Origin of the sequence: Paenibacillus sp. MSJ-34 (assembly GCF_018918005.1) — a bacterium.
In the GTDB taxonomy this organism is placed as follows: Bacteria; Bacillota; Bacilli; order Paenibacillales; family Paenibacillaceae; genus MSJ-34.
Window position 1 is genome coordinate 1 of record NZ_JAHLPR010000009.1, and the last position, 57,671, is coordinate 57,671.

The 57,671-nt window shown below is 52.9% G+C and carries 46 protein-coding genes and 1 pseudogene (1 of these 47 running past the window's edge); 32 read left to right on the plus strand and 15 right to left on the minus strand.

What is annotated here, in order from left to right; all coding sequences use genetic code 11:
- The first annotated feature begins 653 nt into the window (after positions 1-653).
- The 7 genes from KQI79_RS06280 (at position 654) to KQI79_RS06310 (ending at position 9,546) form a co-directional block, all read left to right on the plus strand.
- Positions 654-1,928: an ABC transporter substrate-binding protein gene (locus KQI79_RS06280; protein ID WP_253297972.1), complete on the plus strand. Its 1,275-nt coding sequence runs from the start codon at positions 654-656 to the stop codon at positions 1,926-1,928.
- Positions 1,929-1,987: 59 nt separating this feature from the next.
- Positions 1,988-2,887 carry a carbohydrate ABC transporter permease gene (locus tag KQI79_RS06285; protein ID WP_216537375.1) on the plus strand — a complete coding sequence of 300 codons (900 nt, stop codon included), beginning with the start codon at positions 1,988-1,990 and terminating at the stop codon, positions 2,885-2,887.
- Between the two features lie 57 nt (positions 2,888-2,944).
- Positions 2,945-3,775 (plus strand): carbohydrate ABC transporter permease, encoded by an 831-nt coding sequence (locus KQI79_RS06290; protein ID WP_230190940.1) that lies wholly within the window; start codon positions 2,945-2,947, stop codon positions 3,773-3,775.
- 53 nt (positions 3,776-3,828) lie between these two features.
- Positions 3,829-5,505 carry a protein O-GlcNAcase gene (locus KQI79_RS06295; protein ID WP_253297978.1) on the plus strand — a complete coding sequence of 559 codons (1,677 nt, stop codon included), beginning with the start codon at positions 3,829-3,831 and terminating at the stop codon, positions 5,503-5,505.
- 13 nt (positions 5,506-5,518) lie between these two features.
- Complete coding sequence (locus tag KQI79_RS06300; protein ID WP_216537378.1) at positions 5,519-7,072, plus strand: DUF4127 family protein; 1,554 nt, start codon at positions 5,519-5,521, stop codon at positions 7,070-7,072.
- A gap of 97 nt (positions 7,073-7,169) precedes the next feature.
- Positions 7,170-7,871, plus strand: a complete 702-nt coding sequence (locus KQI79_RS06305) for an N-acetylmannosamine-6-phosphate 2-epimerase (protein ID WP_216537379.1) — start codon at positions 7,170-7,172, stop codon at positions 7,869-7,871.
- 79 nt (positions 7,872-7,950) lie between these two features.
- The gene (locus tag KQI79_RS06310; RefSeq protein ID WP_216537380.1) at positions 7,951-9,546 is read left to right on the plus strand and encodes an FAD-dependent oxidoreductase; all 1,596 of its coding nucleotides are present in this window, start codon (positions 7,951-7,953) and stop codon (positions 9,544-9,546) included.
- 43 nt (positions 9,547-9,589) lie between these two features.
- Here KQI79_RS06310 and KQI79_RS06315 read toward each other — a convergent pair whose 3' ends face one another.
- From KQI79_RS06315 to KQI79_RS06325, 3 genes are all read right to left on the minus strand, one after another.
- Positions 9,590-10,297: a queuosine precursor transporter gene (locus KQI79_RS06315; protein ID WP_216537381.1), complete on the minus strand. Its 708-nt coding sequence runs from the start codon at positions 10,295-10,297 to the stop codon at positions 9,590-9,592.
- A gap of 153 nt (positions 10,298-10,450) precedes the next feature.
- Complete coding sequence (locus tag KQI79_RS06320; protein WP_216537382.1) at positions 10,451-11,836, minus strand: sensor histidine kinase; 1,386 nt, start codon at positions 11,834-11,836, stop codon at positions 10,451-10,453.
- Positions 11,833-12,549 carry a response regulator transcription factor gene (locus tag KQI79_RS06325; protein ID WP_216537383.1) on the minus strand — a complete coding sequence of 239 codons (717 nt, stop codon included), beginning with the start codon at positions 12,547-12,549 and terminating at the stop codon, positions 11,833-11,835. Before KQI79_RS06325 ends, KQI79_RS06320 begins: the two co-directional genes overlap by 4 nt.
- A gap of 371 nt (positions 12,550-12,920) precedes the next feature.
- Here KQI79_RS06325 and KQI79_RS06330 point away from each other — a divergent pair, with 371 nt between their 5' ends.
- The 3 genes from KQI79_RS06330 to KQI79_RS06340 all read left to right on the plus strand — a co-directional run bounded on the left by KQI79_RS06330 (position 12,921) and on the right by KQI79_RS06340 (position 16,214).
- On the plus strand, positions 12,921-14,354 hold the full coding sequence (locus KQI79_RS06330; protein WP_216537384.1) for an extracellular solute-binding protein: 1,434 nt from the start codon (positions 12,921-12,923) through the stop codon (positions 14,352-14,354).
- A 156-nt stretch (positions 14,355-14,510) separates the two neighbouring features.
- Positions 14,511-15,788 carry a hypothetical protein gene (locus KQI79_RS06335; protein ID WP_216537385.1) on the plus strand — a complete coding sequence of 426 codons (1,278 nt, stop codon included), beginning with the start codon at positions 14,511-14,513 and terminating at the stop codon, positions 15,786-15,788.
- 159 nt (positions 15,789-15,947) lie between these two features.
- Entirely contained in the window at positions 15,948-16,214 is a 267-nt protein-coding gene (locus KQI79_RS06340) for a sulfatase/phosphatase domain-containing protein (RefSeq protein WP_216537386.1), read from the plus strand.
- 931 nt (positions 16,215-17,145) lie between these two features.
- Here the strand turns inward: KQI79_RS06340 and KQI79_RS06345 are convergent.
- Positions 17,146-18,066, minus strand: coding sequence for a polysaccharide deacetylase family protein (locus KQI79_RS06345; protein WP_216537387.1), 921 nt, complete (start codon positions 18,064-18,066; stop codon positions 17,146-17,148).
- Positions 18,067-18,314: 248 nt separating this feature from the next.
- Here KQI79_RS06345 and KQI79_RS06350 point away from each other — a divergent pair, with 248 nt between their 5' ends.
- The 9 genes from KQI79_RS06350 (at position 18,315) to KQI79_RS06390 (ending at position 29,697) form a co-directional block, all read left to right on the plus strand.
- A complete protein-coding gene (locus tag KQI79_RS06350) occupies positions 18,315-19,238 on the plus strand; it encodes an ABC transporter permease (protein ID WP_230190982.1) in 924 nt (307 codons plus the stop codon).
- A 13-nt stretch (positions 19,239-19,251) separates the two neighbouring features.
- On the plus strand, positions 19,252-20,133 hold the full coding sequence (locus tag KQI79_RS06355) for a carbohydrate ABC transporter permease (RefSeq protein ID WP_216537389.1): 882 nt from the start codon (positions 19,252-19,254) through the stop codon (positions 20,131-20,133).
- A 111-nt stretch (positions 20,134-20,244) separates the two neighbouring features.
- On the plus strand, positions 20,245-21,834 hold the full coding sequence (locus KQI79_RS06360) for an extracellular solute-binding protein (protein ID WP_216537390.1): 1,590 nt from the start codon (positions 20,245-20,247) through the stop codon (positions 21,832-21,834).
- A gap of 33 nt (positions 21,835-21,867) precedes the next feature.
- Entirely contained in the window at positions 21,868-22,908 is a 1,041-nt protein-coding gene (locus KQI79_RS06365; protein WP_216537391.1) for a response regulator, read from the plus strand.
- Entirely contained in the window at positions 22,908-24,773 is a 1,866-nt protein-coding gene (locus tag KQI79_RS06370; protein WP_216537392.1) for a cache domain-containing sensor histidine kinase, read from the plus strand. Before KQI79_RS06365 ends, KQI79_RS06370 begins: the two co-directional genes overlap by 1 nt.
- Entirely contained in the window at positions 24,760-25,530 is a 771-nt protein-coding gene (locus KQI79_RS06375; RefSeq protein ID WP_216537393.1) for an SDR family NAD(P)-dependent oxidoreductase, read from the plus strand. The genes KQI79_RS06370 and KQI79_RS06375 overlap by 14 nt, the downstream gene beginning before the upstream one ends.
- Positions 25,531-25,556: 26 nt before the next feature.
- On the plus strand, positions 25,557-27,860 hold the full coding sequence (locus KQI79_RS06380) for a DUF4962 domain-containing protein (RefSeq protein ID WP_216537394.1): 2,304 nt from the start codon (positions 25,557-25,559) through the stop codon (positions 27,858-27,860).
- A 196-nt stretch (positions 27,861-28,056) separates the two neighbouring features.
- Entirely contained in the window at positions 28,057-29,025 is a 969-nt protein-coding gene (locus KQI79_RS06385) for a sugar kinase (protein WP_216537395.1), read from the plus strand.
- Positions 29,026-29,034: 9 nt separating this feature from the next.
- Entirely contained in the window at positions 29,035-29,697 is a 663-nt protein-coding gene (locus KQI79_RS06390) for a bifunctional 2-keto-4-hydroxyglutarate aldolase/2-keto-3-deoxy-6-phosphogluconate aldolase (RefSeq protein ID WP_216537396.1), read from the plus strand.
- A 461-nt stretch (positions 29,698-30,158) separates the two neighbouring features.
- Here KQI79_RS06390 and KQI79_RS06395 read toward each other — a convergent pair whose 3' ends face one another.
- Together KQI79_RS06395 and KQI79_RS06400 are read right to left on the minus strand one after the other, a co-directional pair.
- Complete coding sequence (locus KQI79_RS06395) at positions 30,159-30,845, minus strand: metal-dependent hydrolase (protein ID WP_216537397.1); 687 nt, start codon at positions 30,843-30,845, stop codon at positions 30,159-30,161.
- 63 nt (positions 30,846-30,908) lie between these two features.
- On the minus strand, positions 30,909-31,796 hold the full coding sequence (locus KQI79_RS06400; RefSeq protein ID WP_216537398.1) for a helix-turn-helix transcriptional regulator: 888 nt from the start codon (positions 31,794-31,796) through the stop codon (positions 30,909-30,911).
- Positions 31,797-31,937: 141 nt separating this feature from the next.
- On the opposite strand from KQI79_RS06400, the gene KQI79_RS06405 reads away from it, so the two are divergent.
- The 3 genes from KQI79_RS06405 to glpK all read left to right on the plus strand — a co-directional run bounded on the left by KQI79_RS06405 (position 31,938) and on the right by glpK (position 35,878).
- Positions 31,938-33,473: a sulfatase family protein gene (locus KQI79_RS06405; protein ID WP_216537399.1), complete on the plus strand. Its 1,536-nt coding sequence runs from the start codon at positions 31,938-31,940 to the stop codon at positions 33,471-33,473.
- A 136-nt stretch (positions 33,474-33,609) separates the two neighbouring features.
- Positions 33,610-34,374, plus strand: coding sequence for a 2,4-dienoyl-CoA reductase (gene fadH, locus KQI79_RS06410; RefSeq protein ID WP_216537400.1), 765 nt, complete (start codon positions 33,610-33,612; stop codon positions 34,372-34,374).
- 10 nt (positions 34,375-34,384) lie between these two features.
- Positions 34,385-35,878 (plus strand): glycerol kinase GlpK, encoded by a 1,494-nt coding sequence (gene glpK, locus KQI79_RS06415; protein ID WP_216537401.1) that lies wholly within the window; start codon positions 34,385-34,387, stop codon positions 35,876-35,878.
- Positions 35,879-36,144: 266 nt separating this feature from the next.
- Here the strand turns inward: glpK and KQI79_RS06420 are convergent, their stop codons facing one another.
- Positions 36,145-38,526 (minus strand): Ig-like domain-containing protein, encoded by a 2,382-nt coding sequence (locus tag KQI79_RS06420; RefSeq protein WP_216537402.1) that lies wholly within the window; start codon positions 38,524-38,526, stop codon positions 36,145-36,147.
- A 163-nt stretch (positions 38,527-38,689) separates the two neighbouring features.
- Between KQI79_RS06420 and KQI79_RS06425 the strand changes: the two genes are divergently transcribed.
- On the plus strand, positions 38,690-40,351 hold the full coding sequence (locus KQI79_RS06425; RefSeq protein WP_216537403.1) for a glutamine--tRNA ligase/YqeY domain fusion protein: 1,662 nt from the start codon (positions 38,690-38,692) through the stop codon (positions 40,349-40,351).
- Positions 40,352-40,746: 395 nt separating this feature from the next.
- Here the strand turns inward: KQI79_RS06425 and KQI79_RS06430 are convergent, their stop codons facing one another.
- Positions 40,747-41,043 carry a hypothetical protein gene (locus KQI79_RS06430; RefSeq protein ID WP_216537404.1) on the minus strand — a complete coding sequence of 99 codons (297 nt, stop codon included), beginning with the start codon at positions 41,041-41,043 and terminating at the stop codon, positions 40,747-40,749.
- Between the two features lie 305 nt (positions 41,044-41,348).
- Between KQI79_RS06430 and KQI79_RS06435 the strand changes: the two genes are divergently transcribed.
- Complete coding sequence (locus tag KQI79_RS06435) at positions 41,349-41,735, plus strand: FlxA-like family protein (protein ID WP_216537405.1); 387 nt, start codon at positions 41,349-41,351, stop codon at positions 41,733-41,735.
- An 86-nt stretch (positions 41,736-41,821) separates the two neighbouring features.
- Here the strand turns inward: KQI79_RS06435 and KQI79_RS06440 are convergent, their stop codons facing one another.
- Both KQI79_RS06440 and KQI79_RS06445 read right to left on the minus strand, forming a co-directional pair.
- On the minus strand, positions 41,822-43,498 hold the full coding sequence (locus KQI79_RS06440) for a response regulator transcription factor (protein WP_216537406.1): 1,677 nt from the start codon (positions 43,496-43,498) through the stop codon (positions 41,822-41,824).
- Positions 43,499-43,511: 13 nt separating this feature from the next.
- Entirely contained in the window at positions 43,512-45,362 is a 1,851-nt protein-coding gene (locus KQI79_RS06445; protein ID WP_216537407.1) for a sensor histidine kinase, read from the minus strand.
- A gap of 235 nt (positions 45,363-45,597) precedes the next feature.
- On the opposite strand from KQI79_RS06445, the gene KQI79_RS06450 reads away from it, so the two are divergent.
- The 7 genes and pseudogenes from KQI79_RS06450 to KQI79_RS06480 all read left to right on the plus strand — a co-directional run bounded on the left by KQI79_RS06450 (position 45,598) and on the right by KQI79_RS06480 (position 53,897).
- Positions 45,598-46,536 carry an ABC transporter permease gene (locus tag KQI79_RS06450; protein WP_216537408.1) on the plus strand — a complete coding sequence of 313 codons (939 nt, stop codon included), beginning with the start codon at positions 45,598-45,600 and terminating at the stop codon, positions 46,534-46,536.
- Positions 46,537-46,566: 30 nt separating this feature from the next.
- Positions 46,567-47,493 carry a carbohydrate ABC transporter permease gene (locus tag KQI79_RS06455; RefSeq protein ID WP_216537409.1) on the plus strand — a complete coding sequence of 309 codons (927 nt, stop codon included), beginning with the start codon at positions 46,567-46,569 and terminating at the stop codon, positions 47,491-47,493.
- A 24-nt stretch (positions 47,494-47,517) separates the two neighbouring features.
- Positions 47,518-49,049: pseudogene (locus KQI79_RS06460) on the plus strand (ABC transporter substrate-binding protein).
- Positions 49,050-49,141: 92 nt separating this feature from the next.
- Positions 49,142-49,591, plus strand: coding sequence for a DUF3905 domain-containing protein (locus tag KQI79_RS06465; RefSeq protein ID WP_216537410.1), 450 nt, complete (start codon positions 49,142-49,144; stop codon positions 49,589-49,591).
- Positions 49,592-50,679: 1,088 nt separating this feature from the next.
- Complete coding sequence (locus KQI79_RS06470; protein ID WP_216537411.1) at positions 50,680-51,243, plus strand: DNA-3-methyladenine glycosylase I; 564 nt, start codon at positions 50,680-50,682, stop codon at positions 51,241-51,243.
- A 132-nt stretch (positions 51,244-51,375) separates the two neighbouring features.
- Positions 51,376-52,563, plus strand: a complete 1,188-nt coding sequence (locus tag KQI79_RS06475) for an amino acid deaminase/aldolase (protein WP_216537412.1) — start codon at positions 51,376-51,378, stop codon at positions 52,561-52,563.
- Positions 52,551-53,897 carry a D-arabinono-1,4-lactone oxidase gene (locus KQI79_RS06480; protein WP_216537413.1) on the plus strand — a complete coding sequence of 449 codons (1,347 nt, stop codon included), beginning with the start codon at positions 52,551-52,553 and terminating at the stop codon, positions 53,895-53,897. Before KQI79_RS06475 ends, KQI79_RS06480 begins: the two co-directional genes overlap by 13 nt.
- Positions 53,898-53,960: 63 nt before the next feature.
- Here KQI79_RS06480 and ytxJ read toward each other — a convergent pair whose 3' ends face one another.
- From ytxJ to KQI79_RS06500, 4 genes are all read right to left on the minus strand, one after another.
- Positions 53,961-54,299, minus strand: a complete 339-nt coding sequence (ytxJ, locus tag KQI79_RS06485; protein WP_216537414.1) for a bacillithiol system redox-active protein YtxJ — start codon at positions 54,297-54,299, stop codon at positions 53,961-53,963.
- A gap of 105 nt (positions 54,300-54,404) precedes the next feature.
- A complete protein-coding gene (locus KQI79_RS06490) occupies positions 54,405-54,719 on the minus strand; it encodes a DMT family transporter (RefSeq protein ID WP_216537415.1) in 315 nt (104 codons plus the stop codon).
- Positions 54,719-55,066: a DMT family transporter gene (locus KQI79_RS06495; RefSeq protein WP_216537416.1), complete on the minus strand. Its 348-nt coding sequence runs from the start codon at positions 55,064-55,066 to the stop codon at positions 54,719-54,721. Before KQI79_RS06495 ends, KQI79_RS06490 begins: the two co-directional genes overlap by 1 nt.
- Before the next feature lie 22 nt (positions 55,067-55,088).
- Positions 55,089-55,664: a TetR/AcrR family transcriptional regulator gene (locus KQI79_RS06500; RefSeq protein WP_216537417.1), complete on the minus strand. Its 576-nt coding sequence runs from the start codon at positions 55,662-55,664 to the stop codon at positions 55,089-55,091.
- 171 nt (positions 55,665-55,835) lie between these two features.
- Between KQI79_RS06500 and cls the strand changes: the two genes are divergently transcribed.
- A complete protein-coding gene (cls, locus tag KQI79_RS06505; RefSeq protein WP_483311370.1) occupies positions 55,836-57,344 on the plus strand; it encodes a cardiolipin synthase in 1,509 nt (502 codons plus the stop codon).
- Positions 57,345-57,386: 42 nt separating this feature from the next.
- On the opposite strand, the gene KQI79_RS06510 is transcribed toward cls, so the two are convergent.
- A protein-coding gene (locus KQI79_RS06510) for an AraC family transcriptional regulator (RefSeq protein WP_216537418.1) crosses the window boundary here: on the minus strand, positions 57,387-57,671 show its 3' portion. It continues 552 nt past the right edge of the window; only the last 285 of its 837 coding nucleotides appear in the window; the start codon falls outside the window, past its right edge; its stop codon occupies positions 57,387-57,389.

Consider the following 57,671-nt stretch of genomic DNA (forward strand, 5'->3'; position numbering starts at 1 on the left):
TCGAAAAAAGCGGTGTCTGCTCCTCATTTCGGCTCTCACTCTGTTTTATAAGGCGGCGAAATCCTGCGAATAAGTGAGTATTCGTGAGAAAACACCTTAAATACGAGGGACGAAACTGACAATCCTTATTTGGCTCAAAATAAGGGTCCTCTAACTATAACGAAACTACCAATCGTTATTCACCGAAAATCAGCGGCTTTCTCTCCTTTTTCCCCGGAATAACGTGTTTCAGTTTCGCTACACGCTGAGCAAGCCGATTTATTGGCCAATAGCGTTTCTGTGTTTCGTTAGCGCCCCCACGCCCCGCGTCCGTGCCATCGCGCTCTCGCCGCGATCCCGCTCGGCTCAACGCACGGAGCTCGCCACCTCGGAAATATTGGATAAATCTTTCATTATGAAAAAAATAGTGGAGATTTTCTCCCGATCATGCTACAATGAACGTGCAAGAGAGAAAAGCGTTGCAGGCATAATTCATAACCGTTTTTTTCGCAGAAATCTTTACAGATGCTGCACAACGAATTACGACCCTTTTGTAAGCGCTTATCAAAGAGTCGACCTGCAAGATTTACGGCCATTTCTTCTCTCGGCTTGAGAACAAACAACACATTACAAACAAGAAAGGGTGCAGGGGCATGTATTTCAAAGGAAGACGAATGATTTCACTACTCTTGGCGTCAATCATGATGGTGGGTCTATTGGCGGCGTGCGGTTCGAATTCGTCGGGAAACGGAGGGGCCGCTCCGAACGGGGACGGAAAGAAGGCGGAACAAGTCACGGTAGAGTTTTGGACGATTTCGTTGCAGCCTACCTTTAACGATTATTTTCACAATTTGATCGCGGAGTACGAAGCGCAAAATCCGAACGTCAAGATTGATTGGAAGGATTATCCTTACGATGCCGTACTTAATAAATTGATGACGAATATCGCGGGCGGCGAAGCGCCGGACGTGGTCAACCTTAACACGGAATTGGCGAACCAGATGGGAACCAAAGACGCGCTGGTCGACTTTAATCAGGAGCTGACGCCGGAGCAGAAAGCGGCTTATTTCCCGGGCATCTACTCTTCGACGGAGATGGACGGCAAAGCGTTCGCGCTCCCGTGGTATACCGCTCTTCCGGTCTTATTCCTGAATAAAGACTTGGTGGAAAAAGCGGGGCTCGATCCGAACAATCCGCCCGCGACGAAAGAGGAATTAAACGAGTGGGGCCGCCAAATCAAAGAAAAAACCGGTTCCTACGGCTATATCTTCACGATGGAAGCGCGCACGCTATTGGAAGAAAACTTGCCGTTCCTGACCGAAGATTATAAAAAAGCCGCTTTTAATACGCCGGAGGTAGAAGAATACGTTAAAGAAAATTTGCAGTTGTTGCAAGACGGCGTGATTCCGAAGGATATCATCAACTACGACAAACAAGTGCAATACTTTGCAAGCGAACAAGTGGCCATGTCCTTGTCCAGTTCCCCGTTTATTAACAAAATCAAAACGGCGGCGCCGGACGTGTACGAGAAAATGGTCGCCGTCCCGAGTCCGGTCGGCAAAGCGGGCATCCGCTATTCCAACACGATGAACATCGTCGTGCCTGTAGCGACATCGCATAAGAAAGAAGCGGTCGACTTCGCCGTATTCGTTACCAATGCGGCCAATCAGCTTGAGTTCTCCAAGGTCGCCAATACGTTGCCTTCGACCGTGGAAAGCGCCAAAGATCCGTTCTTCTCGGAAAACGACGGATCCGTGGAAGGCGTAGCCAAGACCGTATCCGCGGTCAGCTTGGATAAAGCCGAAGATTTCTACCTCGGGATCGAAAGCGCAAACGATGTGAACCATGCCGTCACCAAGGCACTGGAGAACATCTACTTAAACGGCGCGGATGTGAAAAAAACATTGGCGGACGCGGAGAAAGAAGTCAATGGCATTTTGGGCAATTAATACGTCAGGTTGGGCAGGCTCGTCCTGCCCGATCTTATTAAAGGCGGTGGATTACATTCATGAATAAAACATCAATCTTTTCCAAGCTCGGCAAGTCCGAAGCTTCTATCGCTTGGTTTTTCATGGCGCCCGGTTTGATTTTGCTGGTCCTGTTCGTTTTTTGGCCGATTATTTACAGCGTCCCGCTGGCGCTAACGAATTACTCTGTCATTGGCAAAACCGATTTTGTCGGATTCGATAATTTCGTGAAAGCATTCCAGGATAAAAACTTTATCACGTCGCTGGTCAACTCGCTGCTATATGTGATCGTCGTACCGTTTATCCAGATTATCTCCATTCTTATGGCGATTTTGGTCAACAGCAATGTGAGAGGAATTAAATTGTTCCGTACCGCCTATTACATTCCCGTCGTCACTTCCATGGTCGCGGTAGCGCTCATTTGGGGATGGCTGCTGAACCAGAACGGAGTCGTGAACTACGTGCTGACGAGCGTAGGATTGATGCAAGAGCGCATTACCTGGTTGTCCGACAAACATACGGCGCTGTGGACGCTGATGTTCATCACGATGTGGAAGGGCCTCGGATACTATATGATGATTTATTTGGCCGGACTGCAATCCATTCCGAAGGATATGACGGAGGCCGCGATGATCGACGGCGCGAACCGGTGGCAATCGATCCGTAAAGTGACGATTCCGTTATTAAAACCGTATGTCTTTTTCTGCTCGCTCATTTCGTTAATGGCCGCGATTCGCGTCTTCGACGAAGTATTCGTCCTGACGCAAGGAGGACCGGGGACCGCCACCTTAACGTCCAGTCTATATATTTATCAGCAAGGTTTCCAAAAATTCAATTTCGGCTACTCTTCGGCACTCGGCTTGGTCGTCAGCGTGATTATTGGCGCGCTCAGCATCATCATCTTCAGATTCAACCGGAAAGGCGGTGTCAATCCATATTAATACGTGTTCAAAAAAGTTGGCGACTTTTTGAACAACCTCTATTAATGGATGAGTGATATGAAAAGAAAATCATTTAATTTCGCGAAATTAACGCTGCTGTACGGATGTTTGATTCTGTTCGCCATTTTTATGATGGGGCCGTTTCTATGGCTGTTTAGCGTATCGCTCATGCCCGGCAAGAACGTGTTCAGCTTTCCGCCGGCGATTTTCCCGACATTCGTCGATTTCGACAATTACGTTCAAGTATGGAAATACATGGACTTCCCTCAATATTTATGGAATACGCTCGTGATTGCCGTGATGGGCGTCGTCATGAACATCTTTTTCTCCTGCTTGACGGCCTATCCGCTCGCCGTATTCCGTTTTAAAGGCCGGGATCTGATCTTTACCTTATTGGTAGCGACGATGATTATCCCCGCAGCGGCCGGGATGGTCGTCAACTACTTGACGGTGAAGGCGCTCGGACTGATGGGCGGTTTTCTCGCGGTTGTGCTTCCTTCGGCGATTACCGTATTCAACGTATTTCTAATGAGGCAGGCGTTTATGGGCATGCCGCACGAATTGCGCGATTCCGGCAAAGTGGACGGCGCCAGCGAGTTCCGCATTTGGTTTCAATTGGCGTTGCCGATCGTCAAACCGGCGATTGCCGTCATCGGTTTATTGGAGTTTATGGGAATGTGGAACAACTTCCTCTGGCCGATGATCGTGCTGAACGATACGAAAAAATATCCGATCGCGTCTGCGCTCAGCTTTCTGAACGGCCAATTCGCTTACAACTTCGGTTGGATCGCCGCAGGAACCGTCATTTCGGTCGTGCCGATCATTATCGTGTTCCTGTTTACGCAGCGGTACTACATGGAAGGCATTTCCGGCGCGGTCAAAGGATAGGCGCGGGTTAAAGGATGAATAAGCTCGAGGACGGTCAGGAGGTTGCAAGCGTGATGAGAGATTTCCATTATTATTTTCGCGATTACTATCATTGCGGCGAGTATATAGAGGTTCAAGGCGACAAACTCATTTGCGAACTGTCGTCGAAATATGCCCTGAATCAGCAATTCGAAGGGGTCATTCATTCCGATCGGATCGAAATTGTCAGCAAACACAAAGAATTTGTAGAGCGGCGGTTCGGCTTGGGCAATATCAATCTCGATTTCGAATACGATCCCGAATTGGCGGAAGACGGTTACGTCCTCAAGGTGGAGAAGGAACGGATTCTCATCGCCGCCCGCAACAAACGGGGAATCCAGTATGCCGTCGACGCGCTGGACGTCATCGCCGAATCGCGCGGCGGAAGCATAAGGCTGCCGCTTGTCGCGATCCACGACGAACCTTCCTTTCGCATAAGAGGCATCATCGAAGGATTTTACGGCGAACCGTGGACCTTTGCGGATCGGCTCGATTCGATTGAATTTATGGCACGGCATCGCATGAATACGTTTCTGTACGCTCCGAAGGACGATAGATACCATCGGGAGCTTTGGCGAGAGCCGTATCCGGAGGCGGAATTTGCTAACATTCGCACTTTGAAGCAGCATTGCGACGAGCGGCATATCGACTTTTACTATTGCATCAGTCCCGGCAACGATATGAAATTCGCTTCCCCGGCGGACTTCGAATGTATTTTCCGCAAGCTGCGCGCGATGATGGATATCGGCGTCAAGCATTTTGCCGTACTAATGGACGATATCGATTACGTGCCGAAAGAAGAGAACGCGCATTTTCTGGAACGGCCCGGGTTGGCGCATGCTTATTTGGTGAACGAAATAAACCGATTTTTACAAGAGTCGCTGCCGCATTATCGTCTGGTGATGTGCCCGTCCGAATATTGGTCGTATTGGGACACCGAGTACAAAAAGGATATCCGGGAGACGATGGATGCGAGCGTACTGGTATTTTGGACGGGATATTTCGTGTTCGCCCCCGTCATCGACCGCAAGCATGCGAGCGACAACCGTCGTTTCTACGGGCATGATCTCATTCTATGGGACAACATTCCCGTTAACGACGCGGATCGCGGCCGCATCTTCATGGGACCGGTGCGCAACCGGTATTCGCGCTTGGCGCAGCACGGGCACGTCGGCTTTGTTTCCAATCCGATGAACCAGTGGGAATTGTCCAAAATTCCGCTGATCACCTTGTCGCACTACATGTGGAACAGCGAGCGATACGAGCCCGACGTTTCCTGGAACCTGGCCGTCAACGAGTTTGCGCCGGAACTTGTCGACGCCATGACGTTTTTCTGCGCGAACAACGATAACGGCAGACTCTGGTTCGGCCGGGACGAAGCGCTGGAGCGGGCGATCGAAACGAGGGATGTGGCGGTTGTGGACCGGCATTATCAACAATGGGCATCCGTCCTCGAGCAATTGCAAGCGTGGAACAATGAGAAATTTCTGTCGGAGGCAGGGCCGTGGCTGGAGCGGGCGCAGCACGATATCGGGCTGTGGCGGGCCATTCGAGAAGCGTTAGCGAGCGGAACGGAACAAGCGAAAGCCGCCGCGGCGGAACAAATCGCTCGAAGCAAAGAACAACAAACGCGGATTGGCAGCGATATCGCGCTGCGCGCGGCGGAACGGTGGGGACTGTGCCCGCAGCCGGAGCCGACGACCGAAGGATAGGGGATGATATAGCGTGAAAAAAATCATTTACATTCCGTTGGACGAACGTCCGTGCAACTACGAATTTCCGGCGCTGCTTGCCGCGGGAACCGAGTATACCGTCGTACGTCCGGACTTGAGCATGATGGGACTCAAGAAACGCCCGGGAGACGTCGAGAAGCTGTGGGCGTGGTTATTCGAGCAGGCGCGCGATGCGGACGGGGCTATTGTGGCCTTGGACACATTGTTGTATGGCGGGATTATCCCTTCGCGGCTGCACGGGATGACGGCGGAACAATGCGATGAGCGGCTGGAGAACGTTCGCAAGCTGAAACGAATTAATCCGTCCATGCAACTGTTCGCGTTTCAACTTATTATGCGTTGCCCGCGGTATTCCAGCAGCGACGAAGAACCCGATTATTACGAAGATTGGGGTAAGGAAATTTTTAAACGGGGCTATATTCGCCATCGAATCGAGCTTGGCATCGCGACGGAGGAAGAACAACACGAACTGCGGCAGATCGAGGCGGTTTTGCCCGAAGACGTATGGCAGGATTATACCGAACGCCGCGCCGTCAACTTGGCTGCGAACAAGCGGGCGATCGAATTGGTGAAAGATCGTGCCGTTGATTTTATGGTCATTCCGCAGGACGATTCGGCTCCTTACGGCCTAACCGCGGTCGATCAGCAGGAGATCCGGGAACGCGTCAAGGAATGCCGGCAGCAATTATCCGTTTATATGTATCCGGGAGCCGACGAAGTGGGCTGCACGTTGCTTGCGCGCATGATCAATCATTTCGAGCGCCGCAAGCCGCGGGTGCACGTTCATTTTTCCAGCGTGCAGGGGCCGTTTGTTACGCCTTTATATGAAGACCGTGTGTTGTACGAATCGGTTAAATATCAAATTATGGCGGCCGGCGGGTTGATGACGCCTTCCTTCGCCGAAGCGGATATGGCGCTTTGCATCAACACGCCCGGCGAGAGCATGATGGAAGCCAATAACCAAGGTCAGCCTCATTTGGGATATCAAGTATATCGGAACATTGTCGAACTGGTCGAGATCGCCGACGATATCGTTCGCCGGCTTGGCAAGCCTTGCGTCATCGCGGATGTCGCCTATTCCAACGGAGCGGATCTGGAACTGCTGCAGCTGCTTCGCGATAAGAAACTGCTGTTCGAACTGGCAGGCTACGCAGGCTGGAATACGAGCTCGAATACGCTCGGGACCTGCATCGCGCAAGGCATGATCTATGCGGTTTACGGCGATACGCCGCAGCACCGCGATTTTCTGTCGCTGCGGTATGTCGAAGACGGCGGCTATTGCGCCTTTGTGCGCAGGGACGTATGCGATCGCGTATTGCCTGGTATGGGGTACGATTATTTCGCCGTCGACGGCCAGCGGGGACAAGTCGCCGAACGGGTTAAAGCGGAACTGAACCGTTTTATCGAAACCCGGTTGCGAGACGACGAGGACGAATACGAGATCGTTATAGACGATTGCTATATGCCTTGGAGCCGGATGTTCGAGGTCGGTTTGAAGACGCATGTGCGCAATAAAAAGAAAGGCAATGGGCAGGAGAAGAAATGAATAAGAGGAAGCATCTTTTCAGACATCAATGGTTTTGCGGGAATGAAATAAACGAAAAGTATAGGAATAAAACGTTAGCCGAAAGAGGTGAATATCTATGAACCAGCAGCCGCTGTTCGACCGCATTCGCAAAGGGTTGATCGTATCGTGTCAGGCACTTGAGAATGAGCCTCTCTACGGAGCGGAGACGATGGCCAAAATGGCGAAATCGGCCGCCGTCGGAGGCGCCGTCGCCATTCGCGCCAACGGTTCGCAGGATATCGCCGCCATCAAGAGCGTTACGAACTTGCCGATTATCGGTATCATCAAAAGAGATTATCAGGACAGCGACGTTTATATTACGCCAACGCTGGAAGAGATTCGGCAACTTATGGAAGTGGGGGTCGATCTGATTGCGCTGGATGCGACCCGGCGTCCCCGGCCGAACGGGGAGACGCTCGAATCGCTCATCGCTTATATGAAAGAACGGGGCCAGAAAGTGATGGCCGATATATCGACGTTGGAGGAAGGGCTCTATGCCGCTTCGCTGGGCGTGGACTGCGTCTCGACGACATTATCCGGCTATACGCCGTATTCGCCGCAGCAGCCCGATCCCGATTACGCCTTAGTCAAGGAGGCGGCCGAGCGATTAACGATTCCGGTCTTTGCGGAAGGGAAAATTCATACGCCGTCGCAAGCGGCGCAAATGCTCATGATCGGAGCCCATGCCGTCGTCGTCGGTTCTGCCATTACACGTCCCCAATTGATTACCGAAAGGTATGCGGCCGAAATCAGGAAAGCGATGAAACAATGGATTTGAAGACGTTGAACTTGTAAAAAATAGATGCGGCGTTCGGCGGCGGCAGCAACGCCGGGACGCCGGTAAAGGAGCTTGCGACATGAAGAACGAACGATTGACGGACGTCGTCGTCCTCGGAGGCGGCCTGGGCGGATGTATGGCCGCATTGGCCGCAGCCAAAATGGGCGTGCGCGTGATCATGACGGAAGAGACGGATTGGCTGGGCGGCCAACTGACAAGCCAGGCGGTTCCGCCGGATGAACATCAATGGATCGAAAAATTCGGCTGCACGCAAACGTATCGCGAGTTTCGCAACCGAGTGCGTGCGTATTATAAACAAAACTACCCGATGACGGAGGAAGCGAGAAACAACGAGCTTCTTAATCCGGGCAACGGCTGGGTAAGCCGGCTATGCCATGAGCCGAAGGTGGCGTTGCGCGTAATCGAGGATATGTTGGCCCCTTACGTGAATAGCGGCCGGATCACGGTATTCTATCATTTCAGGCCGACTGCAGCCGCCGCGAACGGAGACCGGGTGGAAAGCGTCACGATTACGCATACAAGCACAGGCGAAGAAATTGTGTTAAGAGGAGAGTATTTCCTCGATGCGACCGAATGCGGGGACGTGCTGCCGTTAGCGGGCGCCGAATATGTAACGGGCGCGGAATCCAAGCGCGACACGGGCGAACCGCATGCGCTGGAAGAGGCGAATCCGCTCGACATGCAATCGATCACGCATGTGTTTGCGCTCGATTACGTGGAAGGCGGCGATTTCACGATCGAGAAGCCGGAGCAATATGATTTCTGGCGCCAATACGTGCCGAAGCACACCCATTTTCCGCTATTAAGCTGGTATGCGAACGACACGGACGATACGACGCAGATGAAGGAATACGGCCTCTTTCCCGACGGGCGCAAAGACGCCGCCGGACGCGAGGTGCTGCCGCTGTGGACGTATCGCCGCATCGTCGACCCGGCCTTATTCGAGCCCGGGTTATATGAGGGCGATATCACATTGATCAACTGGCCGCAGAACGATTATTTTCTCGGCCCGATTATCGGCGTCCCCGAAGCGGAGCGGCAGGAGCATTTGGCCAATGCCAAGCAGTTGAGCCTTTCGCTCGTCTACTGGCTCCAGACCGAAACGCCCCGCCCGGACGGGGGGCGAGGGTACCCGGGCATCCGGCTGCGCACAGACGTGCTGGGCACCGAGGACGGGCTGGCGAAATACCCGTATATTCGCGAATCGCGGCGGATCAAGGCCGTTTATACGATCACGGAGCGGGATGTCAGCAAAGAAATACGCGGGGCGCAAGGGATATGCCGTTACGACGACAGCGTCGGGGTCGGCAGCTATCATCTGGACGTCCATTTGACGACCGTCACGAACCGGACGTTCTATATTCCGAACTATCCGTACGAAATTCCGCTCGGGGCGCTGCTGCCGATTCGGATGAAAAATTTGCTGCCGGCTTGTAAAAATATCGGCACCACTCAAATTACGAACGGCTGCTATCGTCTCCACCCCACGGAATGGAATATCGGGGAGTCGGTCGGTTATTTGGCGGCCTACGCGTTGCGGAATAAAGTGACGCCGCACGAAGTGCGCGCCGATCGGGAGCATCTTCGCGCTTATCAGGCGCTGCTGCAACGGCAAGGGGTCCAAATTCATTGGCCGGACGATCTCGAACTTTAATGCAACGAAAAACCGCCGCTGGCATCGCGGCGGTTTCGTTATATTAATTGCCTGCCAAATTGCGCTCCTGCTTCTTGGCGCCGAATGTAAAACTGCGCGCGATGTAGAGCGCCGGCGTCGAAGCGATGGAGACAACCGATTTGGCGACATAGGTTGTGATCAAAATTTCCAGCCATACGTCGAGCGTGTAAAGGCCCGCGAAGGCGATCGCGCAGAAGATCAGCGAGTCGACCAGTTGGCTGATCAAAGTGCTGCCGTTGTTGCGAATCCATAATTGATTGCGTTTCGGCGTGACCTTTTTCAAGAATGAGTAAATGCGAACGTCAAGGAATTGGCTGCAGAAGTACGCTGCCAGGCTGCCGATTGCAAGCCGCGGCATGAGGCCGAAGATCGTTTGCAGCGAAGATTGGGCGATGTCCGTTTCCTGCGGCACGAACACCAAAGCCATTTGCATAATAATCGTCGTAGCGATCAGCGTGAAGAAGCCGAACCATACCGCCTTCTTCGCATCCTTCTCGCCGTATTTCTCGTTCAGCAAGTCGCTCGTCATATAAATCGTCCCGTACATCGTATTGCCGAGCGTCATGACGATGCCGAACATTTCAATGGTTTTCGCTACTTGAATGTTGGCGATCACCGTTGCGAAGCCGACCCAGGCGTACAAGCCTTGCTTGCCGAACAAGCGGTAGCAGGCGAGGAATAACGCGAAGTTGACGACGACAAACCCCACACCCCAAATAAAATTGAACATGACGAATAAAGCCTCCTTAGTTTTGATAACGCGGGATGGTTACGAACCGCGGCGCTTGGCACGAATCCAAGCGCATTTCATTAATGTATCACAGGCGGGCGCAAATGAAAAGAATTACCTTGCTGTAAATACAAATTTCCAGTCTAGAACCTGTCAAGCGGAACGGTATTTCAAGGGGAAACCCGCCTTCTTGAGCGGCATATGGCCAGGCGGGAACGTCATCGTGATGACAGCCCCGCCGCCGGTATTGTTGCGCGCGGCAATCTCGCCGTTGGACCGTTCGACGATCGCCCGCGAAATAGCCAATCCGAGCCCGGACTCGCCGTCTTTCCCCTTCACGAAGCGATGGAACAGATAAGGCAATATCGTTTCGTCGAAGCCTTGGCCGTCATCGGCGACAGCAAGCCTGACCCATCCCTCCTGGTCGCGGCTTAATCGGATATAGATATTTTTGGCGGCATAACGCGCGGCGTTGGATACGACATTCAGCAGCGCCTGCAGCAGCTTATCCCGGTCAGCGGCGACATAGACTGGCCCGTCTTCCTCCGTCTGAGGGTGCATCACAAGACCTTTTTGCACAAGCAGCGGATTCATTCGCTCCATCGTTTCCCGGATCAAATCTTTCAAATCCACAAGTTCCGTCCGGTATACGTCCTCTTCGCTATCGAGCTTGGCAAGCAGCGTCATTTCCGTGACGATCTTGGTCAATCGGGCGCTCTCGTCCATGATGATATCAAGCCCTTTGCGCATGCTCTCGCCTTCAAATACGCCGTCGCGTATGCCTTCCGCATATCCCGCAATGGACATGAGAGGGGTCTTTAGCTCATGCGACGCATTTTGCACAAATTGCTTCTGCACCCGATTGAAGCGGTGCAATTCCGCGGCCATATCGAACACGGTTCGCGCCACCGATCCGATCTCGCCTCCGGCACGTATGAATTTGACATCGGAGAATCGCCGTTGCTTCACTTTTTTCAATTCTTCATTCAAATCCATTAGAGGACGCATCAACTTCTTCGTAATGAGCAGGCTTAATAGAAACATCAATGCCGCGCCGAACCCAAAGACGATCAACAATCGCCCGAGTAATACTTGTTCGATTTCCCGAATCTTGCTTAGAGGCGTTCGCAATGTCAGCGTTCCTTCGGGGACGGCGACGATCTCGGTGATGTACGCTTGGTTCCATTCGTTCTGCGGGCGTTGCAGGATCTTTGTTGTGTCGCTTGTCATTACTTCGATAGGCTTGGTTTTATATGCGAAGGTTTGCTCCACGATGTTGCCGTTCCGATCGGTTAAGATCGCTTCCGTCGGTATGGTCGTTGCGGGAACGAAGACATGCGCATCTCCGCTTTGGATCGGAGCGACATCGGAAAATTTGGCGATGGAAACCGCCATGGACTGGCTGACCGTTTTCATTTCTTCCTTCTGCGTTTCAATAAAGTGATTCATCAACACATAATGAATCATCACGGCGGCAATCGATAAGACGAGCACTAATGAGACGCCAAAGGCGATATTCATCTGATGGATTAATTTCATATCTTTTCACGCTCCTCTTGCCGCATCCGATAGCCATGTCCCCATACCGCTTCGATCGGGAAATGGGGCAGCTTTTTGCGCGTGCGCTTAATCAAATGATCCACGGCCCGGTCGCTGCCGAAGTAGTCGTTCCCCCATACGAAAGTAAGCAACTCGTTTCTTGAGAACGCCCGATTCGGATGCTCGGCGAAAACCTTCACCAAGGCGAATTCCTTGCTCGTTAAATCGACTTCTTCCCCCGACCAGAACGCGCGCCGTTCGTCTAACAGCAATTGAAGCGGTCCGATCTCTACCTTGCGAGACGCTTGCTCTTCGGAGAGCGCATCGCTCATCGCGCGCATTTTATACCAGCGCTGAAGCTGGCGCTTCACTCGGGCCACAAGCTCCCTCGGACTGAAAGGCTTGACCATATAATCGTCGCCGCCTAACTCAATGCCTAATATTTTATCCACTTCACTATCCCGCGCCGAGATCATAATAATAGGAACTTCGGCCTCGCTTCGGATTTTTCGGCAAAATTCATACCCGTCCATCCCCGGAAGCATGACATCCAGCACCCACAGGTCCGGAGGATTCGTCCTCCATAAAGCCCATGCTTCTTCGGCCGTCTCCAGTCCAACGGTTTGATAGTTTTCCTTCTGTAAAAACGCTTCTACCAAATGGCGTATATTCGAATCATCGTCGACAACGGCGATCACAAAGGGTTGATTCATGCTCCGACCTCCTGATCATTATCAGCTTTAGTATAACAGTCCGCAAGCGGGACGTGGGATTTTGCCATCGTTTTTCCACAAATGGGCCAATGTTCTGCCATCGGCGTTTCGTACACTAGCTAGTAGAGGTTGTTCAAAAAGCCCCCTTTTGATCACGAAGATGAGCTGGGAGCGAACTCGACATCGAATCTTGCGTTCACCCTCGAAGTCCGGTGCTCATGTAGGTTTTGCCTACACTCCGCTCCTCCTTCTTCGGGTTCTCGCAACCTTCTCGGTGCTGAAAAGTCGACTTTTTGAACACGCACTAGTAATAGATTCTCTATAACCGAAAAGGAGTGTTCGCGATAAAAAAATTCGCTTTGGAGGCAGGAATGAAAGGGAAGTTTGTAAACAAGGCAGTATTGACGGTTCTATGTTGTTTGCTTGCGGCGGGATGCGCGGGCGGCGCCGGCCGGAAGCCGGTTGAAGAGGCCCAATCGACGCTTAAAGTTCTTTATTTCAACGAAAGCGCATTTTATCAGCAATATGGCGACTTATTCAGCATGGAGAACAAGAATGTCGAACTTGAGGTGGTAAGCACTCAAGGCTTGAACAACAATTTGGAAGACAAAACATACGAAGAAGCGTTTAACGAACTCGTGGAAAAAGAGAAGCCGGATGTGTTGTTGTTAGACCCGGGCACTTTTGCGGAATATATTAACGATGGCAAGCTTCTGGAATTGGATCCGCTCCTTAAGAAGGATCAATATTCTGTAGAAGGAATTTATCCGGGGTTGCTCGATATGTTAAAGGAATTGGGCGGAAGCAAGCTGTACGGACTTGCCCCCACCTTTTACGGGAACGCGGTTTTCTACAATCGGGAGTTGTTCCGGAAGTATGGGGTAGAACCGCCGCATGACCAAATGACCTGGCAGGAAATATTGGACTTGGCGCGCCGGTTTCCGGCGGATGGGGACGAGGAGTCGCGGGTATACGGGTTCGGCAATGACTATTCGGCATCCGTGGACTATTTGATTAATAAAATTGCGAGCTCCGAAGATCTGATGTACGTCAATCCGGCAACGATGAAAGTGACGGTCGACACCGATTCCTGGAAAAGGGTCTATGACCTTGCTATTCAAGCCAGCAGCGCGGGAGTGGTCTATAGCCCGAAGGATGGCGGTTTTATGGGCGGAACGATCGAGCAATTCTATCGAAGCCAACCTTTCCTTATGGGACGGGCGGCGATGATGGTAGGCGATCCGTTTACGCTGCAAATGTTGAAGCAAGCGAAAACCGCAATCAAAGATTACAAACCGTTTGAGCTTGGAATGGTGTCCGGGCCTGTAGATCCGGCCGATCCTTCGACGACCCGAAATGCCGGCATCAACGAAATTTTTGCCATTCACGCCCAATCGGCGAATCAAGATATCGCGTGGGAATTTCTGAAATTCGTGAACGGCGAAGATTACGCCCGAGTGAAATCGAGATCGATGAACGGCGATTTGATGTCAAGGATGGGGTTTATGAAAGACGATAACGGGCAGAGCCTGGATGTGTTCTACGCTTTGACACCGAAGCTGAACCGGAACGATATGAATTCGCGTAAAGTTCCGACGGAATTCCGCGGGCAGTTCCAATCCTTGATGAGCGAAGAGATTGCTCTGGTTCAAGAGAACAAGAAGTCGCTCGACGAAGCGCTTAAGACGATTCAGGAGAAAGGGCAAGCGGCTTTGGATCAAGCATTGAAAGTGCAAAAGGACAATAAGGGGAACCAAGGCGGCGACGCGAATGAGGTGTTTATTATGCCGCGGCCGGCAAACTAAAGATTTGTGTAAATCCCTGGCTTTGAATAGGCGGCTTCGTGCAACCTATTTTATAGCCTGGGATTTTTTGCGTATCATGTTACTTAAAAACGGAATTCGCGTTATACTAAGGAAATTGAGTAGCCAGATTTACTTAGACAGGAGGAAATTTGTTCCATGATACCGATCGCTAAACGCGCTTTGCCATTCTTGTTAACCGCATTCCTCGCAATTTCCTTGACCTGTAAAACTGTGTCCGCCACCGAATTTACAACCCTCCCTGAACCGGTGTGGACAGCCGCCGTACCGGCCAATACGACAACGGACGAATATTATAAGAACCTTTATTTCACGGGACAAAGGCCTCTTCCCGTCGTAAACTCCGATTCCCGAACTGCATTTACATTCCTGTACCAGTCGGGTCTATCAACAGGCAAGTACAAATTACTTGCTTTGGACGACGACAATGGGCGGCAGAAATGGGTGCATGCTTCCCCTTTTAAGTACAACCCGTTTGATATGGATCGATTCGGCAACGTTTACTACCAAGATGAAGAAAAGTCCGGAAACCGGATGATCTACAAGTTGGTCGCCCTGGATGCAAATAATAAGCAACGCTGGGTGAAGACGTTTGACAACTCATTCAATTACAACGTGCTTGACGACGGACGCATCGCGGTCGTTACTTTTTCCAGGGAGAACGTCACGGTTACCCTATACTCGAAGGAAGGCAAACTGCTCGTTGCAAGGAAGTTTGACGGGGAAATTCGACATATTCAGGGAAATTACATAGGAGTACGAAACTTAAAAGCGCCGAACAGTACAACAACGATCGATATCTATTCCATATCTTCCGGCAAGAAAATCGTGACGGTTGCACAACCGCAGGATTATATCAGTAACGTATATGCCGACTTCGACGTGCTAAGCGGCGGAACTCTTCTCGTTCCCATATACAATGCGAAGACCGGCGTAGAGACCCTGAACGGCTACGCACCCGACGGGCAGAAAAAATGGAGCAGGACCTTGCCAAAACCGTCGCAAGTGACTGAAACCGGAACGATGTACGCGAGAACCATTTACGACTCCTTGTTCGTGTCTGTCGGCAACAACTTTGTGATTCAGGAAAAAAATAAACTTAGCTTGTATGACACAAACAACAAACTGATCGCGGAGAAGACGTTTTCGGAATTGCCGGGACAGGGCAAATTGCAAAGGTTAGACGATCAGACCTTCGTCTTTGGAGCAGTAGAGGAAAAAGAACCGTGGTATTTCGCATCCGAACCCGAACCTAAGAAGGCGATCTATTATGTCCTGGACTCTCGTACACTGGGGATCATGAATTCGCTCGTGATTGATGACGCCCTTTTTAACCAGGCGGATGTACGCTTTCATGATGCGAATACGTTTTATATTGACACGAAGGATCGCCTTGCCAAGTATGTTCTGAAATAGTCTGTCATTGTTGTGTTAGTTCCTAATGCTCGGTTTATAGGTAGTTGACCGCGCGGCCGAAGCTCTCCGAAGTACATTTCCAGTTGACACCGGCATCGTCTAAGCCTACATTTTTAGAGTATATTGGTCATCCGTTGCCGGGGAGTGACTGCCTTGTTCATGAGCGGAATATACCGGAAGCGCATCGGCAGCAATTTGTTCGTTCGAATGGTCTTCATATTCTCTGTCATTGCGATTATAACGATCGTGACGCTTTCTCGCTGCAGACCGCCGGAGTGGGAACTGTTCGATCTGGAGAAGGACCCGTACGAAGTGAACAATGTATACTCGCACCCCGACTATGCGGACACCGTCCGCCAGTTGAAACAGAAGCTTGCGCGGCTGCAGCGGGAAGTTCTCGACGAGCCTGTGGAGCAAATCGATTAATCGTTCTTGACAGAGAGGGCTGTCCCATTAGTCATCGAAGATGCCAATGGGCGGCCCCTGTTTTTGTAACCGGAAAATCCGGGTAAGCATGAAGTGTCTTCACGACAAGCGGCAAGCGCGGAAGAAACCGCTTAATGAAGCAGTATAACGCGCTGTCGGTTCGACGCATGACGGAGCCGGAGTGTGTATTCGGATAAAGCAGTCTTCTGCCTAGAAGGGGATGTCTCACATAGTTTCCAAGGCGATTCGCGCAGCGCTTTGTTTGGCGGTAGCGAAACTGGTTATCCTTATTAGGCTCAAAATGAGGACGTTCCTATCCTAACGAAAGTACGTATCGCTATTTATTAGAAATCGGCGGTTTTACCGCCTTTTTCCCCTCATTAACGTGTTCTAGTTTCTTTACACGCGCAACAAGGTAATTTACAGGCTAATAGCGTGTATATGTTTCGTTAGCCCGCCTGAGGTCGCCACCCGCTGCGGTATTTTATGAAATGATTCTATCCTGCAAAAAATACAACATTAGGAGCGGTAAAACTGCAAATTTTGCAGTGATGTTGTAAAAAATACAGCATACTGGCGCCTAATATGCAAAATCGGCGACGATGACGTGTTTATGTTGTACATTCTACAACCATTCGGTCCGTGAAGCTCATTTCGGTTCAGTAATGTTGTACAGAATACAACTTACATGTTGCCTTCGGATTGGGAAGCGCCCAAGTCGCTCGATCCGCGTAACCGCTCGTTCCGCTTAGCCGCTCGATCCGCTCGACTGCCGCCGGTTTCTTTCGAAGCGGCTCGGCGCCGCCTTCTGTTCAACGATAACTTGGGCGAAATCCGTTTCCAGCTAGGGCGTTTCCTTACTCGGGGAAGTCGATGCTGCGGATCGTTATCCTATAGCCCAGATACGGTTTCCCACCTCGGAGAGCGTCCTTTATCTTTTCTCCGGAATTCCCAGCAGCTCGGGCACCGTAACAAACGTATACCCTTCCTGCTGCAGCCGGGGGATGAGCGCGTCAAGCGCCTGCACCATGCCGGAGAGGTCCTGGTCCCAGTTGCCGGCGCTATGCATGAGCACGATCGAGCCGGGCCGAAGCTGGCTAAGCACAATGTCCTGTATCGTCGCGGAATCGATTTGCTTCCAATCGAGGGAGTCGACGTTCCAGCCGATGACTTTATACTTCATTTTGACCAGTTCCGTCATTAATTCTTCCGTTAAAGCCCCATAAGGCGGGCGAAACATTCGCGGCTTCATCCCCGCCGTCCGCTTGAGCGCCTTATCGGTCTCGGCCAATTCCCACTTCATCCGTTCCACGCCTTCTTTGACCAGCTTCGGGTGCCAATACGTATGGCTTCCGATCGCATGGCCTTCTCGGTGAATGCGCTGCGTTATTTCCGGCAATCCGTCCGCTCTCGAACCTAACAGAAAAAACGTGGCTTTCGTATCGTATTTTTGTAGAATGTCCAGAACCTGCGGAGTAAAGCGGATATCCGGTCCGTCGTCGAAGGTGAGCGCAATTCGGTTTCCTTTCTCCGGGCCGTGCAAGAAAAATGTCTCCGGGAACTTGCGCTGCAGTTCGGCGTTGTCGGCTGGTCGAACGACGCGCTCCGTCGTCTCCGAGCCGCCGGCGAGTTCGTTCGCCGGGTCGGCGGGATCGGGGAGGGGAACGGCTTGGTCGATTTGCGTTCCGCGCGCGGCGGTTCCGCCGTTTGCCAGCGAACTCTCGTTCGTTTCCGCGGCGTTTTCGCTATGTATGGACCGGTCCGGTTGTTCCGCCTGAGGAGCCCGGGCCGTGCAGGAAACGATGACGAGCGCGGCGATCGTCAGTTGAATATAGGGTGCAATCCGTTTCAAATGATATAACCTCCATCGAACTTCGTATGTTCGTAATGTGAACTGGAAGGGTCGGGAATATACATCGGTTGGGCGATATTCCCGGTTTCAGCAACTTCCCGGCTCGGCGAACATTAAAAAAACACGATTCCACAAAAAGCTACGACATGGAGGAAGCCGAAGAAAGCGTTTACGATGTAGATAGGAATTCACATCTTATGGCGTAAAGGAGGTCTGTTATGAAAGCTTCTGTTCAGGCCGCGGCGGGAATGAAGCGGAAGGGCGGCGAGTACAGCGTGCTTCGATTTATGTGGAAGTACAGGGCGCTCTATTTTATCGCGATTCCGGGCATTTTGTATTTTCTTGTCTTCAAGTACGTCCCGCTGCTCGGATCGGTGATCGCTTTCCAGGACTTTAACATTTTCAAAGGGTTTTTCGGCAGCGAATGGGTAGGGTTGAAGCATTTCCGGACGATGTTCGAACATTACGATTTTTTGCGCATTTTGAAAAACACCCTCCTGATCGGCATATACGATCTGTTGATCGCGTTCCCGGCTCCGATCGTGCTGGCGCTTCTTCTCAACGAACTGCGGCTTGTCGTATATAAACGCATCCTGCAAACGATCGTATATATGCCCCATTTCTTGTCATGGGTCGTGATCGCGGGGATGTCGGTCGCCATCTTATCGCCTTCCACCGGTATTTTGAACCAATTTCTCGCCTGGTTCGGCATCGAACCGATATATTTTCTCGGGGAAGAATCTTATATCCGCGGCGTATTGATCGGATCGGGCATATGGCGCGACGCCGGATACGGCACGATCATATACTTGGCCGCCCTTGCCGGAATTAATCCCGATCTGTACGAGGCGGCGGAGATGGACGGGGCGAGCAGGTGGAAGCAGACCTGGTCCATTACCGTGCCGTCGTTGTTGCCGACGATCATGATCTTGTTTTTGCTGCATATCGGCAAATTTCTCGACTTCGGATTCGAACGGGTATGGGTGTTCTTGAACGCGCTCAACATGAACAACGGGGAAATTCTCGACACTTACATTTACCGTGCCGGTTTGCTGTCGCAGCAATACAGCTACACGACCGCCGTCGGCATATTCAAATCGCTCGTCGGCCTTGCGCTTGTCATGATCGGCAATTTTCTCAGTAAGAAAACAACCGGAGAGAGCTTGTATTAGAGGGGGAAATCCTATGAATCGCAAAGTGAGCGTGGGCCGGCGAACGTTTCATGTTTTTAATCTGGTTCTGTTGACCCTGATCGGCCTTACGATGTTCCTGCCGTTTCTAAATGTCATCGCGCAGTCGTTAAGCTCCTCCGACGCGATCATACGCGGAGAAGTCAGCTTCTGGCCGAAACAGTTTACATGGATCAACTATCAATACGTCTTCAGCGATGCGTCGATTTGGCGGGCGTTCGGCGTATCCGTGTTCGTTACCGTCGTCGGTACGTTCGTCAATTTGGTGGCTACCGCGTCGCTCGCGTACCCGATATCGCGCCAGGAATTCGTCGGACGCAATGCCGTCGCGATGATGGTGCTTATTACGATGATTTTCAGCGCCCCGTTAATACCGAATTTTATTTTGATCAAAGAGCTGAATTTAATGAACTCGCCGTGGGCGTTAATATTGCCCGGCGCGATCAGCGCATTCAATTTTTTCGTGATGCGGTCGTTCTTCGCGCAGCTTCCCGCCGAATTGATCGATTCGTCGCGCATCGACGGATGCGGCGAAATGCGGATCATCTCCAGCATCGTCGTGCCGTTGTCCAAACCTGTCATGGCGTCGCTCGGGATTTTCTATGCCGTAAGCCATTGGAACGCATACATGAATGCCCTATACTATATAAACAAGCCTCAATGGTGGCCGCTGCAGGTCAAATTGAAAAAAATGTTCGAAACGGACGATATCAGCATCGACCCGTCGGCATCGCAATTCAGCGATTTGGTGCATACTTCGCCGGAAGGGATCAAGATGGCGGCGATTATTGTCGCAACGCTCCCGATCGTGCTCATCTATCCGTTTTTACAGCGGCATTTCGTCAAAGGAATGATGATCGGCTCGATCAAATCTTAACAAAACACCAGCGCACATTAATTCATTCCATTTTGTAACGGCTGAAAGCGCTTTATAATCAAATCACCTTTAAAGGTATATTTTTTCTAATTTGGGAAAAGGGGGACTACGATGAAAAAATGGATTGGCATCGCGTTAGTAACGATTTTGACGCTTGGCATGCTGCTTGGCTGCGGCTCGGATAAGGCGGGCGAGACTCGGAATGAAACCGGGGGAGGGGAACCCGCCCCGCAGGAGACGGACAATAAACCTGCCGAACCGACGAAGTTTTCGATTTCCATGCGTACGTTAGCCTTTGGACATGTGGAGAACTCGCCGAATATTAACGAAGACAAATGGGTCAAGAGACTGGAAGAACTGACGAATGTGGATTTGGACATTCAATTGGTGCCGCATAAAGAATACGAGCAAAAAATGGTGCAAATGTTCGCGACGAACGATATTCCCGATGTCGTGCAAGGGCAAGGCGGCGTGACCGGCAAAGAAATGGCCGGTTCGGTCGAAGCGGGCGTATTCATGCCGTTGGACGATTTGCTGAAAGAGCATGGGCAAAATTTGTTGAAGGTCATTCCGCAAGACGCCTGGAACCAGATGACGTATGACGGTAAAATCTACGGCATTCCGGAATGGTTGTCCAACCCTTCGCGCCGCGCGACATGGATTCGCAAAGATTTGCTGGATCAAACGGGACTTCCGGTGCCGAAAACAGTGGATGAGTACTTGAATGTGCTTCGCGAATTTAAGAAAATAGGGGTAGAGAATCCGTATATGGGACGTCAAGATTTCAAATATGCGGATACGTTCTTCGGCGCTTTCGACGCGTTCCCGTATTTAAGCCAATTCGAGCTGGTAGACGGCCAAATCTTGCCGAAATTCGCCGATAGCGACAAAATGATGAAAGCGCTTGAAGTTTACAAAACGATGTATGACGAGGGCTTGATCAATAAAGAATTCGCCACGATTAATCCGACGACGTTCAAGAATACCATTCTATCCGGCAAAGCCGGCATATGGTCGATGAACGCCAACGAACTGCTGCAGTGGGAAGCGCAGCTCAAGCAGAACGCGCCGGAAGCGGAACTGGAAATCATCTCTTCCCCCGTCGGGCCTGACGGCAAAGGCGGATATTACTTGTACGGCAGCGTCAACCGCTCCTATTTTATTAACAAAAATTACAAGGAACCGGAAAAAATCATTCAATTTTTCGACTGGATGGTTTCCGAAGAAGCGGAGAAGTTTTTCACGTTTGGCGTAGAAGGCGAGACGTACACGGTCGACAACGGGGAAATCAAATATACCGCCCCGACGGAAACGCAAGCGGTAGACGAAGAACGTTACAGACAGGCGTTTTTATGGATGGTTCAAGATACGACCTACAACAAAGGCGCGCTCAGTTTGACGGAAGAAGGCCGCAAGCTGATCGACGTATACGACAACATCTTGGCGAATGAAGGGCGCGACGGCATCGATTTCGAGCCGCGGCTGGAAGCGCTCAAGAAAAATCCGGATATTACGCCGAATTCCGATACCGCGGCGCCTCTGATCGTTCAGCATATGGTCAAGATGGTGTACGGCCAAGAGAAGATCAGCGACTGGCCGAAAGTGGTCGAAGAATGGAAGTCGAAGGGCGGAAACGACGTGATTAAAGAAGCGACCGAAAAATACAACAACAAGCAAGGCGTTAAGATGCCGCGCCGATAATTATTGTTAATCCATCGGGAAGGAGCTCCTCCTATGTATCGAATCCTTATTGTTGACGACGAACCGATCATCTTGAAAGGCTTGCAAGTGTTGATTCAACAATCCGAGCTTCCGATTTCGTCCATACGTATGGCAGCGAACGGACAGGAAGCGTTGGAGAGGATGGAGGAGGAGTTGCCCGATTTTATATTCTCGGATGTGCGGATGCCGGTCATGGACGGACTGGAATTGTGCAAGCGCATCCAGGAGATGGACGCGGATGTGCAGACGGTGGTCATTTCCGGCTACGGCGATTTCGAATATGCCCGCCAATGCGTCGGTTACGGCGTCAAGGAATATTTGCTCAAGCCGGTATCCAAAGGGCAATTGCACGAACTGCTGGCCAAACTGGCCAAAGGCAAGTCCAAGCGCCGCCAGTCGGGCTACTTGTCGATCGCGAAAATGGATCGGTGGCTCGAGCAGTTCGAGCAGGCCGTTTATTTCTTGGAGAAAGATACGTTGGAGCGGTTGCTGGACGAATGGGAGCAAGAAATTGAAGGCTACCAGTTGCAGCGAGCGCAATATGTGGAACTGGTCGAACAGTTCGATCATCTGCTCATGAAGAAGTTGAAAGCCAGAAGCGTCAATATCGCTGTCGTTCCGTTGCAGCTGCGGCAGGATTGTTCGGCGGAAGCCGCCTGCAAGAGGTTTCGCGATCATATTAGCGAAACCTTCCGCAGTTTGGAGAAGATGCGCAAAGGGAAAGTGAAGGATCCGGTCGAAGAAGCGAAGCTATATATCGAGCAAAATTTGCGCAGCGAGGTTTCGCTGGAAGAAGTCGCGGATATGATCGGGATTCATCCGAATTATTTCAGTTTGCTGTTCAAGCAGATGACGGGAGAGACGTTCATCCAATATCGGATTCGCTGCCGGATGAACCAGGCGAAGAAAATGCTTGGCATGCAGCATATCCGAATTACGGACATTTCGTATGAAGTCGGATACGCCGATCATTCGCATTTCACGAAGATGTTCAAAAAAATGGAGGGGCTGTCCCCGTCCGAATACCGCATGAAAAAGTTAGGAATTCAATAATGAGGGGCAGCATTTCGCGCAAGCTGTACGTCTACTTTCTAATCGTCATCCTGCTGTCGCTGTCGATTATCGGCGCCGTTACGTTCACGCAATCGACCGCCCAGTTGGAGCGCCAATCGGAACGGTATATGTCCCAAATGATTAACAGCGCCGTGTATCATACGGACCTGTATTTGCAAACGTACGAGAAGGCGAGCAAATCGATCTTGTCCGATTCCGATGTCATGAAATTCGTCGATATGGAGCCGGACAATAGTTACGACTATTATTTTTTTAAGAATCAGATCGAGAAAAGAGTGTTCGACCGGACGTTCACGCTTTACCCGCAAGTGAACTTGATCGCCTTGATCAGCGATAAGGGGAGGGCGCTCATCTCCCATCATGTGCGCCAAATCGATGCGAACGAATACGATCCGATGGAATGGTACGCGTTGCTCGACGAGAAGCTGCCGGCCAGCGGCGGGTACGAAATTATGAACACCAAATTATCCCACGAAGAAGGCGACCATTGGATTACGTTGGCCAGAAGGGTGAGAGGCATGCGTTCGCATGACCCGCACGGCATATTGGCCGTGGAATTGAACACAGACGAGATCTCGAAGCTGTGGGGCAATATGGATCTCGGAAGCGGCGGATATTCGTTCATTATCGACGGTTCCGGCGCGTTTATCGATAAGCCGAAGCAGATCGAGGAAGCGGATTTATTGGATGAGCGTTTGAAGCAAAAGCTGCTCGGCGGCAATAAACTTTCATTCATGAGCTCGGTCGGCGACGGCGAAAAACGGATGTATGTGGCGCAGAAGCTGGAGTCCGCGAATTGGCGGCTGGTCATTTCGGTGCCTGTCCGCGAATTGCGGGAGCCGATCCATCATATTCAAAGGACGATCGTCATTGTGGCTGCATTGACGTTTTTACTTGCATTGTGGATTTCCATCCGTTTCGGCCGTTCGATCGTCAGGCCGATTCAATTGTTGACGAAAGCGATGCGCGAGACGGAAAAGGGCAATTGGATGCAAATTCAGGAGATTCGCAATCAGGACGAGACCGGATATATGATCCGCAGCTATAACTTGATGGTGACGCGCTTGTCCGAAATGATCGAACGGGTATACGAAGCGGAACTCGATTCGAAACGGTCGCAGCTCGAAGTGCAGCGAATCGAACTGGAACGGCATAAAGCGGAATTCCAAGCGCTGCAGTTGCAGATCAATCCGCATTTTCTGTACAACACGCTCGAGGCGATCAAATGTTATGCGGTGGTGCAGGACTCGGAAGAAATTATGGAAATGGTGGAAGCGATGGCCTTCATGCTGCGCTATGCCATCCAAACGAATTTGCAGGATATATCCGTCGTCAATGAATTGAAGCATGTCTTGAACTATATGACGATTTTGCAGTACCGAAGCCAGAAGCCATTCGAGCTGGACGTTCGCGTGCCGTCGGAATTGCTGCTGTACCGTATGGTTCGGCTGACGCTGCAGCCGCTCGTCGAGAATGCGTTTCTGCACGCTTTTCCGCAAGGGCTTCAGGAGCATCACTACATCCGCATTCAAGCGGAGATTGCCGGCGACCGTTTTCAAGTGATCGTGGAAGACAACGGGGAAGGAATGCCGGAGGAGAAGCTGAAGCAAATCCGCCGCAAGCTGGAGTTGAACCAGCTCGCGGAGACGGATTCGCATTCCATTTATCATCAAGGCGGCATCGGATTAATGAACGTGCATCGGCGCATTCAGATGGTGTATGGGGAGCAGTACGGTTTAACCGTCGAAAGCGCGCTTTCGCAAGGGACGAGAATGATCATGTCGATGCCGTTTGAACAGAGCATGATTTGCACATACGGAGGGGAAGAACATGACGAACATTGATTTAACGGGGCGGATCGCCTTGGTTACCGGATCGAGCAGCGGGATCGGGTTGGAGATTGCGCGGACGCTCGCCGCGGCGGGCGCGAAAGTAGCCGTCAATTACTTGCAGGACCGCGAGGGAGCCGAGCAAGCGGTCGCGGACATTCGCGCGGCGGGCGGCGAAGCGGCGTCGTTTCAAGCCGACGCGGCGCAGCCCGGACAATTGGAAGCGACGGTCGCGGCGATCGGGCAGACGTTCGGTCGATCGGTCGATATATTGGTGAACAACGCCGGCCATCTCGTGCGCCGGGTGCCGAACGGAGAGATGACGGAAGAGCATTACGGGAAAGTGATGGACGTCAATTTCAAATCTTGCGTGTTTGCCTGCAAGGCGGTATTGCCGGGGATGATCGCGAGCGGCGGGGGGCGGATCGTCAATATCGCTTCGGTCGCCGCCCACGACGGAGGCGGACCGGGAGCGACGATATACGCCGCGGGCAAAAGCGCAATGATCGCTTATACGAAAGGGCTGGCCAAGGAAGCGGGGCCGCACGGGATCAACGTGAATGCCGTATCTCCGGGTTTTATCGGGCAGACGAGATTCCATGCCGCGTTTACGCCCGATGCGGCCAGAGCGGCGACGATCGGCAAAATTCCGCTCGGACGGGAAGGAACGCCGCAAGACGTGGCCCATGCCGTACTGTTCTTCGTTTCGCCGCTGGCAGCCTATATTACCGGCGAGACGCTGGAAGTGAACGGCGGCTTATTGATGAGATAATCAGACTTGCGAGGGGAAGGGATAAGATGGGTACAGCATTATATCAACCGCAGAGCGGTCTGTTGACCGTTCAGTATCAACCGGACGAAACGACCCGGCTTGTCGAAAATCCGCCGCGATTTACGTGGATTCCCGCACAGCTCGAGGAAGACTGCTATGTGCTGCAAATTAGCGAAGACGGGCAATTTCAGGCGGAGCGGACGCTTACGTTCGCTCCGATTCCATATAATTTTTACACGCCGGACCGGGTATTGGCGCCTGGGACGTATTATTGGCGCTACGCTTTATGGGACGGGGGCAAGCAGCAATCCGAATGGAGCGTCGCGAGGCGCTTCGTCGTCCCGGAGGGCTTGCCTGCAACGGCGCTGCCCGCAAGGGAGAACCGTTATGCGCAAGCGCAGGAGGAGCATCCCCGCTTATGGCTGCGAGGAGCCGAGGAGGTGGCGCGCTTCCGGGCCAAAGTGAAGGCGGATCCGATTGGCTCCGGCTGGCAGCCGTTCTACGAGAAATCGGTGCTGCCTTGGACGGCGCGCGAACCGATCCCCGCGCCGCAGCCTTATCCGAACAATCAGCGGACGGCGCCGTTATGGAGAAGCATGTATATTGCCTGCCAGGAAGCGCTCTATGCGATTCGCCATCTCAGTATGGCGGGCGTCATTCTGGAAGACGAGGCGCTGCTCGGCAAAGCGAAAGCGTGGCTGCTGCACGTCGCGGCATGGGATGCCGACGGGGCGACGAGCCGGGATTACAACGACGAAGCCGCCTTTCGGATCGCCGGCGCGCTCGCATGGGGATACGATTGGTTGTACGGCGAATTGTCGGAGGAAGAGCGCGATGCGGTTCGGGGCGAATTGCTGCGCCGCACGCAGCAGGTCGCCGTCCACGTAATCGAGCGCTCCAAAATCCATCAAGTGCCTTATGACAGCCACGCGGTTCGATCGCTGTCCTCCGTGCTTGTGCCATGCAGCATCGCCATGCTGCATGAAGAACCGCAAGCGCGGGAGTGGCTGGATTATACGATGGAATATTACTGGACATTGTATACGCCATGGGGCGGCGCGGACGGCGGATGGGCCGAAGGGCCGCATTACTGGACGACAGGCATGGCGGCGCTGCTCGAAGCGATCGAGTTGATGAAGAAGTATACCGGACTTTCGCTGTACGACCGGCCTTTCTTCCGGAAGACAGGCGACTTTCCGCTATATTGCTACAATCCGAATACGTCGACGCGCACGTCGTTCGGCGACAATTCTACGCTCGGCGAAGCGATCAGCACGAAAGTCGGATATAATATCCGCCAATATGCGGGCGTCACGGGCAACGGCTGGTATCAATGGTATTACGAGAAGGTCAAGGATCTCGATACGGATGCGGATTCGAAATTTTATAATTACGGCTGGTGGGACTTCCGGTTTGACGATTTGCTGTATTTGCACGATTATCCGGCTGTCGAGGCCGTGGAACCGAAGGATGCCGAACCGGTCAAATGGTTCCGCGATGTCGGCTGGGTCGCTATGCATCATCGGATGGAAGATCCGGACGAGCAAATCATGCTGTTGACGAAAGCGAGCGAATACGGCTCCGTAAGCCATAGCCATGCGGACCAGGGGGCCTTTCATATTCACGCCTACGGCGAACCGCTTGCGGTCGAAACCGGTTATTATGTCGCTTTCAACAGCTCGATGCATTTGCGCTGGCGCAGACAGACGGTTTCCAAGAACAGCATTCTGATCGATGGGAAAGGACAGTTCGGCGATATCGACAAGGCGCTTAATATGGCTGCCTCGGGCCGGGTGGAAGAGGTAAGGCGCGAGAAAACGTACAGCTATGTGCGGATGAACGCAACGAACGCGTATATGGAAAACGTGCCGTATATGAAACGTTATGTGCGTGAAATTTATTTCGTGCGGAACAGTTATTTCGTCGTCGTCGATTCCGTCGATTTATCGGAGCCCGGAAGGGTGAACTGGTTGTTCCATACGCTGTACGAAATGAACGTCAAAGGGCAGACGTTTCAAGTTAACGGCCGCAAGGCGTCGATGGAGGGGCGGTTCGTATTCAGCTCGTCGGGCGATTTGACGCTGTCGCAAACGGATGAATTCGTCGGGGTGGATCCGCAGGAAATCGAGGGGCTTACGCGCCACTGGCATCTGACCGCCACGACGCCGCAGGCGGGGTCGCACCGCATCGCGGCATTGCTCGTGCCGAAGCGGAAGGCGGAGAGCGGCAAATATGTGTCTTATTTTGTGGACGATCAAGGGTTCGGCTACAATTTATATTGCACGGATAACGGAGCGACGCAGAAGATCGAGATCGCGAAGGCGTTTTGAACGGCGGGTAATTAAAAAAATACGTATTATATCATTTTTTTGTCATACCTATTGACGGCATTATGTTGTAAAATAGTTGGTAATGAGTTGAAAAGCGCCTCCTCAGGCGCTTTTTCCAACATCTTAGAAAAAGCGGCGCAGCTGCGGGTTCGAAAAGCGGATCGCAAGCGGCGGCGCGCGTGGGATGGTGAAGCCTATGAACGAACAATATGGCAGGCAATCGCCGGAGATCGTGACATTCGGCGAATCGATGGGGTTGTTCATGCCGGCAAGCTCGAAAGGGATCGCTTACTCGTCGCAGTTCGAGAAATCGTTCGGCGGGGCGGAAAGCAATGTGGCGATCGGCGTCTCCCGTTTGGGACATACGGCCGGATGGTTTAGCCAATTGGGCAGGGATCCGTTCGGCACAATGATTATGAAAGCTCTGCGCAGCGAAGGAGTCGACGTATCGCGCGTCAAATATACGTCCGAAGCGCCGACGGGACTCATGTTCCGCGAAGTCGTCGCCGGCAAGTCTTCGGTCTATTATTACCGCCGCCATTCCGCTGCCAGCATGATGGGTCCTTCCGATCTCGACGAGTCGTATATCGCCGGGGCGAAGCTGCTGCATATTACGGGAATTACGCCCGCGCTCAGCCCGACATGCCGGGAAACGGTGCTCGAAGCGGTTCGCACCGCGAAGAAGAACGGCGTCAAAGTTTGTTTCGACCCGAATTTGCGTTTGAAGCTGTGGACGCTGGAAGAGGCGCGGCCGGTTTTGTTGGAACTCGCCAACGAGGCGGATTATTTTCTGCCGGGATTGGACGAGCTTGCCTTGTTGTATGAAACGGAGAATTTCGACGAAATACTAGTAAAGTTGAAACAATTGTCGGCCGTATGCGTCATCAAGGGCGGGGGAGACCGCACTTATTTGCTGGATGCGGGCGAATTGAGCGAAGTGCCTTATTTCAAAGCGAAGCAGGTTGTTGACACGGTCGGCGCCGGGGACGGCTTCTGCGCCGGATTTCTGGTCGGATTGTTGAAGGGGATGAGCCATGCCGAAGCGGTTCGGCTCGGCAACTTGATCGGTTCGATGGTCGTCCAAATGGAGGGCGACTGGGAAGCGATTCCGACATGGGAAGAAGCGAAGGCGGTCCTGGACAATATCAATCATATAGAACGGTAGGATAACGATATGAAAAAAATCAAATTGGTGCAACAAATTGTAGATGCAGGGGTTGTCGCCGTACTGCGCGGCAATTCCCCGGAGGAAGTTGTGAAGATGGCGGAGCAGGCAATTGCCGGCGGCATTAAAATCATCGAAGTGACGATGACCGTGCCTTATGCGCTGCAAGCGATCGAGACGCTGGCGAAGCGTTATTCCAGCGCCGATCCGGCAGCGGACAACTACGCCGTTATCGGTTCCGGAACGGTGCTCGATCCGGAAACGGCCCGTGCTACCATCTTGGCCGGAGCGGAATTTGTCGTCGGTCCGTGCCTGAATGCGGACACGGTCAAGCTGTGCAATCGGTACCGCGTGCCGGTTATGCCCGGCGTGATGACGATTCAAGAAATCCAAACGGCGCTTGAACTCGGTGCGGATATCGTGAAGCTGTTCCCGGGCAATCTGTACTCGCCGTCGATGATCAAGGCGATCAAAGGCCCGCTGCCGCAGGCCAATATTATGCCGACAGGCGGCGTATCGCTCGACAACTTGGGCGAATGGATCAAGGCGGGCGCCATAGCGGTCGGCATCGGCTCGGATTTGACGAACGAAGCCGTCAAAACCGGCGACTACTCGCTCGTGGCGAAGAAAGCCGCACAATATATCGAAGCGTACCGCGAGAGTCGGCGCTAATGATAAGGAAGGGCCGTTCCCCCTGAGTTGGGGCGGCCCTTTCCTGTTGTTGTGCCTTTGGAGCACGTTTCGTAACTGCAAAAATCCATTTATTTTTCCCGGAATGGGCTCATTTGCATGAACTAAATGCAAAAATCCAGTTGTTGCGCGCCCCAAAGGCCCAAAACGGCCTATTTTTCGTTTTGTAAATGGAAAATTGCAGTTATATGAAGCGAACAGCGGTAAATGTTGCGAATTAGATGGATTTTTGCAGTTGCTCGCTGCACGTTACCCTGCACGAACATGCCGCACGATTCCGTACTCAACCCGACACTCACCCCGCACGATCATGCGATTCCGTACCCATCCCGGCGCACGTCCCACTGCATGATCCGCGGTACTATCCCATTGCATGATCCCGGTGCAGATCCGGTTGCACGGCCTCGCAGCATCATCCCACCGTCTGGCGGGCGATCGCCGCCCTAGATCGACACCGATTCTCCCGGACGCAATGCCGTACCGTGTAACCCTTTCTCTTCCAGCTTCTTCACCCATGCTTCCGCGTCCTGCACGATCGGCGGGAAGGTGCTGTGATGGATCGGGATGTAAGTCTTCGCCTTCAGCCACTCGGCCGCAATGGCGGCTTCGTCCGGCCCCATCGTGAAGACGTCGCCGATCGGAAGCGCAGCCGCATCGATGCGATGCAGTTCGCCGATCAGCTTCATGTCGCCGAACAGGCATGTATCGCCGGCGTGGTAGAGCGTTTGGCCGTCCATCGTCAGCAAAATGCCGGCAGGCTGGCCGCCGTGAAGGAACTTCCCGCCTTCCAACTCGAGCCCCGACGAATGAAACGCCAGCGTCAGCTTTACGGTGCCCCAATCGAACGTATGCTTTCCGCCCAAGTTCAAACCGAACGTCTTCAAGCCTACGCCCGCAAAATAAGCGGCGATTTCATGAATGCCGACGATAACGCAGTCGTTCCGGCGGGCGATTTCTTCCGCATCGGCTACATGATCGTAATGCCCGTGCGTCAGCAGCACCGCGTCGACTTCAACTTCCTCCGGCTTGACGGCCGCGAGCGGATTGTTGCGGAGATACGGGTCGATTACGACCTTTTTCCCGCCCGATTCAACGATGAAGCAAGAGTGTCCCAAATATGTAAGTTTCAAGAGTACCCTCTCCTTTCATTTTCATTGATCATTGCTTCTGAATTCAATATAACATATTCGCAATCAGGTCTGAAAATCCTTGCCGCTCTCCCCATGCTGACGGATTCGGTATATGCCCGGCGGCACGGAGCAGTAATGTTTGAACGCCCGCGTGAACGAGTACAAATTCGGATATCCGAGCGTAAGCGCGATTTCGGTAATCGGCAGAGGCGTTTCCCGCAACAGCCGTTTCGCCTTCTCCATGCGAATCTTGATCATGTATCCGACCGGAGAGACGCCTACTTGTTTCGTAAATACTGTGGAGAAGTAAGTGCGGCTGACGCCCGCCAACGCGGCGACCTGTTGAACCGAAATGCCTTCGGTCGCGTGAAGCTCCATATATGCCATGCATTCCCGGATCCAATCATGCGGCTCGGCTCCGCGCGGATGTCCGGCATCGTCGGCGAGCATGGAGAACAGCCTGTACAACAAGCTTCGCAGCCCAAGCGAAACGGAAGGCGCGGGAGCGGGCGATACGGCGCTTCTTATTAAACGCAATAGGGAATCAAGAGTCTCCCTGACCCCGCGATCGATCGCTTGTTCCACGTATGGCGCCTGTTGCCGGAATCCGGCCAGTTCCAGCAAACGATCCGCTTCATCCCCGTCGATCGCCAGCCAGCACATCCGCAGCGTCTCGGTTCCCGGAATTTCACGGTACGTATAGGTTTGTTCCGGATAGAGGCAGAATATATCCCCCTTCCGCAGCGTCTTCTGCATGCCGCCATGTTCCAGCAGCACTTCGCCGTCGTAAACAAAATGCATACTGTAGCACTCAATGCTCTTAGGCCCGACGCAATAGCCGGGCTTCGCGGCATTTCGGCCTGCGCGCACCGGCCAAACCGGCCCGTCGGTATCGATTTTGCCTGGCGTATAGTATAGAAATTCGGCAAACTCATTCCCGTATTCCTTCAAGGATTTTCCCTCCCGCCGATTCGAGTCTTTCTACTTCTCAAGATACCAGATACCTGACAAAATGACAAACGATTCGTACATCATGCCATTTTCGGATATAGGGCGGTCATGTATGATGAACGTAAAGGAGGCGAATCGCTCATGAAGAAACCTAACATTTTGCTTATTACGAGCGACCAACAGCATTGGAATACGATCGGCGCGTTCAACAGCGAAATTTCCACGCCGAATTTGGATCGATTAGTCCGCGAAGGTACGACGTTCACCCGCGCGTATTGCCCGAATCCGACGTGCACGCCCAGCCGCGCGTCCATCATTACCGGCATGTACCCGAGCCAGCACGGAGCCTGGACGCTCGGCACCAAGCTGCTCGAAGACCGTCATTGCGTCGGGGAAGATTTTCAACAGAACGGCTACAAGACCGCGTTGATCGGGAAGGCGCATTTTCAACCGCTGCGGTCTACCGAACAATATCCTTCGCTGGAGTCCTATCCGATCTTGCAGGACTTGGATTTCTGGAAAACATTCAACGGCCCGTTCTACGGCTTCGATCATGTGGAACTGGCCCGAAACCATACGAACGAAGCCCATGTCGGCCAGCATTACGCTCTATGGATGGAGGAAAAGGGTTGCGCCAATTGGCGGGACTATTTTTTGCCCCCGACGGGAACGTTGGACCCGGGCAAGACGTACCATTGGGACATCCCCGAACAATATCATTACAACACCTGGATTGCGGAGCGGACGAATGCGCTGCTTGAACAATATAAGGAAGGGGGAGAGAGCTTCTTTTTATGGTCGAGCTTCTTCGATCCTCATCCCGAATATTTGGCGCCCGAACCTTGGGATTCCATGTACGATCCGGACAAGCTCACCATCCCGTCGGCGGTGCCGGGAGAACATGACAAGAATCCGCCCCATTTCGCGATGACGCAGGAAGAGCATCCCGACTTCTCGCATCTTATGGAGAGCGGTTACGGCATTCATGGGTACCGGTCCCATCATTATTACGAGTACGGCAATAAATTCAGGCTCACGGATTACGATAAGAAAAAGCTGGTGGCCGTCTATTACGGGATGATCAGCATGATGGACAAATATATCGGCCAAATTCTCGCTAAGCTGGACGCGCTCGGACTGGCTGACAATACGATCGTCGTCTTTACGACGGACCACGGGCACTTCTTCGGCCAGCACGGTTTGCAAGCCAAAGGAGGCTTCCATTACGAAGATTTGATCAAGCTGCCGTTCATCGTGCGTTATCCGGGACATGTCCCCGCGGGGCGCGTATCCGGAGCCATTCAATCTTTGGTCGATCTGGCCCCTACCTTCTTGTCCGTATGCGGCATTGACGCGCCTTGCGGGATGACGGGAATCGACCAACGGGAAGTTTGGTTCGGAACGAAAGAGAAAGCGAGAGACCATGCGATCTGCGAATTCCGCCACGAAGCGACGACCATCCATCAGAAAACGTATGTGGACGAAAGGTACAAAATAACGGTATATTACAATCAAACGTACGGCGAACTGTTCGACCTTCAGGAAGATCCGCAGGAAATGAACAACTTGTGGGGCGACCCGGCGCATGCGGAGTTAAAGTCGGCCTTGCTGTTGAAATACGTCTGGGCGGAACTGGGCAAAGAGCCTGTGCCGATGCCGAGAATTTGGCACGCGTAAATTTGCGCATCGGACGGCAAAAGTGTTACATTTGGCAATAAGAAAGAAAGAAGATCCACCCGCATATATTGTTCATAAAGCGTTATTTCCGGCATTGCGCTTTTGTTAGCGCATGACGGCGACTGGGGGGATGCGGGTGAAAGGGAAGGCGATTATCGTTACAGGCGGTTCCAGCGGTATGGGCAAGGCGATGGCGGCGTGTTTCGCGCAAGCGGGAGCGCTCGTCGCCATTACCGGCAGAACCGCTTCGAAGCTGGAAGAGGCGAAGCGGGAAATGGAAGCGTTTCCGGGGCAGGTGCTTGCCGTTCCGATGGACGTGCGCCGCCCGGATCAAGTGCAGCATATGGTGGATGCCGCCGCGGCCGCGTTCGGGCGCATCGATGCGCTGGTGAACAATGCCGCCGGCAATTTCATATGCGCGGCGGAGGATTTGTCGGTGAACGGATGGAATGCGGTCGTCGACATCGTCTTGAACGGTACGTTCTATTGCAGTTCGGCGGTGGGGAAATATTGGATCGCGAACGGCATTCGCGGCAGCATCCTCAATATGGTAGCCACTTATGCATGGGATGCCGGCCCCGGAGTCGTTCACTCGGCCAGCGCCAAAGCGGGCGTTCTCGCTATGACGCGTACGCTCGCGGTCGAATGGGGGCGCAAATACGGCATCCGCGTTAACGCGATCGCGCCGGGGTTGATCGAGCGCACCGGCGGCGCCGAGAAGCTGGTGCTGTCGGAAGCGTCGGCGCGGCGCGCGGTAGAGAGCGTACCCCTCGGGCGTCTCGGCACGCCGGAGGAAATCGCCGGTTTGGCGGCGTATTTATTATCAGACGAGGCCTCTTATATTAACGGCGCATGCGTGACGATGGACGGAGGACAGTCGCTGCATCAAACATTTTTGTAGAGGTGATAGGATGAAGGCGGGATATATTCTAGCGATCGACCAAGGCACCACCAGTTCGCGCGCCCTGCTGTTCGACCGGCGGGGCGACATTGTCGGCATGGCTCAGCAGGAATTTAAGCAGCATTTTCCGAAGCCGGGTTGGGTCGAGCATGATGCCAATGAAATATGGGTTACCGTGTTGGGCGTGATTACGGCTGTGCTTGCGAAGACGAACGTCGGTGCGGACGAGGTGGCCGCGATCGGCATCGCGAATCAGCGCGAAACGGCGGTCGTATGGGACCGCAGTACGGGAACGCCGATCTATCATGCGATCGTCTGGCAATCGCGCCAAACGGCGGATATATGCGATCGGTTAAGGGCGGACGGCTATGAGCCGCTTTTTCGCGAACGGACGGGCTTGCTGATCGACCCGTATTTTTCCGGAACGAAGGTCAAGTGGATATTGGATCATGTGGACGGCGCGCGCGCCCGGGCGGAACGGGGCGAGCTCTGCTTCGGCACGATCGATACGTGGCTCATCTGGAAGCTTACCGGCGGAGAAGCGCATGTGACCGACTATTCCAACGCCTCGCGCACGCTCATGTACAATATTCACGATTTGCAATGGGACGACGAACTGCTGCGGATTTTGGACGTGCCGAAATCGATGCTCCCGGATGTGCGCTCTTCGTCGGAAATATACGGCATGACGCAGTCCTATCATTTCTTCGGCCGCTCGGTCCCGATTGCGGGAGCGGCGGGAGACCAGCAAGCGGCTTTGTTCGGGCAAGCGTGCTTTGAACCCGGAATGGCCAAGAACACATACGGCACAGGCTGCTTTATGCTGCTTAACACCGGTACGCAAGCGATCGCGTCGAAGCACGGCCTGCTCACGACGATTGCCTGGGGGTTCGGCGGCAAGGTGGAATACGCGCTGGAAGGCAGCGTGTTTGTGGCCGGATCGGCCGTGCAATGGCTGCGGGACGGGATGAGAATGTTCAAGTCGGCCAAGGACAGCGAAGCGTATGCGGCAAGAGTCGATTCGACCGAAGGCGTATATGTCGTCCCCGCTTTCGTCGGGCTCGGCACGCCGTATTGGGACAGCGAAGTCCGGGGAGCGGTGTTCGGTTTGACCCGCGGCACGACGAAGGAGCATTTTATTCGCGCTACGCTGGAATCGCTGGCCTATCAGACGAAGGATGTGATTATGGCGATGGAGGAAGATTCGGGGATTACGCTTAGCGCGCTGCGCGTTGACGGCGGCGCGGTGGCGAACGACTTCCTCATGCAGTTCCAAAGCGATTTGCTCGGGGTCAATGTGGAGCGGCCTGTCATGAACGAAACGACGGCGCTCGGCGCCGCTTATTTGGCCGGACTTGCCGTCGGCTTCTGGGAAAACCGCGACGTGATCGCCCAGCAATGCCAGATCGAGCGTACGTTCTCCAGGGCCATGGATGGAGAGCGAAGCGCTGCGTTGTACAGAGGATGGAAGAAGGCGGTGCGCGCGGCGATGGCGTTTAAATGACAAGACGTGGGCTAATCCCCAAAGTTCTCTGATTTTGCGTTCATTTGGACAGAAATAAATGGATTTCTGCAGTTGCGCGGGCGAAACTAGCCCAAATCTCCATTTGTAAATGGATTTTTGCAGTTACATATGTGCGGAACAACAAAACCGACTGGGTACAGCGGGATAAGCATACGCTCCCCCGTGTCCCGGCAAGTTGAAAAAAGCCAAGCAGTATTTTTACCTGCATGGCTTTTTTTCGTCCGGGTCTTGCGGCGGTATAGCGCTTATTCCACCGTCACGAGCACTTTCGTTTTCTTGCCTCCGAAGCTGACCGTGATCGTCGCTTTGCCTTTGCCTGTCGCTTTAATGATGCCGTCCTTCACGTCGGCTACCGTAATTTTGCTCGAGGTCCAAAGCGCCGGCTTCGAGACGTCGATATCGGTGCCGTCCATATAAGTAGCCGTTGCCGTTACTTGTACGGTCGTGCCCTTCTTCATCGTAAGGGCGACTTCATCGGTTTTTAAATATTTCAACGTGTCCACATCGACCGGAATCGTAATCGATTTATTGCCGTATTTGGCGGTTACGTTCGTTTTGCCGTAGCCTTTCGCGGTAATCGCTCCATTGTTGACATCGACGATTTTGTAGTTGCTTGCTTTCCAGTCCGCGTCGGCGGTGACGTCTTTCACGCTTCCGTCGCTAAACGTGACGGTGATTTTCACTTGCGCCTTTTCCCCTGATTTGAGGGAAAGAATGCGGTGGCTCGTTTCCAGCTTTTGAAGAATATCGACCTCTACCGGAATCGACACCGATTTGCCGCCGTACTTGGCGGTAATCGTCGCTTTCCCGCTGTCGTAGGCCGTGACGAGGCCTTTATTGACATCTGCCACTTTCGGGGAGCTCGACTTCCATTCCGCTTCGCCCGTCACGTCGATCGGCTTGCCGGAAGAGTCCGTCGCGGTTAATGTAATAGTTTTCGTGCCGCCTGTATTTAAATTGATAAAGCGCACGTCCGCTTCCAGCTTGTCGGCCAAGCCGATTTCCACCTTCACGGTAACCGATTTGCCGCCGAATTTGGCGGTAACGGTAGCCGTTCCGTTATCCAAAGCGGTAACCAGCCCTTTATCGACCGAAAGCACCTTGTCCGAGCTGACGCTCCACTCGGCTTTTTCCGCTACCGCTTCCTCATATTCGTCATATACGGCGATCAGATTGATTCGGTACTCTTCGTTTTTCTGCAAAGCGAGCGATTTCGGATCGGCCGTCAATTTGCTCGGAATATCGACCGATACCTTTACCGAAGCCGTTTTGCCGCCATAGCTGGCCGTAATTGTCGCTTCGCCCGATTTATATGCGGACGCCCGTCCGCCGTTCACATAGACGATATCTTCCTTGTTCGAAGTCCATTGGGCTTTGCCGGCAATCATTTCCGTCGAACCGTTGGCGTAAGTGGCCTGCAAGGCGAGATCGACGTCTTGATTCACTTTCATGGAGATCGACTCTACCGCAACGCTGCTTCCGCCGTTATCCTTGAGTATTTCCAGACGGCGGGGAATCTCGACATCGACGTTGACGGTAATCGATTTATCGCCGTATTTGGCCGTAATGACCGCAGCGCCCGAAGAGTATGCGCTAATCTCTCCTTTGGAAACGTAGGCGATGCTTTCGTTGCTGGAGCTCCATTCGGCCTGCGCCGTAATATCATCTTCTCTTCCATCCGGATAAGTTGCCGTTAACGTAACCTTCTCCGGCGTTTGGTTTACACGCATGAATATGTTTTGCTTATCGACATCCAGCTTGCGGGTGTTGTCGACATCGACTTTGATCGTTGCCGTCTTGGTGCCGTATTTGGCGGTGATCGTCGCCTTTCCGGGACCGTATGCAGTAATTTCGCCTTTAATGATGTCCGCTACTTTCTCGTTGTCCGAGGACCATTCCGCTTCAGCCGCTACGTTCTTCGTATCGCCGTCGGGATAAATCGCCGTCAGCTCCACCGTTTCCGACTTCGCGGGACCTGCCATCAGCAAGGAAACTTGCGATTTGCTCGGCTCCAGTCTCTTGACGATTTCAACGGCGATAGGAACGGTAACGGTTTGCTTGCCGTACTTCGCCGTAATCGTTGCGGATCCGGGGCTGAGCGCCGTGACCGATCCGTTGACGACGGTAGCGATCGAAGCGTTGTCGATCGACCATTCCGCTTTGTCCGAGACAAGCTCCGTCGAATTATCGGTATATGTGGCCGTCAGCGCAATATCCGCTTTGCTCTGCGTTCCTCCAAGCCGAAGATCGAGGCTTTGCTTGTCTTTGGTTAACGATTTGACCTTCTTGGTAACGGTAACTTTCACGGTCTGCGGCATTTCCTTGTAAGTGGCGATAATGATCGCCGTTCCTTCGCTCTTGGCCGTGATCGTACCCGCGTATACGCTCGCTATTTGTTTGGAATCCTCGTCGCTTGTCCAATCGGCTTTGATCGTGACGTCTTCCGTTTTGCCGTTCGCGTAAACAGCCGTCGCCGAGAGGGATTGCGTGTCTCCGATCTCCAATGACACTTCATTTTTCGATAAAACCAGTTTAGATAGATCCGAATCGGCCGCGAAAGCCATTCCGGAATTGCCAGCACATAAAAAGACTGCTAAAATAATGGCAATAATTTTTGGGAACTTCAACTTTACGATTCCTCCTTCTGCAATTCTGGCGCCTTCTTCAATAGTTGAACTCTATAATGGTTATCGGTATGATTGTAATAAAAATGAATAGGACTTTAGAGATAAAAGTTGTCCGCCCAAGCGGTCGGGTACACGGATAACTTCTACAGAAAGGTTGATATCGGTGGAGAATAAACCTGCAGCATCCAATTTTATTAAAAATATCGTCATCGACGATTTGAAATCCGGCAAAGTCGATCAAATCGTCACCCGGTTTCCGCCCGAACCTAACGGCTATTTGCATATCGGGCACGCGAAATCAATCTGGCTCAATTTCGAACTCGCCGATGAATTTCAAGGAAAGACGAATTTGCGTTTTGACGATACGAATCCGCTGAAGGAAGATACGGAATTCGTACAAGCGATCAAGGAAGACGTCCGTTGGCTCGGGTTCGAGTGGGACGGGCTGTTCTTCGCTTCGGATTATTTTGAGGAAATGTATAACAGAGCGATTCTGCTGATCAAAAAAGGAAAGGCATACGTGGACGATTCGACGGCCGATCAAATTCGGGAAATGCGCGGCACGCTGACGGAGCCGGGACAGAACAGCCCGTACCGCGATCGTTCGCCTGAGGAGAATCTGGACCTGTTCGCGCGCATGCGCGCGGGAGAATTCCCGGACGGTTCCAAGGTGCTCCGCGCCAAAATCGACATGTCCTCGCCGAACATTAATATGCGCGATCCGGTGCTGTACCGCATCGTGCATGCGACGCATCACAATACGGGCGACCAATGGTGCATTTATCCGATGTACGCCTATGCGCATCCTCTGGAAGACGCGATCGAGGGAGTAACGCATTCGATCTGCACGCTGGAGTTCGAGGACCAACGTCCATTGTACGACTGGGTCGTAGCGGAATGCGAAATGGAACATGTGCCGCATCAATACGAGTTCGGGCGGTTAAGCTTATTGAACACGGTCACGAGCAAAAGAAAGCTGAAGCTGTTGGTGGACGAAGGGTTCGTGGACGGTTGGGACGACCCGCGCATGCCGACGATTTCCGGCTTGCGCCGCCGCGGATTTACGCCGAAGTCGATTCGCGATTTCTGCCGCGAGACGGGGGTATCGCGCGGTACCGGGGCGGTCGACCCGAAGATGCTCGATCACTATATCCGCGAAGATTTGAAGCTGGCCGCGCCGCGCACGATGGCGGTGCTTAGACCGCTCAAGGTGGTCATTACGAACTATCCGGAAGGCCAAACGGAAATGCTGGAAGCGGAGAACAATACGGAAAACCCGGAAATGGGCGTGCGCCAAATCCCTTTCTCGCGCGAAATCTATATCGAGCAGGACGATTTCATGGAAAACCCGCCGAGCAAATATTTCCGCTTGTTCCCCGGCAACGAGGTGAGATTGAAGAACGCCTACTTCATTCGCTGCAACGATGTGATCAAGGACGCGGACGGCAATGTAGTCGAGCTTCATTGCACGTACGATCCGGAGACGAAGAGCGGCAGCGGCTTTACGGGACGCAAAGTGAAGGGCACGATACATTGGGTCGACGCATCGCAGGCGATTCCGGCGGAATTCCGCTTATACGAGCCTTTGATCTTGGATGAGGAAGAAGAGGAAGAGGGCGGATCTTTCCTGGATCGCGTCAATCCGAATTCGCTCGAGATCGTACAAGGATTCGTCGAGCCGAACATGAAAGACGCCGAGCCGCACGATAAATTTCAATTTTTCCGCCACGGCTATTTCAATGTCGATCCGAAGTACAGCTCTCCCGGCAAGCCGGTATTCAATCTGATCGTTTCGCTGAAAAGCTCGTTCGAAGTGAAAAAATAAGCAAAACAGGCCGTGAGGCCTGGTTTTTTACGCATGGCGCGCGTTGTGCCGGTCATTTACCGATCGGCCGGCGCAGCGGTGAAACGATGAAGCCGCGGGCCGGCTCCGGCGGGCGGGGCAAGTACGGTTCACCGCTGCGCGGAGACCGGGATTTATCATGTACAAAATACAACATTTCGTTCTCTCTGCATATAACCATGATGCCGATGTTGCAGGTTTTACAACATGCCGGGGTTAGAACGGCCCATCTCGCCATTTTCCTGGCGATATTGTTGTACAAAGTGCAACATAACGGTCCATTTTACCCCCTCGCCCCCTAAAATGTTGTATTCTTTACAACTTGTGCAGCAGCCCTATGCCGGGAAAACGATCTGTTAGACCTGATTGATTCCGGGTTAGCCGCCGGAAGTATGTTTCCACCCTCCGCTAGCATGCTTCCACCCGCCGGAAGTATGCTTCCATCCATCGGACGTATGCTTCCATCCTCCGGGGTTGCCATGCCATCCAACTGAACCGGGATGCCACCCGCAAGAACCTCCATGCCACCCTCCATGCCATCCGCCATGATGATGGGCGCCTCCCCCCATATGATGCGGATGGTGATGCATGCAATGAGAATGGTGATAGTGATGAACCACATGATGATGGTGATGATGATAGTGTTTGCCCGGATGATCTTGATGACTCGACAATGCGAATCGCTCCTTTCGATTTGTTATGACTAGCGTATTCGCCGACGCATTCCGATGATGCTTGCCCATGCCCGTTTGGGTGCGAATTTGGGCGTTGGCCGAGTCGGCGAGGCGGATGGCGGGAGACCTCCTTGGTCGTCGCAAGCTGCTCAATTCGCACGGAGAGATGCCGAAACGGTTGAACCAGGGGTAAACTATTTCCTTCCAAATTCCGATATCTGTATATAAGAATGGAAATTTCGCCTGCTCGATACCTGCTCCTGCTACAAGACAAGGCGCGGTTTCCCTAGGAAGGAGGTTCTACAATGGATATGATCATGTCGTCGTTGCAAAGCCTTGCCCGTTCGGCAAGTTTGCCCGATACCGGCGGAGGCGGAGAACTCGCGCAAATCGACAGACAAATCAGACAATTGCAAAAGCGGAGAATGACAGTTTCCAAAGAAATGGCGGAAGTCGCAACCAGCGATGCCTCGCCGGACGAAAAAAAAGAGAGACTCGCAATGCTCAGCAAAGAAATGGCGATGATCGACGCCCAAATCAACATGCTGATGAACAGAAAGAAGCAGATTCTGGAGGATAAGCAAAGACCGAAGGAGAACTCGCCGGATCGTGCATCCGACAATCTTATGGAAACGCTTGAGCCGCAGCAGTCGCTTCACGATGCCAAAGTAACGATCGACATAAGAATATAACAGAGAAACGGACGCTTCATAGGCCGGCGAACAATGCCCCGCGCATGCTCTCCCGGCCTTTTCCCATTGCCTTCTCTTCCCGCCGATCACCGCATGCTTCTTAACTCGGAAGGCGAGATGCCGAAATGCTTCTTGAATTGCCGGTAAAAATAACTCGCATCGACATACCCGACCCGCTGCGCGATGTCGCTTGTCGTAAGTCTCGTATTCATGAGCAGCTTTTTGGCCGTTTCCATCCGGAACTTGTTTAAGTAATCCGAGAAAGCGACATTCGTTTCTTTTTTGAACAATTGGCCCAGGTAGCCCGGAGATATGCGGAAGGCTTGTCCCAGCGTCTTTAAGGAAAGCTCCTCCGCGTAATGATCGCTTATATGCTGGAGCACTTGCCTGACGACAGGGCTCAGCTTTCCGTCCTCTTCGGCCATGCAATCGACAGCCGCCCCGGCGATATATTTGACATGTTCGTTCAATTGCTCGAGCGTCCGCACTTTGAACAATTTGGAGAATAGCTGCTTGTAATCGTTAGAAATCAATTCATTGCTCATGTTCATATCTTTGGCGAAATGTTTCGCGCGAATCATCATCTCGATCGCCGCGTTATGGATTTGCGACGGCGTTGCCGTGCCGGGGACCGATAGCCGACGGAACAGCGCATCGATCCATGCCAGGACGGCGTCTTTGTCCTTGGCCAGGAGCAGCTTCTCGTAAGTCTGCAAATCGATCCGGGCGGCGGCCGAATCGGCGGCGCCATGCAGAAGACCGTAATCGAGCCATTCTTCGTCGTGGTTGACCAAATCGTATTCCTGCATGTTCTTGGCACTGGCATAACTGCGGCTTACGTTGGCGAAGGAAGGCTCCGTGCTTCCTGTCGTGGCAATGATCCGCACCTTCCACAAGCGTTCCATATCGGTTCGAAGTTGCCGAATCAACCGGTAGCGCGGCGCTTGCTCCGGATGGGGAGACTGCGAAGCGGCTATGATGACGATATCTCCGTCGGCGTCGCAAAAACAGACGCATTCCCCGCCGTCCCCGATCGTTTCCCGGCAATATTGATACATGGCCGCGATGACCCGGTCTTTGCGGAACAGGTAAGGCGGCAAGGCGGAGGGATCGGGAACGCCGGCCCATCCCGGCTTGTCGTTAGAGCCTGTTTCGTAATCGCCGGTTCCGGCGTTAATTCCGGCTGTCGTGCTCGGCTCCGCGAACATGTCTGCAAAGACGGGCTTCATCGTGAAGACGGTGTAGTAAGGAGCGGCGATCTGAAAGCCGAGCAATTTCGAACGGTCTTTGAGCTCCGGCGCGCCGATGCCGCCCGTTACCCAGCGGTACAAAATATTGTCGCGCAGCACGTCGAAACGGCTTTGGCCGATCCATTCCTTGCGTAGCGCGTCGTCGAGCTTGCGAACGGTATTTTTGACCGTTTCCTTCAGTTCTTCCACATTGATCGGTTTCAACAAATAGTTTTCGATGCCGAGCGTAATTCCTTGTTTCACATAATCGAACTCATGATAGCCGCTTAATATTATAAATTTCATTTGCGGGTTCAGCTTCTTCATTTCGCGGATCAATTCCAATCCGTTCATGACGGGCATTGTAATATCCGTAATGAGAATGTCGGCAGGCTTCGATTTCAGCGCTTCCAAAGCTTGCCGTCCGTCCTCGGCCTGGCCGGCGATCTCCAAATGGAACTGTTCCCACTCGATCGCATAAGGCAAGCCTTCCAAAATAAAAGGTTCGTCGTCAACGATAAATACTTTGTACATGCAGGGAACCTCCTCAATGTTTATAGGCTGCTGCGGCAATCTCGGTTTCGGGAGCTTTCATCGCCGGCAATATCATCGTTACGGACGTGCCGGACCCGAGCCGGCTATCGATCCGCAAGCCGTACCGTTCGCCGAACATCGTCTTTAGTCTTTCGTGAACGTTCGTCAACCCGATCGACTTGGACGAATGCGGATCCCGCCGCTCCAGCATGCGCCGAATCTGTTCCAGCTTCTCCGGCGCGATTCCGTTTCCGTTATCCCGAACCGTAATGCATAGATCTTGTCCCGCCAATTCCGCCGCGATCGAGATCAGATTATCGTCGCGCTTTAACCGGATGCCATGCATAATGTAGTTCTCGACGATAGGCTGCAGCGTCAGCTTGACGATCGGCCGCTCGGCCAGTTCCGGTTCGATCTCGACGTGATAAGAAAATTTATACTTATGGCGAATGCGGAACAAATCGAGATACCGCTTGCAGTATTCGATTTCGTCCGACAAGGAGATCACCGTGCCGCTCTTAATCGAATATTGGAGCAATGTGCCCAGAATATAGATCATATCGCTGACATCGTGGGCTTTCTTGGCAATGGCCCGCATTCGTATCGCTTCGAGCGTGTTGTACAGAAAATGCGGCTTGATCTGCGCCTGAAAGGCGACCAGTTCCGCCTGCTTCTTCGTAATTTCCGAGGCGTAAACCCGGTCGATATATTCGGACAAATCCGCGCACATTTGATTGAAACGGGTGGAAATTTCGAATAGCTCGTCTTCTTTTTCCATCGGAATGCGAACCGTCAAATCGCCGTTTTGCAGCTTCTTCATCGCTTGAATAATCGTTTTGGTCCGTCTGGAGAAATGTTTGATCGTAAAAAAAGTAATCGAAAGCGCGGCCAGGGTGCAGAGCGAGGTCGTCAGGATGAGCGTGTTTTTCAGCCCGTTGTCCGCGCCGCGGACTTCCGATTCGGGCATAATGCCTGCAATGAGAAACCCGGAATTGTTGGAGGCGTTCACGTTGACATAGGAAGGCTCCTCCATCGGCTTTTTGCCGTCGGCCGTATGAAGCTCGGACCAGTAGGGGTATTTCCCCCCGTAATACCGGTTCGACGAATCGAACAACACTTGTCCGTCTTTCGTTAATACGACGATATATCCTTTGATTTCCCGGCCCATATTGCGGAACGACTTGAACATGCCGTTGATATCGTAATTGATCACCAGATTGCCTACGTTTTGCTGGGTGGACGGATCGTTAATGGCGCTGACGGTCGTCAAGACATGATTGTTTTGCACGATGGCTTGCAGGCCTTGCATTTCTTCGGTTTGCATAAACCGCGGCGGCCCCGCGGCGCTGCCGGGCGGTGCGAACACGCCGGCTCCTTGCTCGAACGGATAGTATCTTTGGTATTCGTTCGGTTTCATAATGTACGCGAACTTTTTGGAGTTGCTGTACAGCAAGATGCTGTGAATATCGGGATCGTCGTCCATGCGGAAGCGGAAAAACGTGTTCATGTTCCGCGCTTTCGTATCCGCGCTTTTGGCGTAGCGGTCCAAACGGTAGCTGATATACGGGCCGAAGTCGTGCCCAAGAAAATAGAGGACGTCGTCCAGCATCGTTTTTTCCAGGTAAAGCTGCTGCATCACCTGCAACGAGTCCACATATTTCGCATCCAGATATCCCCCGACATGCTCCAGAACTTGTTTGTTGAAATCCAGGTCGTTGCGTATGGAGGTATCGGCGAAATATTTGAATACGAACACGGATAAGGACGCTAAGGAAAGAATTGTAATGCCGGAGTAAATAATTAAAATTTTGTTGAACAGTTTTCGTTTCCAATGCGTTCGGTACAATTCGGCGATGTTGAACATGCAACCAACTCCTGTCCCAATTCGCTTCAAGAGACGATGCCTGCCAGCGGGCAAGCTCATTTTCTACATGCATGTTACGAGGTTAGTAATAGAATAACATGAAGAACCTAAACTTTTCCAAAAATATTTAATTAGTGCAGCAAATCATTAATTTCGCAACTTTTCCGCCGCGAAAATATCCGTTACTGTCGAAGTAGAAGCGAAATCGCATACTTTGCGCTCGGGGAGGGGAAATATGAAAGCGCTTCGAAATGTTGCCCGCGGTTTCTATCGCAATAAAGCTTTTCTGTTGATGGTGCTGCCCGGTGCGGTCTGGTTTTTGCTCTTTTCCTATTTGCCAATGGTCGGCACGGTCGTCGCATTTAAACAATATCGTTTTCACCGCGACGGTTTCTGGGCGAGTATCGTGAACAGCAAATGGCTCGGCTTGAACAATTTCGAGTTTCTATTCACGACGAACGACGCGTTCGTGATTACGCGGAACACCATTCTGTACAATGCGGTATTTATCGTCAGCGGATTGGTCGTCTCGGTCATGATGGCCGTTATACTAAGCGAAATCGCGAATAAAAAGTTGGCGAAGCTGTATCAGACCGGCATGTTTCTGCCCCATTTCCTGTCATGGATTATCGTCAGCTATTTTGCGTTCAGCTTTCTCAGCGTCGATAAAGGCGTGCTGAATCGGATCATTGCCTTCTTCGGAGGAGAAGCGGTTCCCTGGTATTCGGATACGACGTATTGGCCGTATATTCTCGTCGCGATGAATCTATGGAAAACGGTCGGATATTCGAGCGTCATCTATTTGGCGGCGATCGTCGGCATCGACCGGTCGTATTACGAGGCGGCGATGATCGACGGGGCGAACAAGTGGCAGCAAGTCCGCAACATTACGCTCCCGATGATCAGGCCGTTGATCGTTGTTTTGACGCTGCTGGCGATCGGGCGGATTTTCTATGCGGACTTCGGGCTGTTCTACCAAGTGCCGCGAAATTCGGGATCGCTGTATCCCGTCACCAACGTCATCGACACGTACGTCTTCCGCGGGCTGAAAGTGAGCGGCGAGATCGGCATGACGACCGCGGCCGGGCTGTATCAATCGCTTGTCGGATTCATACTCGTCCTGACTTCCAACTATGTCGTTCGCAAAATCGATAAAGACCAGGCGCTGTTCTAAGCGCCCGGATAGGCGAAAGGAGGGGGAACGTTGGATAACGCCGCGACGAGAAGAAGGGATATTCATAGGCTGCCGCCGCTATGGAATGCGGCTTGTCATGCGATTGCGGGGCTGTTCGCTTTTGCGTGCGTGTTTCCTTTTTTGTTCGTATTCATCATCTCTTTGACGGACGAAGAGACGTTGTCGCTTAACGGGTACAGCATTTTTCCCGCCAAATGGAGCGCGGCCGCTTATCAATATTTGTTCAAAACGGGAGACCAACTATTGCGGTCGTATGGAATAACGATTTTCATCACGATCGTCGGCACGGCGATCAGTTTGGCCGTCATCTCGCTGTACGCCTATGCGCTGTCGCGAAAAGCTTTTAAGTATCGGGGACTGTTCTCGTTCATTGCGTTCTTCACCTTGCTGTTCAACGGCGGCCTCGTACCGTTCTACATCGTGGCAACGCAACTGATGCATTTGAAGGACTCCGTCTGGGCGTTGATTCTGCCGTTGACCGTCAACGCGTTCTATATTTTGATCATGCGAACGTTCTTTGCGACGATGGTTCCCGATGCGATTATCGAATCCGGAAAGATGGACGGAGCCGGCGAATTCACAATTTTCGCCAGACTTGTGCTCCCGCTGTCTCTGCCGGGGCTCGCGACGATCGGGCTGTTCAGCACGCTCGGGTATTGGAACGATTGGTTCAACGCGCTGTTGTTCATCGACGAGCCGAAGCTGGTTCCGCTGCAGTCCATGCTGATGCGCATCGAGAACAATATGCAGTTTATTTTGCAAAATTCCAATTTGCTGAACAGCGGGGGACAAGGTTTGGAAGTGATCCGGTCGATGCCGGCGGACACGGCGCGCATGGCGATGGTCGTTTTGGCGACAGGCCCGATAGTGCTCGCTTACCCGTTCTTCCAGCGATATTTCATCCAGGGCTTGACGATCGGCGCCTTGAAGGAATAACCGAATCAAAGGGAGGAAAAAAGAATGGTTCAAAAGGCAAGAAAAAGTTGGTTGATGTCGCTCGCGTTGGTCCTTCTTATCGGCTTGACGCTCGCGGGATGCGGCAGCGGCGGCGCGGGAGGCGGCGATCCGGTTGCGCAGCCGCCGCAAGCGGAAGAGAGCAAGCCGTCCGAGGCTGCCGCGCCGCAGGAGAAATCGGGGAAAGGGGAGCCGGTAGAACTGATCTGGTATATGATCGGCACGCCGCAGAAAGACACTGACAAAGTGTTTGAGGAACTGAGCAAGTACACGAAAGAGAAAATCAACGTGACTGTGAAAATGAAGCTGCTCGACTGGGGCGATTACGATACGAAAATGCCGGTGATCGCCGCGTCGGGCGAGCCGTTCGATATCGCCTTTACGTGCTCCTGGGCATTCAATTATGTCAATAACTCGCGCAAAGGCGCATTTCTGGAATTGAACGAATTGCTCGACCAATACGGGCAAGGCATTAAAGATGCGCTGCATCCGGCGTTTTTGGAAGGCGCGAAAGTAGACGGCAAAATCTATGCCGTCCCGACGAACAAAGAGCTCCCGGCGCAAAATGTATGGCGTTTCAATCAGCAACTGCTCGAAAAATACAATTTGGAAATTTCCGGCGTCAAATCGCTCGAAAGCTTGGAACCGCTGCTGAAGACGATCAAGGAGAAAGAGAAAGGCATCGTCGTCTATGCGGGCGATAAGAACATTAAGCCGATCATTCCGTTCGACCTGGTGGACGAATCGTTGCCGGTCGGCATGCCGCTCGGCGGCGGAGAGAAACTGGTGAACATTCTGGAAACGCCGGAAATGATGCAAGCGTTCGAAACGATGCACAAATATTATAATGCCGGATACATGGCCAAAGACATAGCGACGCTTACTTCGTCCGATCACGACAAAACGGGCAAATGGTTCGCCGACAAGGCGAATACGGCTCCGCTCGCGGATAACCTATGGTCCGCTTCATACGGGTACAAGGTCGTATCGACGCCCGCCGACGATCCGCTCGTCTACAACTGGTCCGTTACGGGAAGCATGAACGCCATATCCGCCACGTCCGAGCATCCGGTCGAAGCGATGAAATTTTTGAACTTGCTGAACACGGATCTTATGTAAGAAATATGGTCGGCTACGGGATCGAGGGCGTTCATTACAAGAAAATCGGCGAGAACCGCATCGAATTGCTGCCCGCCTCCACGGAAAGCTATGCCGTTCCGGGCTTCGCGCTTGGCAACGTTATGATTACGTACTTGCAGAAGGACGATCCGGACAATAAATGGGAAGAGTACGAGAAATTCAATAATTCCGCCCAAAACGCGCCGCTGCTCGGCTTCAACTTCGATCCGACGCCGGTGCAGAATGAGATCGCCGCGCTGCGGAACGTGAAGGAGGAATTTTATCCGCCGATCATGACCGGCACGGTCGATCCGACGAAGGCGGTTCCGCAAGCGATCGAGAAATTCAATGCGAACGGTTTGGCGAAAGTGATGGAAGAAATGCAGCGCCAGTACGACGAATGGAAAGCGAAGCAATAAGGCGGGGTATGGCAAGGATTGGGGCGGAACATACTAAAAATGCATGTTTCAAAAGTCAGCAGGCTAACACCGACGAGAAAGGAAGATGACTTATGGACCAATCCCCTCAAGACGGCCGGAAGAAGATGTCCCCGGCCGAAGCGGAGCGATCGAACGCGGAAGTTCTCGACGACGATCCGAAGCTGGACCCGTTCGAGATCGAGTTTCTGCCGGAGTTCCGCGAAGGGAGAGGGCCGGAGGGCCCGTTCGTCAACGAATTCGGCGTTGTGATCGGAGACCATGAGTACGAATCGCCGCAATCGCCGCTGCAGCAATGGTCGGAGGAAACCGAGCCCGAAGTGATGTCCGGGGACCAGTGGGTTCATCCGTTTAAAGATATCGGCTTCCGAACTTCCGCCAACCGCGCCATATTCGAGAAAGGCGAAGATCCGCGGCAGGGATCGTTTATGCACCCGCCGCTGCAAACATCCAATTTGGCCGGTCCGCCGCGCAGGCCGAGGGAAGATTCCGATCCGAGCGGGCCGGAGCGGGAGAACGGCTAAGCGATGACGGCCGCGCGTTGCGCGCTTGGATGCTGTGCGACGCAGACAGGCATCGCAACGTTGGTAGCCGCCGCTCGCCCCGCCGGAACGAGGCTTGCCCCTAGAGGCGGCCTCTTCTTTTTTTATTCGTCCCGTCAGAGGAGCATAGTAAAATGTTAAAAAAATGAATCCGCCATTTCGATCTGTTACAACCGCTTTAAACGAAAGGAATTATGAGATTGGCTTATAATGCAGGAATTCCGCCCTAACCATCCCATTTTCCATCGAAGCGAGTAAAAAGATGCATGTTGCCGCACGCCGCGCTCGGGCTGCACGGGCGAGAGGCGCTAAGCGTTATGGGCGCTATGCGCCGTGGGCGCGGGATGCTGCGAGCCCATGCCTCGCGGTGCGGGCTGATTAGCCGCTTATGCTGCCTATGCGCCCTGCTGCGAGCCTGGAATCGCCGGTCGAGCAACTGTAACGAAAGTGAGCGCTCTTATTTTCGATTTTTTAGCATAATTGAAAATGTAACGGATCCGGACGACGCTATTTGCTCGTAAATGTTCGGAAAGACGTTCTATTGGCACAATAACGTCCCCTACATCCGTTACATTTTGCAAAACCGCCTATTGAGCCGCAATAACGGCTGTGAGATCCGTTACAAGTATACAACGGCATCGAACAGACGCGTCGGAAAGCGAAACGGGCCTCATGCGCCGGAATTTTCCGGCATATTGATTGAGGCAGGCGTCAATTTCCATCATACCGCGCAGCGGCTGACGACCCGTCGGGCCGTCGGGCGGACTAAACGAAACATATACACGCTATTAGCCCGTAAATCACCTTGTTGCCGGCGTAACGAAACTGGAACACGCTAATGAGGGGGAAACGGCGGTAAAACGGCCGATTTCCAATGAATAGCGATACGTACTTTCGTTAGGATGGGAAAGTCCTCATTTTGAGCCCAATAAGGATTAGCAGTTTCGCTAGAGCCCAAACAGAGCGCCGCCGCGCGAACCCGCGTGTCCTCCTTTCAAAAAACAAGTTGAACAGGAACGTTTGTTTGGTATAATAGAGACAAACCATAACAGACGGGAAGTGAGAATGGAATGACGACGAGATGCGGCTGGGTGAATGAAGATCCGTTATATGTCGAGTACCATGACCGCGAATGGGGCGTGCCTGTGCACGACGACGGCAAGTTGTTCGAAATGCTGATTCTTGAAGGAGCGCAGGCGGGACTCAGTTGGTATACGATTTTGAAAAAAAGGGAAGCGTACCGCGAAGCGTTCGATCGTTTCGATCCGTATAAGGTGGCGCGGTACGACGGGGAGAAAATCGAGGAATTGATGAACAACGCCGGAATTGTGCGCAACCGGTTGAAGATTAACGCGGCCGTTGCTAACGCGCAAGCGTTTTTGCGCATCGTGGACGAGTTCGGCTCGTTCGACCGTTATATTTGGCAGTTCGTCGGCGGCAAGCCAATACGCAACGCGTGGACGGAGCTGAAGGAAGTCCCCGCCAAGACGGCGGAGTCCGACGCGATGAGCAAAGACTTGCGGAAAAGGGGATTCAAGTTCGTCGGATCTACGATCTGCTATGCCTATATGCAGGCCGTCGGCATGGTGAACGATCATCTTACAAGCTGTATTTGTTACGAACGGAATCGCTGACGGGGAGCAGCGATTTTTTTCATGTCCGCCGATTTTTTTATTCGCGAAGGGGGATTCCGGCGCGAATTTCGAATAGTATGAAATAGACATGAAATTGGTTCGTTAGACTGCCGGAAAAGGTGGGACGTGAAGATGCGCCAGTACCGGGATTATAAAGCGGTCTTTGCCGGGATTCCGAAGCCGTTCGCATACGTCGATCTCGATCTGCTCGCCGAGAATATTCGGCAAATCGCGGCGCGCGCGGGGGGAAAGCGAATCCGGATCGCGAGCAAGTCGCTGCGCTGCGTAGACTTGATGAAACGGATTATGAATGCGGACAACTTATTTCAAGGCGTCATGTGTTATAGCCCATTGGAAGCGCTTTACTTGGCGGATCGGGGCTTTGACGATTTGTTGATCGGTTACCCGGCATGCGAGCCGGAACAACTCGCGCGGATCGGGCGATACGCGAAGGAAGGGAAACAAATGACGCTTATGGTCGATTCGGCCGCCCATGTCGAATTGATCGAAGCGGCTGCGGAGCGGGAGGGCGTCTGCATCCCGGTCTGTATCGATATCGATATGTCGCTGGACGTTCCGGGCCTGCATTTCGGCGTATGGCGTTCGCCGCTGCGCTCGCTCGAAGCCGTTGCCGATTTGATGCGGCTGATCGCCGCTTCCAAACGGGTCCGCCTCGAAGGGATCATGGACTATGAGGCGCAAATTGCCGGAGTTGGCGACCGGATGCCCGGACAAAGGCTGAAAAATACGGTCGTCCATTGGTTGAAACGGCGTTCGGCCCGCGAAGTTCGAGAACGGAGAGCGCACGCGGTACAATTGGCCGGCGAATTAGGCCAGCCGCTCCGCTTCGTCAACGGGGGCGGAACGGGCAGCTTGCAGACGACGGCGCTCGAACCGGCGGTGACGGAAGTGACGGCGGGCTCCGGCTTTTACGCTCCCGCACTATTCGATTATTACCGCGATTTCCGGTTGCTGCCGGCGGCGGGGTATGCCGTGGAAATCGTGCGCCGGCCGCGTTACGATCTGTACACATGCGCCGGCGGCGGCTATATCGCGTCGGGATCCGCGGGACGGGAGAAACTGCCGTCGCCCTACCTGCCCGCGGGAGCCGAACTGCTGCCGCTCGAAGGCGCGGGCGAAGTGCAGACGCCGGTTCGGTATCGCGGGGACGAACCGCTGGAGCTCGGCGATCCGATTTTTATGCGCCATGCCAAGGCGGGAGAGTTATGCGAGCGGTTCGATCGGCTGCTTCTCGTTTCGCAGGGCCGGATCGTCGGCGAAGCTCGCACATATCGGGGGGACGGACAATGTTTTCTGTAGAAGAGGTGCGCCTGAACAAGAACGGATGGCAAAATTGGTCGGGCAGCGTGAGCAGTACGCCAAGCGGCGTTGCATATCCGCGCAGCGTCGAGGAAGTCGTCTCGCTCGTGAAGCAATGCGCGGCCAAGGGTACACGGTTGCGCGTCGTCGGATCGGGCCACTCGTTCACCGGGTTGGTTCAAACCGACGAACTGATGGTTTCGCTCGACTTGCTGCAAGGAGTCGAATCCGTCGACATGGACGAAGGCACGGCAACCGTGTGGGCCGGCACCAAATTGAAGCGGCTCGGGGAAGAACTGTTCGAACACGGCGTTGCGCAGGAGAATTTGGGGGACATCAATGCCCAGTCGATTGCCGGCGCCGTCAGTACGGGGACGCATGGAACCGGCATCGGATTCGGGAGCCTATCCACCCAACTTGCCGGCATAACGGCGGTAACGGCGGCGGGGGAAGTGGTGGAATGCTCGGCGGACCGGCAGCCCGAGCTGTTCCGGGCGATGAGAGTGTCGCTCGGCATGCTCGGCATTATCGTGCAAGTGAAGCTGCGCGTCGTGCCGGCATTGCCGTTACGCTACGAAAGCCGGCGAATGCCGTTCGACGAATGCTTGCGGCAACTGGAACGGTTGAAGACGGAGAACCGCCATTTTGAATTTTACTGGTTCCCTTATACGAATATCGCCCAAGTCAAGACGATGAACGAGACGGAAGAAAAGCCGGGGAAACCGAGCCGATGGAACGAATGGAAAGTGATGGCGATGGAGAACGGCGTCTTCTGGCTGTTGTCCGAAGCGTGCCGGCTCTTTCCGGGATTATGCCGACCGGTAAGCCGGTTATCCGCCAAAGGCGTGCCGAACGTGCGGGAAGTCGGGTACGGCCATCGGCTGTTCGCGACGCCGAGACTCGTGCGGTTTCAAGAAATGGAGTATAACGTCCCTGCGGATGCGATGAAGCCGGTGCTTGCGGAGATTCGGTCATGCGTGGAACGGAACCGGTTCGCGGTACATTTTCCGATCGAATGCAGGTACGTCAAGGGAGACGATATTTGGCTCAGTCCCGCATACCGGCGCGACTCCGCCTATATTGCGGTGCATATGTACCGGGGAATGCCGTACGAGCGGTATTTCGCTTGTTTGGAGGAAATATTCCAGCATCATGGCGGACGTCCGCATTGGGGGAAAATGCATACGATGCGAGCGGAGCGGCTGGCGGCCGCCTATCCGATGTGGAACGAATTTCTGCGCATCCGCGAAGGGCTCGACCCGCAGGGCATGTTCGTGAATTCGTATTTAAGCGAACTGATAGGCATAGAGCGGAAGCGGCTTAGTCCCGTCTAATCTTGCGAAGTGAGACAAGAGGGCGGCAGCCGCTATGGGGCCCCGCCCGCTCTCTTGCGCCGATTAATCCAGAACGGCCTTGATATGTTCCTTCGTCACGGCCCAATGGGTCGCGCTCCAATATTTCGCCTTATCCTTAATATAAATGATTTGCGGGGACTCGTGCTTCAAGGCGAGATCTTCCGCGATTTGGTTCGAAACCGGGCGGCTCTCGATCACTTTGACGAGAACGTAGTCGAGGCCTTCGTTCGGCTGATCTTGCAAATATTGTTCGTATTCGCGCAGCGCGTTGGCGCTGACCGGGCAAGTCGTACTATGTTTCAACACGACCTGGCCGCGATTCGCGGACGCTTCCAGCATATGATTCCATTCGTCGATGGACGTAATTTCTTTCCATTGCATACCGACATGGCTCCTTTCTATAGTTACTTCATATAAGTTCTATTCTACTATACCATAAGGACGGCGAGTCCTACATAGATGCAGGAAGCTCTCCATGCGGAGAGCTTACGTAAACAGCTTCAGGCCGATCGCGCCGGCGAGCACTAAAGCGATAAAAAAGACGCGCCGCCAATCCTTGGATTCGTTATACAGAAACATGCCGACGAGCGCGCCGCCGACCGTTCCGATCCCGGTCCAAATCGCATAGGCGGTTCCCATCGGAATCGAATTCATCGCGACCGACAGCAAGGAGAAGCTTGCCGCAAAGGATATGATTAACAAGAGATAAGATTGCAATTTACCGTTTGTCGCCACCTTTTTAATCCCGATGACTCCCGTTACTTCGCAGAGGCCTGCCAATACCAGACATAACCAAGCCATTATGCGTCCGCCTCCTTTTCCTTTTCTCCCGTAACCAGTTTCAATCCGATTACGCCGGAGAGCAGAACGAGGACAAGCAATATTTTGACCATGTTAAACGGTTCCCCGAATAAGAGCATTTCCGTCAGGACCGTACCGGCGGTGCCGATCCCGGCGAAGACGGCGTACACCGTGCCGACCGGCAAAATTTTCGCCGCGCGAATGACGACGACAAACGAGATGGCGATCGCGATCACGGTCAGCGCCCATTCCCACCATACGGCGGAGTGCTTGAGTCCGGAAACCCATAAAATTTCGATGATGCCGGCAATCAATACATATACCCAGCCTTTATTGGCTTGTTTCATGATTCTCTCCCCCCAATGATGACTACTTGCAAATTCCGCGCCAAAACAATGTCCAGGAAGCGTCCAGCCTTTTGCGGAAACGGTCGGCGCCTCCGTACAGCATTTCCACCAGGTTGCCGTCCAACAGGCACATGAAGGCCGACGCCGCTTGATTGGCGTCGATGCTGTCGATTTCCCCTGTTGCGGAAGCCTCGGTAAAAATACGGGCAAGCAGCAGTTCCAATTGATCCAAGTAGGCATACACTTGCTCCATGATTTCATCGTATAGCGCCGGCGGGGGAAAATAAGACATCCGCAGCCAAAACTTCATTTTATCGTTGCGCTCGTACCGCTCTTGATATTGGGCCAGCATTTCATACAGCCGCGCGTGCAGCGGCGAATGGCTGTTCAAGGCGAAATAATCGCGTACAAACGCCAATTCTTCGTGGAACACTTCTTGCACGACATGGAGGAACAAATCCTCTTTTCCTTTAAAGTGTGCGTAAATCGAAGGTTTTTTAATGCCGACCTCTTCAGCAATATTTGCTAGCGAACTGCCGTCATATCCGTACTTGGCGAAATGGGCCAGGGCCACCTCCTGAATTCGCTTTGCGGTCATGATGATGCACCTCCTTTTCCTACCTAACGATCGTTAGTTAATAATATCTCACATTATATGCCCGGTGTAAAGGGGATCATTTGAAATAAATGAAAAGAGCGTCCTTCCTTTCAATCCGCTTTTTGGGTATCATAATAGTCATAAAACAATCGGTTCAAGAGGGGAATACAGGTGAGGCGTTCAGTCGTTGTTATCGTATTTATCATTATCCTCGGCGGATTGGCCTATTATAGCGGAGGTTATATCAACAATCTGATTCCGAAAATGTTCAGCGTGCTCCTTTCGTTGTCCGTGCTTTCCATCGGGGTCGTTATCTTTTTGGAAAATCGTCATCCATCCAACACCGTTGCCTGGATTCTTCTGCTTGCGCTCATTCCCGTCGTCGGTTTCGTATTTTATTTATTGTTCGGGCAAAACTACCGGAAACGGCGGCGGTTCGACCGGAAAGCGATTCAGGATAAGGAAGTCCATCGCAGCATCGACCAATTGACGACAAGGCAGCGGGCGGAATTGGAGGAATTGACGCAAAACCAGCAGAAGCTGCTGCATTTATCCCATAAAATCTCCGATAGCGTCATCTCGTTTTCGACCAATACGAAAATTTTAACGAACGGGGAAGAAACGTTTGCCGCGATTTTGCAGGAATTGGAGAAAGCGGTCCATCATATTCATATGGAATATTACATATACCGCGACGACGCAATCGGGACGCAAATTAAAGACATTCTCGTCGAGAAGGCCCGCGCAGGCGTCGAAGTCCGGTTTCTATACGATGCGGTGGGCAGCTACAAACTGCCCTTCTCCTTCCTGGAAGAGATGCGCAGGGCGGGCATCGAGGTCGTTCCGTTCGAACCGGTCCGGTTTCCGTTTCTGTCGAGCTCGGTCAATTACCGCAACCACCGCAAAATTGTCGTCATTGACGGGAACGTCGGCTTTATGGGCGGATTGAACGTCGGCGACGAATATTTGAGCCGCAACAAAACGTACGGATTTTGGCGCGATACGCATATGTTCGTCAAGGGCGAAGCCGTTCATTCGCTGCAAGCGATATTCGTGCAGGATTGGTTCTATATGACCGGCAAGGCGCATGTCAGCGCGGAATATTTCAGACCCGAGCCGGAGCCGGAAGCCGACGGGGCGGTGCAGATTATCGCCAGCGGTCCGGACAATAAGCGCAAATCGATGAAGCACTTGTTCTTCTCCATGATTACGTCGGCGCGCAAATCGATTTGGATCGCCACTCCGTATTTTATCCCGGACGAAGATATTTTAACGGCGCTGCGGGTGGCCGCCTTATCCGGCATTGAGGTGAAAATATTGTTTCCTGCCAAGCCGGACCGCTGGATGCCGTTTCTGGCGTCGCATTCCTACTTCTCGGGATTGATCGAATCGGGCGTAGACATTTACGAGTACGAGAAAGGATTTCTGCATTCGAAAATATTAATTATCGACGGGGAGACCGCGTCGATCGGCACGGCCAATATGGATATGAGAAGCTTTCATTTGAACTTCGAGGTGAACGCCTTATTGTTTGGGACGGACAGCGTGCAAACGATGGTGAGCGATTTCAAACGGGATTTGAAATATACGAATTTGATCAATCCGGAGAAATTCGCCCGCCGCAAGGTGATCGTCCGCTTTCTCGAATCGGCGGCGAGATTGTTCTCGCCGTTGTTATAGCGGAACGGTATGTGCCGGGCCCGGAGCAGCGGGGTCCGGTTTTTATTTGTATTGATTCGTTTTGCGATATTTCAAAGGGGAAGAGCCGGTCATTCCTTTGAATATTCTGCCGAAATGGGTTAAACTATCGAAGCCGACGCGCTCGGCAATTTCCGACACCGTTAATTTGGAGTCTTTCAGCAGCGTACAAGCTTCTTTCACCCGAACGTTGTTTACGTATTCAATAAACGTAAAGCCGGTCGAGTCTTTGAAAGTTCGGCTTAGATGAGAAGGGCTCATATAGAAGTTTTTCGAAATATCATCCAAGGTGAGCCGCTTGGCGTAATG

What these genes read in the sequence shown, in the direction of transcription:
- KQI79_RS06295 (WP_253297978.1), top strand. Translation starts at nt 3,829, where the DNA reads ATGAGAGATTTCCATTATTATTTTCGCGATTACTATCATTGCGGCGAG.
- KQI79_RS06380 (WP_216537394.1), top strand. Translation starts at nt 25,557, where the DNA reads ATGGGTACAGCATTATATCAACCGCAGAGCGGTCTGTTGACCGTTCAG.
- KQI79_RS06480 (WP_216537413.1), top strand. Translation starts at nt 52,551, where the DNA reads ATGTTTTCTGTAGAAGAGGTGCGCCTGAACAAGAACGGATGGCAAAAT.
- KQI79_RS06440 (WP_216537406.1), bottom strand. Translation starts at nt 43,498, where the DNA reads ATGTACAAAGTATTTATCGTTGACGACGAACCTTTTATTTTGGAAGGC.
- ytxJ (WP_216537414.1), bottom strand. Translation starts at nt 54,299, where the DNA reads ATGCAATGGAAAGAAATTACGTCCATCGACGAATGGAATCATATGCTG.
- glpK (WP_216537401.1), top strand. Translation starts at nt 34,385, where the DNA reads ATGAAGGCGGGATATATTCTAGCGATCGACCAAGGCACCACCAGTTCG.
- KQI79_RS06330 (WP_216537384.1), top strand. Translation starts at nt 12,921, where the DNA reads ATGAAAGGGAAGTTTGTAAACAAGGCAGTATTGACGGTTCTATGTTGT.
- KQI79_RS06360 (WP_216537390.1), top strand. Translation starts at nt 20,245, where the DNA reads ATGAAAAAATGGATTGGCATCGCGTTAGTAACGATTTTGACGCTTGGC.
- KQI79_RS06375 (WP_216537393.1), top strand. Translation starts at nt 24,760, where the DNA reads ATGACGAACATTGATTTAACGGGGCGGATCGCCTTGGTTACCGGATCG.
- KQI79_RS06350 (WP_230190982.1), top strand. Translation starts at nt 18,315, where the DNA reads ATGAAGCGGAAGGGCGGCGAGTACAGCGTGCTTCGATTTATGTGGAAG.
- KQI79_RS06390 (WP_216537396.1), top strand. Translation starts at nt 29,035, where the DNA reads ATGAAAAAAATCAAATTGGTGCAACAAATTGTAGATGCAGGGGTTGTC.
- KQI79_RS06320 (WP_216537382.1), bottom strand. Translation starts at nt 11,836, where the DNA reads ATGAAATTAATCCATCAGATGAATATCGCCTTTGGCGTCTCATTAGTG.
- KQI79_RS06470 (WP_216537411.1), top strand. Translation starts at nt 50,680, where the DNA reads ATGACGACGAGATGCGGCTGGGTGAATGAAGATCCGTTATATGTCGAG.
- KQI79_RS06445 (WP_216537407.1), bottom strand. Translation starts at nt 45,362, where the DNA reads ATGTTCAACATCGCCGAATTGTACCGAACGCATTGGAAACGAAAACTG.
- KQI79_RS06340 (WP_216537386.1), top strand. Translation starts at nt 15,948, where the DNA reads ATGAGCGGAATATACCGGAAGCGCATCGGCAGCAATTTGTTCGTTCGA.
- KQI79_RS06290 (WP_230190940.1), top strand. Translation starts at nt 2,945, where the DNA reads ATGAAAAGAAAATCATTTAATTTCGCGAAATTAACGCTGCTGTACGGA.
- KQI79_RS06465 (WP_216537410.1), top strand. Translation starts at nt 49,142, where the DNA reads ATGGACCAATCCCCTCAAGACGGCCGGAAGAAGATGTCCCCGGCCGAA.
- KQI79_RS06385 (WP_216537395.1), top strand. Translation starts at nt 28,057, where the DNA reads ATGAACGAACAATATGGCAGGCAATCGCCGGAGATCGTGACATTCGGC.
- KQI79_RS06490 (WP_216537415.1), bottom strand. Translation starts at nt 54,719, where the DNA reads ATGGCTTGGTTATGTCTGGTATTGGCAGGCCTCTGCGAAGTAACGGGA.
- KQI79_RS06405 (WP_216537399.1), top strand. Translation starts at nt 31,938, where the DNA reads ATGAAGAAACCTAACATTTTGCTTATTACGAGCGACCAACAGCATTGG.
- KQI79_RS06335 (WP_216537385.1), top strand. Translation starts at nt 14,511, where the DNA reads ATGATACCGATCGCTAAACGCGCTTTGCCATTCTTGTTAACCGCATTC.
- KQI79_RS06450 (WP_216537408.1), top strand. Translation starts at nt 45,598, where the DNA reads ATGAAAGCGCTTCGAAATGTTGCCCGCGGTTTCTATCGCAATAAAGCT.
- KQI79_RS06285 (WP_216537375.1), top strand. Translation starts at nt 1,988, where the DNA reads ATGAATAAAACATCAATCTTTTCCAAGCTCGGCAAGTCCGAAGCTTCT.
- KQI79_RS06495 (WP_216537416.1), bottom strand. Translation starts at nt 55,066, where the DNA reads ATGAAACAAGCCAATAAAGGCTGGGTATATGTATTGATTGCCGGCATC.
- KQI79_RS06280 (WP_253297972.1), top strand. Translation starts at nt 654, where the DNA reads ATGATTTCACTACTCTTGGCGTCAATCATGATGGTGGGTCTATTGGCG.
- KQI79_RS06475 (WP_216537412.1), top strand. Translation starts at nt 51,376, where the DNA reads ATGCGCCAGTACCGGGATTATAAAGCGGTCTTTGCCGGGATTCCGAAG.
- KQI79_RS06325 (WP_216537383.1), bottom strand. Translation starts at nt 12,549, where the DNA reads ATGAATCAACCCTTTGTGATCGCCGTTGTCGACGATGATTCGAATATA.
- KQI79_RS06435 (WP_216537405.1), top strand. Translation starts at nt 41,349, where the DNA reads ATGGATATGATCATGTCGTCGTTGCAAAGCCTTGCCCGTTCGGCAAGT.
- KQI79_RS06370 (WP_216537392.1), top strand. Translation starts at nt 22,908, where the DNA reads ATGAGGGGCAGCATTTCGCGCAAGCTGTACGTCTACTTTCTAATCGTC.
- KQI79_RS06500 (WP_216537417.1), bottom strand. Translation starts at nt 55,664, where the DNA reads ATGACCGCAAAGCGAATTCAGGAGGTGGCCCTGGCCCATTTCGCCAAG.
- KQI79_RS06310 (WP_216537380.1), top strand. Translation starts at nt 7,951, where the DNA reads ATGAAGAACGAACGATTGACGGACGTCGTCGTCCTCGGAGGCGGCCTG.
- KQI79_RS06355 (WP_216537389.1), top strand. Translation starts at nt 19,252, where the DNA reads ATGAATCGCAAAGTGAGCGTGGGCCGGCGAACGTTTCATGTTTTTAAT.
- KQI79_RS06365 (WP_216537391.1), top strand. Translation starts at nt 21,868, where the DNA reads ATGTATCGAATCCTTATTGTTGACGACGAACCGATCATCTTGAAAGGC.
- KQI79_RS06315 (WP_216537381.1), bottom strand. Translation starts at nt 10,297, where the DNA reads ATGTTCAATTTTATTTGGGGTGTGGGGTTTGTCGTCGTCAACTTCGCG.
- KQI79_RS06305 (WP_216537379.1), top strand. Translation starts at nt 7,170, where the DNA reads ATGAACCAGCAGCCGCTGTTCGACCGCATTCGCAAAGGGTTGATCGTA.